We start from the raw sequence: 53,781 nt of genomic DNA, 5'->3' as shown, positions 1-53,781 counted from the left end.
CTGCAGCTGCTGCTGGACCTGCTGGAGCATGGCCAGCTGGTTCTGGACCTTGGGTGAGATATTGTTCATAGAAAAATCCTGCAGAGTATATCGGCGCCGGTGATAAAAAGCATTATTCCTTTGACACAGGGGCGTTGCTGTCACGCGGCTCCTGATTTTTTACAATGCCGGTAACCTCATCGGCCACCGTGACAAGCCGCAGGTACATGTTCAGCGCTGCGCGGAGCGAGGATGTGTCCTGCGCGGTCACCGTAAGGACGAGGGTGTCGCTGCCTTCAAGCCGGCAGGAGACCGACGAACGGGGGTTCACCTCGTCTTCCAGTTCCGGCAGCAACGAACGGTAGATACTTGCAGCATGTTCTGTGGTGAACCGGAAGACTGCTTCATGGTGCGGCATGGGATACCCTCTCCGGGATATTCAGAAAAAAAGGTATGGATATGTCCCGGGCTTACGGGACGGTGCTTACCGGGCTTTCAGTTCTTTGATCGCCGCGCCCCGTTCCTTGAACAGGATCCGGTGGCCGCAGTAGGGGCACCGGACATTCACGTCGATCTCGACTTTCTGTTTGCACCGTGCACACTTGTAGGTACTTGCCATAACAGTATTACCGTTATTTCCTGATCTCTTCAACCGTGCGGTCGATCGCACGCTGGGCAACCTTCATGGTCGGGGTCACAGGCTGGTATGTGCCACCCGCGAACTTGTACCCGCACTTGCGGCATTCCCAGATGCCCGTCCCGACACGGCTGACAGACTGCATGTCACACTTGGGGCAGGTGTGGAGCGCGCGCGAGATCTTCTCGATATCGGTTACCCGCTTCCGTACGAATCTGCCATACCGGCAACCGAACCGCCCGGCGCTGCCGGTCACTTTTCCCTTTGCCTTGTGAGTTGTTGAACTTGCCATAATGGATACCCACCAATCTGTCTTTTTTTATTTGACGTCTGTGCTAATATACTTGATTGAGGATCTTGACCTGTCCCTCGCCCTTGGAGAGCTTGTTGATAAGGTCGTAGAACTCGCTCTGGATCCCTGCCGGGATGCGCACTACGCAGACCCACGAGCCGTCCTTTAACCACTCGTCCTTCTCCATAGTAGCTGCCGCAGCAATGTCGCCGTACGAACGCGCTGCATAATCCGGCGGGATCTTGATCGCAAGACGGAGTTCCTCAAACCGTATGGGAAGGAGCGGACGGAGAGCTTTCACCGTCTCCTTCACCTGTTCGTCAACATGCTTAAACGGGTCGATGTTGACCCGGGCCTCTTCCATTGCACGCTCAATCCGCGCAGGAGGATGGGGGTGACCGTCCTGGGGGTTCACTGCGTTCCGTGCAATGAAGGTGATGACCTGCCGGCGTTTCTCCTCGACCATCTGCTTGCGCTGGTCGGCAGTCAGGTGGATCTCGCCCTTGATGATGATCTTCCGCGCAACCGTATCGAAGTCCGTGGTCTGGAAGACCTTCATGAGCGATTCATCCGAAGCGCGGGTGGCCTTTGAGGAATTGCCAAAGACATTGAGCGCGGCTACGACATCCTCGATCTCCACGGGCTGCCCCTGCCTTACCAGCGCGGCCTTGTGAGGGTCCACGAGGATCTCGAAGCGCTCCCCATGGCTTTCGAGGCGCGCCACCACGGCGTGGTCGAGCGGAATCATACGATCACGGCTTGAACTGTTCCACAAACGAGGCCACTTCTTCCCGGCTCATCTTTCGGAACGCCGGGTTCTCCTTGCCGATGACTCCGATCTCGACCGTGTCGACATCGAACTTGCCCTCGGTAGCCGAGTGGAGCGCCTTGAGGCCAAGGAGGATCGCATCCTTGATCTCGGCCTCGGGGTTGTACTCTTCCTCGAAGACCTTCATCGCGGCCGGGCGGCCGATGCCGATGCCCGTTGCCTTGTACTCAAGGAGCGTGCCGGACGGGTCGGTCTCGAAGAGCCGGCAGTCGCCGTCGCTGACGCCGGCAATGAGGAGCGCTGTGCCGTAGGGGCGGATGCCGCCGTACTGGGTAAGGTTCTGCATATGGTCGCAGAGCTTCTTGGACAGGGCCTCAACCTCAATCGGTTCGTCGTACGAGACGCGGTTGATCTGGCACTCCACGCGTGCCCGGTCAACGAGCGCACGCGCATCCCCGACAAGACCACTCGATGCGACCCCGATGTGCTCGTCGATCTTGAAGATCTTCTCGATGGACGAGGCCTCGAGCAGCTTGGAGCTGACGCGCTTGTCGACAATCAGGACGACCCCGTCCTTTGCCTTGATCCCTACGGCAGTAGTCCCGCGCTTCACGGCCTCGCGGGCATACTCCACCTGGTAGAGCCGGCCGTCAGGTGAAAAGACGGTGATGGCCCGGTCATATCCCATCTGGTATTGTGGTTGCATTATTCAGTCTCCGTATCTTCTGTTGTCAGAAACAATCGGCTTGTATTTTTAAATCCCTTTTCAATCACATCAACCTTCTGACCGTCACAGTGAACGGCAACGTATTCCCTGCCGCCAAACCGGTATTCCGTCGGTGAATCCGTTGAAGAGGAAGGGGAAAGCGGTTTCATCCGGTCCCGCAGGCTCTCGATGGTGCCCGATGCAGAAATGATCCGCAGGGCAATCTTCATGTCGCGGAGCCGGGTGACCGTGGAGAGGGCAATTGCAAGTTCACGTTCGGTCCCCCGCCGGCACCGGATGACCACGTAATCGCCTTCGGCACAGACGACGGCCTGGACGATTACCCCGGCAACAGCGTCGCCCCAGAGCGAGGAGACCGCATCCGATACCGCGTAATAGAGCTCCTTCTGGTCAACGGGAGTTCCCGAAGGATCAACACGGACTAGGAGATACCGCCGTTTGTCGCGGAGCGTGGGAGGGCGGACTGCCATCTAGACCACCTTCACGGCAGGTTCCGGCGGGGCAGTGACCGCACCGACCCCGGCAAGCGCTTTCTCGACATCCGGAAGGTCCATGCCAAAAAGCGTGCAGAGGCCGCTTACCTCCCTGACCGCTCGCAGGTCCAGCACCGAGCGGGCATAGGTCGAGAGCGTGAGAGGGAACTCAAAACGCTGTTCGAGCACCATTACGTCGCGGTAGCGCTGGATAGCCTTCTGGCGCGCAATCCCCCGTGCCAAGATGAGACACGAGAGATCGATATCCACGGCAACGCAGTTGTCGGCCGCCATCTTTGCGGTCACGTGGTCGAAGGCGTTTTTGTCGGCTGCATGGACGCCGCGGAGGATGTGCACCCCCCGCAACCCTACAACGCCCCGGTTAAACCCGGCATCCCCTGCTCTCACCGACACGACCGCACCGGAATCATTCACCCGTTTCACCTGGGAGATGACATCCTTCATGCCGGCATTCTGGATGAACAGGCCGCGTCGGACCTCAACGCCGCCAAAGGTCGCAGAGGGCGTATCAGCAGCAACAAAGCTGTCGAACCCCAGCGCTTCCGCTTCCAGCGCAAGCCTGCGCACCGATGAATCCCCGTCCGGGTACGGGCAGACTGCCGCATCGGTGATCTTCATGAGAATAACGTTGTGCTAAAAAAAGAAGAAGGTTACTTGCCCCGGTTCGCGTGGGACCGGATGCTCGGGCGGGTCTTCTCGGTACCCTTGCCACGGGTCCTCATGCCACGGCCCTTCCGACCGGCAAATGTCTTGCCGCGCTCGGCACGGCCGCGGTGGACGGGGTCTGCAACCCATGCAAGGCGCTTGTCCGCCAGAATAGCCGGGTGGTGGCCATCAACAAGAATGACCTCGTAATATTTCCGCTTCCCGTCCTGCCCTACCCAGTAGGAGTTGAGGACTTCCATGTTCGGGAACTTCCGGGACGCGCGTTCTTCAGCAATGCGCTGGATGCTCTTGCCGGCAGTGAGCCGGTTCTTGCCCATCCGTGCGGAGCGGCGTGCGCGGACGTACCGGGATGCCCGGCGGCCACCGCGTCGGACCTGCACGCGGGCGACTGCGATGCCCTGCTTGGCCTTGTAGCCGAGGGCGCGGGCCCGGTCGATACGGGTCGGGCGCTCGATGCGGACAACAGCACCCTCGCGGCGCCATGCCTGCATGCGGTTCCAGAGGAGTTCGGATACCTCTGACTTGTCAGGTCTCTTCCATGCGTCCCTGACGAACGCGTACATTGACTTTACCATGGTAATCACCTAAGGTTCGGCCCAAAGAGGGCTACATTCCTTGTGCAAGGGACGGATCCCGTATGCCTGTATACATAGGACGGAGGGGGTAATAAAGGAGGGGGGCGGGGGCACACTCAACCGGACTCATTCCTAAAACAGGAATTAGTTCCTCAGAGAAAGCCATGTCTGCCACAAAATGGATTTAGATTGTTGTAGTATTCCGCAGGATAAATTCTCGGGATGCGTTCAGGCAATCCGACTGGATTTTATATCTCCCCGGCACCCACTTCGTGGTTATAAGGTGGAACACCGGTGTTCTCTGGCCGGCCCCCAGGTATGATGGTCCCCGGTTGGAGACACTACAGAGCTGATAGGTGGCAGGGGGATAATAAGCTCCGACAGGTCGTGGCAGTTCTTCCCAGTTACTCTCATTCTTCCAGAAAAATATCCGGCATTCTGTAAGTTCACCGATACAGGTAATCGCATCCGGTCCTTCATTCACCAGATAAAATTCAATAATCTCTCCCTTATTGTAGACATCCGAGTCCATTCTGATTCGTTCCGGGTGACTGCTATTTTGTTGTGCAATCGTTGCTGTGTAAAATACCTTGGACTGCGGCGTCGATGTAACAACGGGTGATGGAGTAATAACAGTAGTTGCGGTGGTAATCATGGTCTGATTTTCTGAAACGGGCGCCGTAGTGCATCCCGCAATAAACAGCATAGCCACGAGAATAATCAACAAGGAAATTACTGAGTGCACGGATATCCTCTCCCAGCAAAACCGGATTGGATCTGAATGCATGAGAGAGAAAATTGGTACAGATCGCTAAATAGTTTTTGAAATTATATTGATATGCATATCATTCTCGAAAGTTACGATGCCTGCCACCGCTTCGAGGAACCCGATGGTTCGTTCGAAGACCGTAGGCCTTCTCCTGTCTCAAGTCTGATGACTATCGACATTCCCGAACCAGTCATCGCTGTGTTACGAAGGAACACAAGAAGAGTGCCGTAAGGCGCTCTTCGCTGATGCGACGACTGATTCCCCAACGGAATGCCCCCGCGGCAGCCCAATTGCCAATCAAATCATGAGAACAGGTAATGGCCAGCGCGAAACCCGACGAGGCGTTTTGCGCGTAGAGCATCGCAGAGGGGGATGCAAAGGCGGCGGGGGGCTGAAACGTCGAAGAGCTATTTGGTTCTTCTCCAGCCTGCTCTTTCCTTTGGGAACAGCAGACTCCCCGGGAGCGTTACGATTGCCGGGAAACGTGATTGCGTTGAAAAAGAGAGAGAATAACCATGCCCGTCAGGGTTACTTCCCGAACCGTTTATACCGCTTATGCGCTTCCTCAATCGTCATCACTTCAAGAATGTTGACGATACCACCGGGCATAACATCGAAAAACGCAGTATAGCTATGAGCGATATGCATCCGGCAGTGACCATTCTGCAGCAGCTCCACATCCGGGGCTGTATAGGGGTCTTCCAGTTTCAGCAGATGCTGCTTGACGATCCTGCGATCCTTCTCCGGCAGATCGTTAACGTACTGCAGCGCTCGTCTGTCGATGTTTACTTTCACGGTGCATCTCTTTTTTCAGGGCTGCGTATTCAGGATCGCTGTCGAGCGGGACGAAATCTTCTTCTTTCGCAATCCGGTCTAGGTGTGCAATGAAATCGTGACGCTTCCGTTCCTGGAGTACCCGTCCGATCACATCCCCGTAACGTTCCCCGGGCTCTCTGATGGACATCAGGGCCTGTTTGGTATCCATCGAAACGAGTACTTTCTCGGTAAGAGGAGTGCTGTTCTTTGTCATGGCCATATTCTCCCTTTTAGTCTGATTATACCATTTGTCCCATAAAAAATATACCTGTGCCTTTACATCATGATTCTTTTGTTCGTCAATTGGAAGAATCCAAATAACTGCTACTTCCCCTTCTTCTTCTCCACCACACGGATATCGGTAATAGCAGTAACTGGGTACTGTCCGGCAGCATCCTTCTCCGCTGACTTCACCATGTCCCACACGGTCAGCAGAGCGACAGATACCCCCGTCAGCGCCTCCATCTCCACGCCGGTCCGGCCCGTCATCTTCACGACAACAACCGCTTCGATATACCCCTCGCAATCCGTGAAATCAACCGAGATCGAGCTGATGGGTATGGGGTGGCACATGGGGATGATGGATGCCGTGTTCTTGACCGCGAGGGTAGCCGCGACCCGGGCAGTAGCAAGCACGTTGCCCTTCATGACCGTCCCCTCCCGTATGGCCTTCAGGGTTTCCGGCCGGAGGAAGATCTTTCCCGCTGCAGTAGCCTCACGGACAACCTCGCCCTTGCCGCTGATATCCACCATCTTTGCCCTGTCGTTCTCGATATGCGTGAATTTCGGCATCATGCACCTTTCCTGAAAAGTATTGACGGGATCTTGTCCACTAGGTCCGAGGGGAGGATACCCCCGCCCCGCTCGGCAACCACCGCTTCCCCGGCCTTCCCGCTCACGTATGCGGCGATACAGGCTGCATCGAACGCGGGGAGCCGGCAGAGGAGGGCTCCGGCGATCCCGGCCAGTACGTCGCCCGTGCCCCCGACCGTCATCGCGGGGTCACCCGTCCGGTTGAACCGGACCTGGTTCCCGTCGGAAATTATGTCGATGTGCCCCTTGAGGATAACGGTGCCCGGCAGCCCCGAACTCCTGAGTGCCCGTGCCCGGCCCCGGGTATCCTCCGGCAGGGACTTATCGGTGATTCTCGCAAACTCGCCGGCATGGGGAGTATAGATCGTCTCCCCTGCGGCAACGGGCAGGGGAAGCCGGAGGGCATCGGCGTCGAAGACAGCCTTTCTGCAGTGCGGGGCGATGGCAGTCACGACCTTATGGCTCTCCATGCCGAGGCCGTTCCCGCAGACAACCACATCCGCCTTCTCCGCAAGCGCGATGAGCCGTTCCGTATGTTCAGCGCCGATCGCCTTTCCCTCCAGCCGCTCGTAGATCAGGTCGGGGACCGGCTCGAAGACAGGGGATGCGATCCGCACGATATCCGCCCCGGCCCGGAGTGCCCCGAGCCCTGCGAGCCACGGCGCTCCCTGGTACGGGCCGCCGCCGACAATCAGCACCGTACCGCTATGGCCCTTGTGTGCCTTCCGGATCCGGGGGGGGATAAGGGTCAGGTCGCCGGGGCCGGTGAAGCACTCGGCCTCGACAGGAATGCCGATGTCGATGACTGTCGACCCTTCGACTTTGGGCCGGTGGAAGGCGCAGATCCGGTCTGCCCGCATCCCCGACGTCGGGATGTCGGCAGCAACAATCTTCGCGGGCGATGCATTCGCCAGAGCAACGCAGGTTTTCAGCGGTTCCTTAAGGCTCCCGCTCACCCCGGTCCCGAGCAGCGCATCGACAATGACTTCCGCCTTCTCAAAGAGCGGGCGGAGGGCTTCGAGGTCGTCTCGGGACGCAAACGGGTGCATGCCCACATGGGCATGCTTCAGGGCGCGGAGCTGGTGCTCGCAGGCGCTGCTCCGTGAGCCGGCTTCAAGATAACAGACCTCCGTCTCCGCGTGGCGCCGGAGGTGGCGGGCCGCAACCATCCCGTCCCCCCCGTTGTTGCCTTTCCCGCAAAGAATGAGCACCCGTGTCGGGCCAAACGTGAGCACCTGCTCGGCAAGCCCCCGTCCTGCGCTCTCCATCAGCTGGAACTCGGTGACGCCAAGCGCGATGGCATTGGCATCGACAACGCGCATCCGGGCAGGGGTGATGAGCCCCGTGTCCACGAACTCAGGAAGGCGTTTCGCAGGCATAGCTGGTACAATTCATCTGTTTGAACTCCCTAAATATATGGCAATGGGTTTTTGCGATGATGTAAAGGCGGCCGCGGAGCAGATCGCGGCAGCCCCGGAGATCACCATCATCTCCCACATCGATGCGGACGGCATCAGCTGCGAGGCGATCCTCTCGCAGGCGGTATCCCGTCTTGAAATACCGGTCAAGTCCGTCTTCGTGCGCCAGCTCGAACCGCTGACCATGCCTCAGGTGCCTGACGACCCCTCGCTCAAGGTCTTTGCCGACCTTGGTGCCGGCCAGCAGAACCTGATGCACGAACGGGGTTTTTCCGAGAAGGATGTGCTCATCATCGACCACCACGTCAGCCAGCCCTGCGAGCGAGAATACACGCAGGTCAACTGCCACCCCTACGGCCACACGCGGATGAGCGCAGCCGGCGTCTCCTATCTTGTGGCAAAGGAACTGGACGATGCAAACATCGATCTCGCCCAGCTCGCGGTTATCGGAAATGTCGGCGACATGATGGCGCGGGAGAAGTGCGGGCTCGTCGGCCCTGCACGAGACATCATTGTCGAAGACGGCGTGCGGCACGGTTCCGTTGACGTCCGGAAAAAGGACCTCAACTGTTACGGGACTGCGACCCGCCCGGTCCACCTCTCGCTCGCCTACAACGACGACCCGTTCGTCAGGGGCATCAGCAACAACCCCGAGGCGGCCCGGCAGTTTTTGAAAAAGCTCGGCATCCGCCAGCAGGCGCCCGATGGCCGCTGGTACGTGTGGGAGGAACTATCTGATGATGACCGCAGGACCATCATCTCTGCGCTCGCCCAGCAGCTGATGGCAAACGGGGAGAAGACCGACCGGCTCCTTGCCGAGACCTACCGGTTCCCGGGCGAGATCCCGAGGACCCCGTTGCGGAACGCCCAGGAATACGCGACTCTCCTGAACGCCTGCGGCCGGTGGTCGAAGCCGCAGGTGGGTGGGGCAATCCTCCGGGGAGACCGGGGCACCGCGTACCGCGATGCCGAGCATATGCTCAACAATCACCGGGCCATCCTCCGCGAGCTCCTCCAGTATATCGTGGACCGGGGCGTGAAGGAACTGGAATACCTCCAGTGGCTGCACGTGGGCGGGAAATATCCGGACACGATTGTCGGGATCGGTGCGGGTATGGCGCTCTCGAAACTGAATGCAAAGAAGCCCATCCTGATCATGTGCGAGGTGCCGGAGGACCGGAACCTCACCAAGGTCTCGATGCGGACAACGGAACGGATTGTCGAGAAGGGTATCGACCTCCAGAAAGCGCTCTCGGAAGCCTCAGCGGAGTACGGCGGCGGGGGCGGAGGGCATAAGATTGCAGCGGGCGCATATATCCCCAAACCCGCGGAAGAGGAGTTTGTTATTCGTGTCAACCGGATACTCGGAGAACAGTTTGCTGCGAAGGATCCAGGTAATCGCTGACTTCCAGTTCGGCGGGAATGTGGGCCCGTCCCTCTTTCCGGAGGGCTGCACCTTCATCCATTCCACCACGGGACGGGTCCGGCAGGTGCTTTATGAAGGGACCCGGCTTGCGACGGTCCGTGCATCGGACGGCCGGCTGACCCTCGGGATCGAAGGCGCCCGCAGGCTCATGGCTGCACTCCCTGCGCCGGGATACCGCGTCACGATCCGCGATGACGTGGCGGAGTTCGTGGCAAAAGGGAAGAACGCCTTTGCAAAACACGTTACCGGAGCCGACCCGCAGATCCGCGCGGGGGACGACGTTCTCGTTGTGGCGGGGGACGATCGGCTGGTAGCCTGCGGCGCTGCGGTCGTTTCGGGCCCCGAGATGCTTGCATTTAATTATGGAGTAGCGGTAAAAGTACGGCAGGGTAGTGAGAAGGATGCTTCCGGGAAACATCAATCCGCGCCAGATGAAGGCGATGATGAAGAAGCTCGGCATGAATGTCGAGCAGATTGAAGACGTTCAGAGTATCGTGATCAAAACGCCGAAGGGCAACTGGGTCTTCGACTCTGCCGAGGTCACCGCGATGACCATGCAGGGTGCGACAACCTACCAGATCGCCGGCACGCCCCGGTTTGAGGCTGCGGCAATCGAGATCCCGAAAGAGGATGTCACGATGGTCGCCGCGCAGGCAAACGTCTCTGAAGAGAAGGCAAAGGAAGCCCTCATTGCGTCAAAGGGCGACATTGCCGAAGCCATCATGAAGCTCGCATCGTGATGATCGAGACTGGCGATCGAATCCTGCTCTCCGGGGCGGGACGGGAATTTTTCGTGAAAGCGGCACCGGGGACGCTCGGGACCGATAAGGGCCAGCTTGACCTTGGGCAGATTGTCGGAAAGAAGGCAGGCGATATCATCACCACCCACTCCGGCGCAGAGTTCACGATCCGCATCCCCCGGCCAACCGACTTCTTCACGTACGGCAAGCGCTCAGGAGCCCCGATGCTCCCGAAGGACATCGGTCTTGTCATCGCGTACACGGGTATGAACCATAACGATGACGTGCTCGATGCCGGCACCGGCAGCGGGATCGCCGCGATCTACTTCGGCGGCGTTGCAAAGAGCGTGAAGACCTACGAGGTCCGCCCGGAGTTCTCCAAACTGGCGCTGAAGAATATCACGGACGCAAAGCTCCCCAATGTCGAAGCCATTGCCGCAGATTTCCTTGCATCGGAAGGCACGTTCGATATCGTGCATCTCGACATGCAGATCCAGCCGGAGCACGTGGCCCACGCCTACTCTCTGCTCCGGCCCGGGGGATACCTCGCGTGCTACACGCCATTTTTAGAGCAGATGGCGATCGTTGTCGATGCTGCTTCGGAGAAGTTTGCGGAAGTCCACACCCACGAGCTGATCGAGCGGGAGATGACCCGGTCCAAGCGGGGGACGCGGCCTTCGACGTCAGTGTGTCACTCGGGGTATGTGACGATTGCGAGGAAATGAGTGAAGATATAATAAGGGATCCTTCACTGCATATCTTGCACTCTTTTCATCATGCCCGTGCGATATTGCGGCTTCCGCTTTTGCCTTTTTAACGGCTTCAACCGCTTTTTCAGATTCCGTTAGTATTTTTATCGGAATCGTAATTTTTTGAATTTGATGTGACGAAACATCTTGTCCAATGTTCAAAACTTTGATATCAAGTTTACCTGATTTATCTTTCTGAATGTATGTGGACATTTCGAAGACTATTGTTCCACCTACTATCGCGTTTGTAGAAACTGCCTCGCGAATTTGAACAAGTGCCGGATCAATAAATTCCTTAATTGAATCTCCGCCTTCTGGTATTATAGTAGTCATACAAACAAATTCTCCCTGACTTACTGGATCTCAATTTTGAGATTAATTTTGAAATTAAATATGATATATTTCAGGGCATATTATAGTCCTTTATCATGCAGTGTGAAAGTATATTCTTCACATACAATTTGCGATTCTCTACGCGCAAAACGCCTGTCGGGTTTTGCGCTACGCACTTACCTGTTCGTGCGACAGAAAAACGTCCGTGAGGCCGCCGCGGGCTGTCGAATTCCGTAGGAATGAGACAAGAGAAGAATCCGAAAGATTCTTCAATTGCGCCACTGCTGATAGGCAATCGTCGCATCAGCGAGGATTGCCTGAAGATGGCTTCAGCCTTCGACTGCGACGGCAGGCATCATAACATCGTGAGAATCTCCTGTCAAAATTCTGTACCCACACGACCCCCCCTTCCCTCAATTGTGAACCCTCACCCAAATCACTGAAGTAAAATCCCCCCATTTTTCCACAAATCCCGGATGGGACTGAGGGGGGTCGCATGGGTACATATCAGCTTCCCAGCACGGAAACACACCATCCCGAGGAATTATCCCATCACAAAAAGTAACCCAATCCCAGACGCTAATTCCGAACCTCCAAAGAAAAACCCGCCAGCACCAGACTCCGCCCCGCGCCCCCATTGTGTACCCACACGACCCCCCATCTCTCCCGTACCAAAGACCACCAGGATTTTATCAATCGGGATCATTTTACTAGTAATATACATACTACAGAATGGACAGAACCACCATGACCCACTTCCGCCAGAAACCCGGTTCAAGGAGCGCATCAAAGCGCCTGAAACATCCGTTCCCCGATATCGCGGCATTCTCCGCAGTCGTCCGGGCACTCATTATGAAAAATCCGCTCGGGTGCACCTCGTACTTTACCCACTGGAGAAACTACCCGCCGGTCATGCCCGTGCGGGAGCGTTACACGGCCAAGTTCGTATATCTCAATGCAAAAGGGAAGCAGGTAGGGAGCAGCTCCGAGGTCTACAATTCCGCGGAAGGCTACGAGATCGGAAACGCCTCCATGATCACGAACATGGCCAATATCACCGCCCACCGCGGCAAGGTGACACATCTTCAGGAGTCAGATCTCTTCTCAGCCATCCTGAAATGTCACGACCCATCGGGCGAACTTTATTTCGTGAGCCTTGCGCGGGACCGGATCACGGTCTCATCCTATGAGTCCGATGTGATCTTGAAAACGGTGGAGAAATGGGCGGGCACCGTGCCGGAACTCAGGTGACGATACAAAACGGAGGGGGATGCATGAACCTTTATTTCTTCTTCGACGTGCTTTCCCACGTCCGTGTGTCCTTCCCCATGTTCAGCAGGCCCATGACAAGGTAGAACTGGTTGACGGCAAATGCGTTGAAGAGGTTCTCCCGCCACACTGTCGCAACTATCGCTGTAATACATACGAGCGCCAGCAGGACAAGAGGGTATGTGAAGAACAGGCCGATCGCAAGCAGGGCCAGCGCGATGAAGAACAGCGTCGGGGTGATGACAAACATGAAGATCCGGAGAGGATAGAAGAACCGGGTGAACGGACGATCCTTCCCAAGAAGGTCGAGATTTGCGAGTGTGGCTTCGATCAACCGCTTTGCCCGCCGGATCTTCTGGCGGTACTGGACGGCGAAACTGGTCGGGATATCCTCGTACACGACTGCCCTCCGCTCGTACACCGTCCGGTACCCGCGGCGGATCGCCTCGAATGCCGTGTTGGCATCGTCCGATCCCCGTTTATCGTCAATCCGCCGGATCAGGTCGGTCCTGAATGCAACAAGGGCACCATTGAAATTGTATGTCGAATCCACCGCACTTTCCCAGTCACACATCCTCCCGTAAAACGAGCGGTACTCTCCTTCCAGCCTTGTTGTCCCGCATCCGTTCATCCTTGGCCGCAGATCACCGGTTACCGCGGCGATCTTCGCTTCGCTCATGAGGCGGCCGATCAGGATATCCAGCGCATCCGGTTCGAAAAAGACATCTGCATCCGTTGTGACGATGACAGGATAGCGTGCCAGCTTCATGGCCTGGTTGTACGAACGGTTCGTCCCCAGACGTTCCCTGTTGGCAATGATGCTGTACGTGATGCCGGACTTCTCCAGGCTCGCGGTGGCGCGGGCAAGGGTGGCATCGGACGAGCAATCATCAATAAAGATGACCTCATATTTTTCCTTCGGATACCGGCACTGCTCCAGGTTTGCGATGCGATCCGCGACCACACGTTCCTCATTATATGCCGACAGGATGATGGTGATGCCGGGATATGTTTCCGGGCTGCCGGTGGCAACAGATTTTTTGCCGAACATAATCCCGAGAAGATAGACAATATGCGGGATGACGGAGAGGAGGAGAACTGCGAGCGCAATGACGAGGAGCAGCATTCCAGTACCCTTTATTTCGGAACGGATTTATACGTTTATATGAGGGGGGCCCGGTTTTTCCCGGAACAAACCAGGCCATAACAGGAAAAAAAGGCACTCAAAGCCAATGTTTATTGATTTTTACAGGTAATAGATGACCACCTATGAGTGATCATTTCCGGGTCCTTGGGATTCACGACAACCATAACGCCTCCGTCTCCCTGCTGGAAGACGGTGCGATCGTGTTCAGCCTTCAGGAGGAGCGCCTGAACGGGATCAAGAACTTCAACGGCTTCCCATCCCGGGCAGTGCACCGGGCGCTCGACTTTGCACAGATCACTCTCGACGACATCGACCTCTTTGCTTTCGGGACGGTGCACAATCCTGCATGGAAGGACACAGCGGCCCAAATCCGGCAGTACTCCGCACCGACATGGAAGAAATATCTCGCCGACGGGTTCAAAGCATCCCCCTTCTTCTCCCTGTACACTGCAAAACGGGCACGACAGCGGCAGAAGTTCCTTGCCACGCAGGGGATTCCGGCGGACAGGACACGGTTTTACGATCACAACCTTACCCACGCTGCCACCGCGCTCTGCTGCAGCGGGTTTTACGGCACGCCGGCCCTCATTCTTGCACTTGACGGAGGAGGGGATGGGAATTGTGCAGGAGTCTACACGAGCAGGGATGGAGATCTCGCAAAGGTTGCAGTGACGAAAGAGGGCAACTCTGTCGGCAACCTGTACGCAGTCTCGACCTTTTACATGGGCATGATGCCACTCGAACACGAATACAAGCTCATGGGAATGGCCCCCTATTCCCAGCCGAAATACTATGAGGGGATGTCACGCGCCCTTGACCATATCCTTTCTGTTGATGGACTCACCTTCCGGCGCTCAACTGTTGCCACCACTTCCAATTCCTTCCGGGCCCTTGAGGCCATCTACCGCCGCCAACGGTTTGATGCCGTCTGCGCAGCGCTGCAGGACTTCACCGAGCGGAGCGTCACCCGCTGGGTGCAGAACGCCATTGCAGCCACGGGCCTCCACCGCATCTGTCTCTCCGGAGGAGTCTTCATGAACGTGAAGCTGAACAAGCTCATCGCATCGCTTCCCGGGGTCGAGGAACTCTTTGTCATGCCGTCCTGTGGTGACGAAAGCAATGCCATGGGGGCGGCATTCCTCGCATATAAGGAGCATTGCGCAGCACTCGGCACAGACCCGGTAATCCATCCGCTTTCCCACCTGTATCTCGGGGAGGCCTTTGGCGACGAGACCATCAGGAGCGAATGCCGGAACGCCGGGTATACATTTGAAAAGGATGGGAACATCAACCGTTTTGTTGCCGAGATGCTGAACCAGAACCGTATTGTTGCCCGGTGTTCAGGCCGATCGGAATGGGGTGCCCGGGCGCTGGGCAACCGCTCAATCCTCGCGAACCCGAAATCCTTTGAGACCGTCTCGAAGATCAACGATGCCATCAAAATGCGGGATTTCTGGATGCCGTTTGCAGGTTCTGTCATGGAAGAGGCAGCGGGCCGGTACCTGGTCAACCCCAGGAAGATCCCGTCACCGTACATGATGCTCGCGTTCGACACGACCCGGGAGCGCGAATCTATCCGGGCTGCGACCCACCCGAGGGATCGCACGATCCGGCCCCAGATACTCCCTAGAGAGCAGAATCCCGATTACCATGCGATCATCAGCGAATTCTCCCGCATGACCGGGACCGGCTGTGTCCTGAACACCTCATTCAACCTCCACGGCTCTCCCATGGTCTACCATCCCCGCGAGGCACTGGAAACGCTGACAAAGAGCGATCTGGATATCCTCGTCATGGGGGACTATGTTATCAGAAAAGAAACGTGAGTGAATTGTCCCGCCCGCGTCAGAGGGTGATATACCGGAACTGCGACCTCATCCGGGCGTTCCTGTGGAAGACACCCTTGATATCCACGAACAGGATGCCGGGGCCCGCAACCGCGGCGAATTCCCGGTCTGCCATGGCAATGAACTGGTTATGCGGGGCAGCCAGAATATAACCGTCCATCTGTTGCCCGATATCATCAAGAGGGGTAACTCCGAGGCGGGTTATCTCGTCCTTCGTGAGCAGGGGATCGTACCCGAAGACCCGGATACCGCGTTCCGTGAGCACCCCGATCAGGTCGAAGACCGGGTTATCCCGGTAGTCCGGGACGTTCTCCTTGTAGGTAAGCCCAAGGACTGCAACCGCGGGCCCGGCAGTCCCTTTTTTCACGGCGGCCAGGTTGCCGGTGACGAGGTCGGCAATGAAAGGGATCATCTGGTCATTGGTGGCCCGGCCTGCGAGGATCATCCGGGGGTGAAAACCCTGGCGCCGTGCCGCATACGCAAGGAAATGGGGTACCGTGGGGATGCAGTGGCCTCCGACGATTCCCGGAGTGTAATGATGGAAATTCCACTTGGTGCCTGCCGCCTCGAGTACGTTCTTGGTATTGAGACCCAGCTTCGGAAACATCTGGGAGAACTCGTTGGTGAGGGCGATGTTGATGTCCCGCTGGATATTCTCGACAACCTTTGCCGCTTCGGCTGTCCGGATATCCGGGGCGCAGTAGACTTTTGTTATCAGACCGTAGATCCCGGCCATCCGGGATGTCGTCGCAGGATCCATCCCCGCCACGATCTTGGTGGTTCGGGAAAGGGCATGTTCGTCGTCACCCGGATTGATCCGTTCCGGGGAATAGCCGACCGCAAAATCCTTACCGGCAGCAAACCCTGAGGCGTCCTCAAGTACGGGAAGGAGGACCTCTTCGGTCACTCCGGGATAGACGGTTGATTCAAGGATTACCACGGCGCCTTTCTTCAGGTTGGCACCGACGGTTTTTGCAGCGCCCCGGATATACGATAAATCGGGGTCATTCTCCGGTGTCAGCAGTGTGGGGACGCAGATCATGATGAAATCGGCGTCGCGGATCCGCGCCGGATCAGACGTGGCATTGATCCCGGGAGCCGTTTTCTGCAGCCCTTTTACCTTCCGCTCATCGATGTCGTATCCCATCGTCCTGACATGACGGGAGAATGCCTCGGCAAGGGGAAGACCGACATACCCCAGGCCGACAATACAGACAGTTTTATTGGTTATGGATGGTTCTGCCACGTGGTATCTCCCTGCTGCTATCTGTTAAAGAATGAAGATTTTACGGTATAGCTGTTGGTTCTGCAGTTATATAAGGCCATTTTACCCTTCCCGGGACTGGGAAACTGCCACCTATCCTTTCGGACTGCTTAAGTCCTCCGGTATACTGGTCCCGGCATCAGAACTGGAAATAGATAAACTCCGGACTCAGGCTCGGTGCAAGGCAGAAGACTATCAGCAGGACGAGCGCCAGGAATACCGCCCAGTACCGGTACGGCAGCCGGCGGATATACTCCACGGCATCGAACCGTACCGCAGCCTTCACGGAAGAGATACTCAGGCGCCTGCGGTATACGATGAGCAGGATGATCACCGGTACGCCCAACAGGACCGCGTTCAGCTTGAGGATATCCGAATATTTCGAGAACCCGGCAACAAGGGTACTGAAATCAAGAAAGATCCACTTGGTGATGCAGTAACGGATGTCACCGAGGTCCGATACGCGAAAGAGGATCCACCCCATGAAGATGAAGTACTGCGTGATAAGGATCCTGAACGCCGTACCTGCCCGGGACGGTACCGGGACGGCCGAGACCAGCGCAAGGTTGTCGTCCGGAACGTACCGGTACCTGCTCGAGAATGAGCAGGAACTGTCGCCGTAAATGACAAGGGCCGGGCGTGACCCGATGATATCCGACAATTCGATGGTCCGTTGGAGCGGCGTATCAAAGCTGACACCCAGTTGTGCACGGAATAGATCCTGTTGTCCTTTTCCAGCTCCCGCAGCGATGACTACCGGCTCAATGGCAGCCAATACCAGGCTGTTGCCGATGAAATATATCCGCGGGGTCTCACCGATGCTCTCGTTCTTGTACACAGCAAAATTGTTTGAGATCAGTTTCCATGTCCCGTGCTGGAGATAGGGATCGACGAAGAGGGAGATGACACAGAAATAGGCAGCCACGGCGACGATGACAGCGATAAGAATAACCAGGCACGTCTTCACCGTGTCGCCAAACTGTATACTAGTAATGAAATACCGTTTTATTTATTTCTACTCATGAAACACCCGCATCACCACGACGTTGTTTCCACGTTTTTCCTGCCACGGGGCCCCCGCGAAGGATCTTTTCATCAGGGATGCGGAAGATACCGCAACCCGGCCAATGGGTCTGCTTCCCCGGCATGAGAGGAAATTTAGGTCATGAGTAAAATACTACTATAATCAATGGGGAGAGTGACCTGTGCGCCACATCATATCGATCGGGGACTTTGACCGTGACGGGATCAACCGCCTGCTGGACCATGCAGGGCAGATCGACAGGAAGAAGTACGATGCACAGGCCCTTGACGGTAAAATCCTTGCCGTCCTCTTCTTTGAGCCCAGCACGCGGACACGGCTCTCGTTTGAATCTGCCATCGCCCGCCTCGGCGGCACATCCCTGACGGTGGGAAGTGTCGAGGCCTGCTCCATTGCAAAAGGCGAAACCCTTGCCGACACCATCCGTGTTGTGAGCGGGTATGCAGACGCAATTGTTATCCGGCACCCGAAAGAAGGCGCAGCGCGCCTGGCCTCTGAATTCTCCACCGTCCCGGTCATCAACGCAGGAGACGGTGCCGGCCAGCACCCGTCCCAGACCCTCCTTGACTTGTACACCATCCGCCAGTCCATGCCCATCGACGGCATCAACATCGCGCTCATCGGGGACCTGCGCTACGGCAGGACCGCCCATTCGCTTGCCTCCGCCCTCTCGCTTTACAATGCACGGCTGCACACGCTCTGCCCTCGGGGACTCGAACTTCCCGAGACGCTCTCCGCGCGACTGGAGGAGCAGGGGATGGAGATCATCGCCCATGAGAATATCACTGATATCATCCCCGAAGTGGATGCCCTCTACGTGACGCGGGTCCAGCGCGAGCGGTTCCCCGATTCGGCATCCTACTTCAATGTTGCATCAAGCTACCGCATCACTCCTGAGCTCCTCGCTGATGCAAAGAAGCACCTGATCGTCCTCCACCCCCTCCCAAGGGTTGACGAGATCGATCCCCGGGTCGACGAGATGCCGCACGCAAAGTATTTCGAACAGTCACGAAACGGCGTCCCGGTACGGATGGCGATGCTGATGCAGGTGATGCAATGAGGAACAATGAATCCGTGGAGAACGAAGGGCTCCTTGTCCGCCGGATCAAGAACGGGACTGTGATCGACCATATCAGTCCCGGTGAAGCGCTCAATGTCGTCAAGATCCTCGGGATTACCGGCACGACCCAGGAAGCACTTTCCATCGCTACCAATGTCCCGAGCAGGAACATGGGAAAAAAAGACATCGTCAAGCTGAATAACCGCGAACTCTCCAAGGAAGAGGTTGACCGAATTGCCCTCATCTCGCCGAAGGCCACCATCAACATCATCCGGAACTTCAAAGTCTTTGAGAAGAAAGGTGTTGAGACGCCGATCCTGATCGAAGGAGTTGTCCGCTGTCCGAACCCCGGGTGCATCTCCAACACGCACGAGCCGATCAGGAGCAGGTTTTCAGTGAAGGGGAAGGGGCTCCACTGCGTTTATTGCGACTGGGTTATAACCGGCGACATTCCCAGCCACATCATCTGAGATTCCCTTTTTTCCTCGCGCCCCGGGCCTTCATTTTCGACAGCCCCGTTCGCCATAATCACCCGGTTCCAGTGAAAAATAACAGAAAGATATTTTCCTTCTGGCTGCGTAGTCAGATAACCATTAGTTTTTTGGACCTGTACCAACTGATGGAATTAAATATCTGTTCATTGATAAATTCAGGTTAGTGATCACGATGAGATCCAAGACGTTTTTGTTGTATGCAGGACTGGTTGTCCTGTTCCTGGCCCTGGCAATCCCCGGGGCATCCGCAGCGGATACCGCGAAAGCGGGGTACATCACTGTCGGGATAGCCCCGGTGGCACAGTTTGATGCCCACTATGCTTTCACGACAATCCCCACAAAAGTCGAGTTTGTCGATACGTCACTGGGCTCGAAACCGATGACCTGGGAATGGGACTTTGGTGACGGGGTCACGTCAACGGAACAGAACCCGAGCCACACCTACCTCAGGCGCGGCACCTACACGGTCAAGCTGACCGTGAAGAATGCCTACGGTACCAGCACTGCCATCAAGACGGACTATATCTCCGTCGGCATGCCCCCGAAGGCTGCATTTGTCGGCAGCCCGACCTCCGGTGGCGCACCGATGACCGTTGCATTCACCGACCAGTCAACCGGCCAGGTAAACAAGTGGACCTGGGACTTTGGCGATGGCCAGGGATCCAACGAGCAGAACCCGGTGCACACCTACTGGGCAGCCGGGAACTACAATGTCATCCTGACCGTCTCCAATGAATTCGGAATATCGGACGCCATGCGGAACGAGTACATCACCGTTTCCGGTGATCTTGCAGCAAAGTTCGATGCATTCCCCTCCTCCGGAAAGGCACCCCTTGCCACCCGGTTCACGGACCGCTCGACCGGCAGCCCGACTGCCTGGTCCTGGGACTTCGGCGATGGGATGACCTCGAACCAGCAACACCCGTCCCACACGTTCATGACCGCCGGTTCCTATAACGTGAAACTCACGATCACCCGTGGCACCGAGACTGCGTCTACGACACAGATCATCAATGTCGGCGGCGTTCCTGACGCTGATTTCGTCGGCTCACCCCTCCAGGTGAACCCGAACGAGAACGTCCAGTTCACGGACAAGTCCGGCCATGCCCCGACAGCCTGGTCCTGGGACTTTGGCGACACGGCAACATCAACGGTACAGAATCCCTCCCACTCCTACCAGGTGAAGGGCATTTACACGGTTGCGCTCACCGCACGGAACGAGAACGGCAAGGACACCGAGACAAAGACTGGGTATGTCAATGTCGGGATGCCCCCGAAGGCAGACTTCCGCCCGGTGACCACGCCCTACGCGCAGTACGCTGTCCCCAAGACCGTGCAGTTTGTTGACCAGTCTACGAACATGCCCACCTCCTGGGCCTGGGACTTCGGCGACGGTGCAACCTCCACGGAACAGATGCCAACCCACGTATACATGAAGGAAGGCACCTACACTGTCACGCTCACGGTCAAGAACAACTTCGGATCTGACACCGCGATCAAGCAGGACCTGATCACGGTCGGCGGCGGTGCAGCCGTTGACTTCGTTGCAGACAAGACAACGGTCGGCGTAGGACGGGTTGTCAGCTTCACGGACCTCTCGACCAGCAACCCCACCAACTGGGTATGGGACTTTGGCGACGGTACGACCGGCACCGGCCCGAACCCCGACCATGTCTACCGTGCAACCGGTGTCTATGATGTTACCCTGACGGCATCCAACCCCTACCTGACCAACACGCGCACGAAGAACCAGTACATCACCGTCCTCTCCATCCCCAGGGCAGACTTCGTTGCTGACCGGACCAAGGGCGGAGCCCCCATGGCAGTAGCATTCACGGACAAGTCCTCGAATGCACCGACTGCATGGAAGTGGGACTTTGGCGATGGCGCAAGCTCAACCGAGCAGAACCCGACCCACACCTATACGACCCTTGGCGTCTACAGTGTGACCCTGACAGCATCCAACAAGGACGGATCGGACACGATCACGAAGGTCAACTACATCTCCACCACCCTTGCCCCGGTAGCCGAGTTCAAGGCCAACCGCCAGGTAGGCAAGGCCCCGTTCATTGTCGAGTTCACTGACCTCTCATCCAACAACCCGACCTCCTGGAGCTGGGACTTCGGCGACGGGACCTCATCCACGGAGCAGAACCCCCGCCACATCTACCTCTACGAGGGTTCCTACGATGTCAGCCTCACCGTAGCCAACCAGTACGGGGCTGACTCCATCTACAAGACGGGAACTTCCGCACCGGCAAGCGCAGTTGTGACCACTGAGGCACCTGCCGCAGCAGCCACGGAGCAGCCTGCAGCAGTGGCGACAGCAGAAGCACCTGCTGCAGCCAAGCCGACCACCCAGGCACCCCTTTCAGCAGCAGTCCCGCTCCTTGCAACGGTTATCGCGCTGATCGGTGCTGTGTTTGTGTCAAGGAAATAATACCTTTTTTTGCCAGCCTGACGGCGAGCATTAAGAAAAACGAAAATCCTGTTCTCTATCCTGATTTAATGCAGGACGTGCCCGTGGATATCGATCTCGCCACGGTAGATCCGGGTGCTCGAGATCCAGCGTCCATCCTCGGCAAGGACGCAGGTAATCTGGTGGATATCGACCTTCTGCCTGCCCTTCCCGCGGCGTTCCTTGTTGATCTCGACAGCAACCGGCAGCGTCTCTTCGGAGACCACGATGGCGTCAAAATCGGAGTCAACGGCCGACCCGAACCGGTCGTTTAACGGCTCGATGTTCCAGCGGGCGGCATGCTCCTTTGATGCAATATACGCCTCAAGGTCGGATTTCCGGTCGGCAAAGGATCGGATCGGGTGGACTTTCCGGCTCGCGAAGGTGTCCGTGGTGAGACCGATCACCACATGGCCCCCTTGCCCGGCAAGATCGAACGAGCGGTCCAGAAGGCGCTTGTGGCCGTCATGAAGGGGATCGAACGTACCCCCTACCATAACCTTCATGTTCCTCCATTCTTAATTTCCTATGTTATTATGGCTATGGATGCGAAAATCTCCGGCGTTGCCCTGTTCCAGGCAGGGAATGCAACCGTGACGGGGGATGTCACGCTGGGAAAGGACGTCGGGATCTGGTTTGGCGCCGTAATCCGTGCCGACAAGGACCGGATCGTGATCGGCGACCGTTCCAATATCCAGGACAACTGCGTTGTCCACACCAGCAAGGGGTTCCCGGTCCGTATCGGCACTGATGTCTCTGTCGGCCACGGGGCCATCCTCCACGGCTGCACCATCGGCAACCGCGTGCTTGTCGGCATGGGCGCGATCGTCCTGAACGGGGCGATGATAGGGGAGGGCTCGGTCATCGGCGCCGGTGCGGTAGTAAAGGAGGGAATGGAAGTCCCTGAGCGGTCGGTTGTTGTCGGAGTTCCCGGGAAAGTCGTCAAGCAGGCCAGCGACGAGCAGCAGCAGCATATCCTGAAAAACGCCGCATCCTATGCCGAACTTGCCGGAGAGTATGCCCGCCATGGCTAACATTGTTGTCATTGGCGCCGGGGTTGCCGGCATCCAGGCATCCCTCGATATCGCCGGTCATGGCATCCATGTCGACCTTGTCGAGCGCGAGCCCTCCATTGGCGGCCACATGGCGCAGCTGGACAAGACCTTCCCGACAAACGACTGCTCCATGTGCATCCTCTCGCCCAAGATGGTAGACGTGTCACGGCACAGGAATATCAGCATCCATACCTGTGCCGAGGTCGAGCGGATCGACGGGGACACCGGTCATTTCAGGGTCACGATAAAGAAACACCCGCGGTATGTCGATGAGGTCACCTGCACCGGCTGCGGGGACTGCATCCAGATCTGCCCGGTCGAGGTGTACAACCGGTTCGATGCCGGCGTTGGCGTACGGAAAGCGATCTACAAACCGCACGCCCAGGCAGTGCCGGATATCGTGGTCAAGGACCAGGAACACTGTATCGAGTGCGGACTCTGTTACGATGTCTGCGGCCCGGGCTCGATCAAGAAAAAGGACGAGGAGACTACCATCACCGTTGATGCAGCAAGCATCATCGTCACGACCGGCTACGATGTCTTCGATGCAAGGAAGAAGACGCCCTTCAATTACCTCCGGCTCCCCGATGTCATCACCAGCCTCGAACTCGAACGGATGATCAATGCCGGCGGCCCGACCGGAGGGAAGATCCGCCGTTTGAGCGACGGAAGGGAGCCGCAGTCCATTGTCTTCATCCAGTGCGTGGGTTCCCGGGACATGACCATCGGGTGCCCTTCCTGCTCGTGTGTCTGCTGCATGCAGGCCCTGAAGAACGCGATCCTGATCAAGGAGAAGCACAGGGAGACAGACGTCACCATCTGTTACATGGATATCCGGGCGTACGGCAAGGGGTATGAGGAGTACTTCGAGCGGGCGAAATCGCTGGGCATCCGGTTCCTCCGGGGCATGCCCTCCGATGTGATCCCTGACGCAAAAGAGAGCGGCATGATCCTGCAGGTCGAGAACTCCGAGACCGGAGAAGTCCAGGTCCTCCACCCGGACCTCGTGGTCCTCTCGGTTGGCATCCGCCCTGCCGAGGTGGGACCGTCCCTTGCGGAGAAACTGGGGATCGCCTGCGAAGAGAACGGGTTTATCCGGCCGGTGAACGATGCCGTTGATACGATAACAACGCTCCGGCCGGGGATTTACGTAGCCGGAACGGCAACGGCCCCCCGCGATATCCCGGACAGCGTGGCTTCCGGGCAGGCGGCAGCAATGCAGGCATGGATCAACGCGATCAGGGTGGGACAGTAAGTGGACACCTCTCCAACACTCTGGTGGGACAGCGGGAAAGACTGCCTCTGCTATATCGAGCAGACGCTCCTGCCGGGAGAATACAGGATAATCGAGTGCCGGAGTATCGACCGGCTCGCAACCGCCATCCGGCGCCTGGAGATCCGGGGCGCACCCGCGCTCGGCGTTGCCGGGGCCTATGGCGTCGCCATTGCCACGCTTACGGCACCGGAAGGTCCTTTCTCCGGATTTACAGAACGCGTAAAGCAGGATGCTGAACGGATTCGTTCAACACGGCCAACGGCGATTAACCTCGGCTGGGGGATCGACCGGGTCCTTGCGTCGCTGGAAGAGGCCCGTTCCCGCGAGGATGCGCAGTCGATAGCGTTCCGCGAGGCAGGTGCAATCGCCCGCGAAGACACCGCGTGCTGCCACGCCATCGGCAGGAACGGCGGCGCCCTGCTCCCGGACCGGTGCACGGTCCTGACCCACTGCAATGCCGGGGCGCTCGCCTGTTCCTCATGGGGGACGGCGCTTGGCGTGATCCGTTCTGCCGCAGAGGCCGGAAAAGACGTGAAGGTGATCGCCTGCGAGACCCGGCCGCTCCTGCAGGGGGCGCGCCTCACGGCATGGGAGCTTGCCCGCGACGGGATCGACGTGACCGTGATCACGGACTCGATGGCTGCCCACTTCATGCGGTCCGGCGCGATAGACGCTGTCGTTGTCGGGGCGGACCGGATCACCCACGACGCAGTCTTCAACAAGATCGGCACGTACATGCACGCGGTCTGCGCCCGCCACCACAGGATCCCGTTCTATGTGGCCGCCCCCTTATCGACATTCGATCCGGAGAAGAGCGAACACAATGTCGAGATCGAGGAACGGGGACGCGACGAGGTCACGACCATGGGCACCAGGGTGTATATTCCGGACGGCGCGAAGGTGAAGAACCCGGCTTTCGATGCAACGCCCATGGACCTTGTCACCGCCATCATCACCGAGACCGGGGTGCTCCGCCAGCCGATCAATACCCGGTCACACTTATCTCGTACTACATCCCATTAGACCACAACCGGAAGTGCCCGATGGCATTTGTTGACCTCACCCCCTGGAACCACGTGATGCTCTTCATCGGCCAGGTCACGGTCATCGTCACCCTCTCGGCACTCATCGTCTCCTTCATCCTTGTCGTCATCTCGCTCTACTCGATACGGCAGAAGAAACTCTATTTCCCGGAACTCATCAAGGCCGGCCTCGTCTTTCTCGAAGGCATGATGAAGGCCATGTTCCGGCTCCTCGGCCTCGAGGACCGGGAGATGCTCTCGTTCTTCATCAAACTCCACAACACCATGAACGCCGCTGATTTTGCGGCCATCCCGGTTACAGAGCGGGCGATCTTCATGCCCCAGTGCCTGCGATCGTCCCAGTGCCCCGCCAATCTCACCCCGGAAGGCCTCAAATGCAGGACCTGCGGCCAGTGCACGGTGGGCGAGGCCCGGGTTCTCCTCGAACGGCTGGGTTACCGGATCTTCATCGTGCCCGGCTCGTCGTTCATCAAGCGGATGGTGAAAAAATACCACCCGAAGGCGATCATCGGGGTCGGGTGCCTCAGCGAAGTCAAGGAAGGCATCGATATGGCCGACAAGATGGGGCTTGTCGTGATGGGCGTAGTGACCTTAAAAGAAGGGTGCGTCGAGACCATCGTCAACTGGGCCGACGTGTACGAGGTCGCAACACTGGGGATCGACCCGGCGTTAATCCCCAAGGACCTTCATACTCTTTCCGATTAGGTTCCCGCTCTTTATCCTGCCGTGGACGATGATCGCGTCCTGGCTTGTCACATCCCCGACCGTGACGTTGGGACGCAGGATGACCCTTCCGCCCGCGGTGACCGAATGGACGCTGGCATGATCGAGGATGACCACGTCTCCCTGCGCAACGATCGGCCCCTTGACCCGGCACTGGCCTCCGATGACCGCACCGCCGCAGGCAATGTCCAGGGAGACACTGGAACGCGGGCCGAGTTCGAGCGTGCCGGAAACATTGAGCCTGCCCCAGAAATGGGTGCGGGGCGGCACCACGAAGTCGCCGTCAATCCGGACGTTCCCTTCGAAATACGAGCCTTTCTGCGCAAAATAGGTAGTTCCTTTCTGGATCACCGTGGGCATTGTTCTCACTTTTACCTGTGGTGCCAGTGCGGGGATAAACTTGTTGCTCGGCGCCTTCCGGCAGGGAGCCGCGAGGGAGGTATTATCCGAAGAAGAGGGCCGAGATCACGAAGACGAGGAGCGAGGCGAACATGCCGTACTTGAGCGCGGCTGATGCCTTCGACTGCCGGACACAGGCCGGTGTGTCGCAGGAAAGGGCCTTTATGGCTGCCGCGAGGAGGATAACGTCAACAAGTCCGATGAGGACAAGGTACGGGATGCCCCACCACAGGAAGGGGACTGCGCTTGCGATGGCAGAGAGCAGGACAAAGACAAAGGCGGCAAGGGCGGTCTTCTTCACGCCGATCATGATCGGGAGCGTGACTGCCCCCCCGGCCTTGTCCCCCTCGACATCCTCTGCGTCTTTTATGAGCTCGCGGGCCATCATCGCAAGGAAGGTCATCACTGCAATGGGGACGAGATGGATGAGCCCGTCCATTCCCGCGAATGCCCCGCCAAAGAGGAACATGCTCCCCGAGAGATAGGAGACCGCGATGTTCCCGACAAGCGGCATGCTCTTGAGCCGGGCCGCGTAGAGAGCGAGGAGGAGGGAGTTGAAGACGGCAAATGCGATGCAGATCCAGTTTGTGAAGAGGCAGACTGCGATCCCGGAAAGGAAGAGCGCAACCGCGTACCAGAGCGCTGCGTTCCGCGAGACCTGTCCCGAGGGAATGGGGCGGTCAGCCCGGTTGACCGCGTCAATCTCTGCATCAAAGTAATCGTTGATCACGTTACCGGCCGCCGTGATGAGCGTGACAACAACAGGCAGGAGGAGTGCTGCGGGGACGAGGGCGCCGGCAGCGATGAAATACGCGACAACCGCTGCAACGCCGGCCATCACGGCATTTGCCGGGCGGATAATGTTCAGGAAACCGGCAGCGCTCATTGGATCATTCTCTGGTCGTCCCGGACTAAAAAGTGCGCGAAAAGGATCGAATACGGGCGAGGGGGGATTTGAACCCCCGGCGTTCAGCTTAGGAGGCTGACGCTATGTCCGGGCTAAGCCACTCGCCCTGCCCATATCCATTGCGGGGGAATATGTATAAGTTTTGCGCGCTGTAACATCTCCGGCACATGGATCTGACGGAGGCGACGGAAGGAAAAACAACGATTTTGATCCCGGTCCAGGACGACACAACCCAGTTTCCACCCGGCTCCGCCCCGATCTTCTTCAACCGCCGGATGGAACTGAACCGGGATATCACTGTGCTCCTCCTCCTGCTCCTCGAACCTGACGAATACCTCGATGCCATGGGAGCCACCGGCATCCGGGGCCTCCGGGTGGCAACCGAATGCGGGATTCCCGTTGCCATCGCAGACCGGGACCCGAAGGCGATCGAACTGATCCGCCGGAACACTGAACGATCCGGGACTCCCATCGAGGTCATAGAGCGGGACATGAATGCGCTGCTCTCGGAACGGTCATTCGATGCCGTGGACCTCGACCCGTTCGGCACGCCGGCCTGGGTGATCGATGCAGCGATCCGGGGCTGCCGGAGGTTCCTCTTTGTGACCGCAACGGATACCGCACCGCTCTGCGGGGCCCACCTGAAGGCCGGGATCCGCCGGTACGGGGCCGAGCCGATGAACACGGAGTACCACAGCGAGGTGGGGCTCCGGATCCTCCTCGGGTTTGTCGTGCGGGAGACCGTGAAGTACGACCGGGGGATCGAGCCGCTCTTCTGCTATGCCCGCGAGCACTTCACCCGTCTCCACCTCCGGATCCTCCGCGGGCCGAAGGCAGCGGACGCGACTCTCTCGCATATCGGGTTCATCCACCAGTGCAAAAAATGCCCGTACCGCGAAGAGCAGCCGGGACTCCATTCCGTGTCCCGTACCTGCCCGCACTGCGGGGAGCCACTCCATCCTATCGGGCCGCTCTGGCTCGGGAAGATCGCGAAGGATGAGATCGTGTCCCGGCTAATCGATGCGGCGGGTACCGCTGACCTGGGGACAAAAAAAGATATCCAGAAACTCCTGGCTACCAGCCGTGAGGAACTGCCGACCTCGAGCTTTTACGATTACCACGAGATTGCAAAACGGCTGCGCTGCTCCCCGCCGGATATCAACGTTGTCCTCGGGCGCCTTACTGATGCAGGTTACCCGGCCAGCCGTACGCACTTCTGCGGGTACGGGATCAAGACCACGGCCCCGCTCTCCGTGATCTATGATGCGGTACGGGGAGACCACACAAACAAAACGGTGTAAAAAAAGTCAGTGCTCGACGATGATGCTGAGCAGGTCGCTGTCCAGGAGCCTGTGGGTGAGGCCGACCCGCTGCCCGGGATGCTTGACCGACTTGCCCCAGATCCGGGCATACCGGAACTTCTGGACGAACTCCCGGTGGAGCTTGTTGCAGACGTCCTCGACCGTGCTTCCCTTGCGGATGATGAGCGGCTCTTCCATGTCCGCTTCCCCGCCATGCGGCTTGAGATACAGGCGGATGAACCCGAGGCAGTCGTAGATCGCGTCCTTGAGTTCTTCCAGGTGGTAACCGCCGTACGCGGAGATCATGATGGGCGGGCTGCCGAACCGCTCCCCGATATCGTGCTCGATCTCCAGGTACCGTTCCTTGTCCACGAGGTCGACCTTGTTGACGGCGATGAATGCGGGGATGTATACGCGGTTGCCCTGCACGGCGTCGATGAGGTCGTCCTGCGTGGCATTCCCGCGGATCAGGATGTCGGCGTTCATCATCTTGGACTCGGCAAGAATGGACCGGACCTCCTCAATGTCGAGGTCGAGCGTCCCGACCGCATTGAGCCGGATACCGCCATGGGCAGATTTCTTGATCGTAATGTCAGGCTTCGGGACATTGATCCGGATGCCGGCATCGTAGAGTTCCCGGAGCAGGACATCGAAGTGCGCCTCGTTGAAGACATCCACAAGAATGATGATGATGTCCGCGTTCCTGACGACCGCGATGACCTCCTTACCCCGGCCTTTGCCCATTGCTGCGCCCGCGATAAGCCCCGGGATATCGAGGAGCTGGATCTTCGCCCCTTTGTATTCGAGAGCCCCGGGCACGACCGTGAGCGTGGTGAACGCATACGCCCCGACCGCACTCTCCGTGCCGGTCAGCTTGTTGAGGAGTGTACTTTTACCGGTTGACGGAAACCCCACAAGGACTGCCGTTGCATCGCCGGACTTCTTGACCTGGTAGCCTTCCCCGCCACCGCCGGCCTTCATGGCCCGGTTCACGGCCTCGTCCTTGAGCTTGGCTATCTTGGCCTTGACCCGCCCGATATGCTTGGAAGTAGCCTTGTTGTAGGGCGTCTTGATTAACTCGTCTTCGAGCTGTTTGATCTCATCCTCAAGACTACTCATTGCCTATAGTAATCGCTGCAGGACGGAGATATAGTTGATTGTAGTCCGGCCATATCGGGATATGAAAACCCTCGCCGAAGCGCACCGTGCGTGCAGGGGAATAAAGTATAAGTAGCCTCATCGCCCACACTAGAGGGCAACTTGCTGCTATAGTGTAGTCCGGCCAATCATGCGAGCCTCTCACGCTCGCGACTGGGGTTCGAATCCCCATAGCAGCATCTTCTATTCTGGTTAGAATCCCCCTGCCAAACCTAATATTCTCCGGGACACTATACTGAACCAGAAATGGAGCCGTACACGCCCCGAATCCTCCCGCTTGATGACATTGACTGGATGGCACACATCCCCCGCATCGGGAAAGCGAACGCGGCCCTTGCCCGATATGATGGCTTGCTCCAAGGCATTATCAATCCCGAGATCCTTCTATCCCCGCTCACAATACGTGAAGCGGTCCTCTCGTCACGGATAGAAGGTACTCAGGCATCCCTCGAAGAGGTACTACAGTTCGAAGCGGACCAAGCGCACAAGATCACACCGGAGAAGCGGCTGGACATTCAGGAGATCATCAATTACCGGACGGCGATGCGGGCCGCTGTCGAGGATTTGGGAAGGCGGCCGATCTGCACGAACATGATCCGCGACCTTCACCGTATCCTTCTAGCCAGCGTCCGCGGACGGGACCGGGAACCCGGAGAGATTCGCCGCATCCAGAATTATATCGCTCCCTACGGTACCCCCATCGAACGGGCCACGTTCATCCCCCCGCCGCCGAACCTTGTGCCGGATGCCCTCACGAACTGGGAGAACTATCTGCACAGCGAAGAGCGGGATCCGCTGGTGCAGCTTGCGGTACTGAAAGCGCAGTTCGAGCTCATCCACCCGTTCCGCGACGGGAACGGAAGAATCGGGCGGATGCTGGTACCCATCATCCTCTACAATAAAAAGATCCTGTCAACGCCGATGTTCTACATCAGCGCGTACCTTGAGGCCCACCGGGATGAATACTACGACCATCTGCTTTCAGTCTCCCGTGACAACAACTGGAACGGCTGGATAGGATTCTTTCTACAGGCGCTTATCGAGCAGGCCACCGAGAATAACCAGAAGGCAACGGCGATCATCGAACTCTACGAGAAGATGAAAAAAGAGGTTCCTGAGGCAACGCACTCCCAATATACGGTCCAGGCAATCGATACGCTCTTCTCGCGCCCGATCTTCAAGAGCGCTGATTTTATCGCGGAATCAAAAATTCCCAAACCGAGCGCCCACCGGGTCCTGAAGGGACTGACCGAAGCGGATATTCTCACGGTAAGCCGGGAAGGGAAGGGGAAGAGCCCGACGATTTACCGCTTCTCGCGGCTGATCGCGATCACCGAGAGCAGCAGCTGGTAATTTCCCGGGACCGTTGCGTATCAGAATCATACCAGCGTGAGACACAAAGAAGTCTTGTGTCTCACCAGTGATACACAAGATGCTGTTGTGTCTCATTTTTCTGTTTTTGTGAGACACAAGATTTCCCAGATAGTATATGAGCAATTTCCAGACACTCCAAAAAAGGATAAATCAAGAGAAAACTGCATTTGTTTTTGCATTGGATAGTTGTCCGTATCTCTCCGTATTTCTCACGTCGGAATGTATGATACAAAAAAACGTCAAAATTTTAGCAATTTAGTCTAGTATAGACTAATTCGTTGTCTACCCCGATCCCAAGTAAATTGTTATTGCAGAAAAAATTTAGAAATTCACAAGATATGCAAAAAACTAACTCAGAAAATTTACTTGAGATGCGACGAAATACGGTCATTTATCATCTATAACCCAACTTCAAAATTTCCAGAAATTTCCGCCCTTTCAAAAGTCTTATCAGGGTATCGCGCGTAAAGAGAGATCATCCCAATTTGGGGTTGATTTCATGAAAAAAAGCTGGAATGAAGCGGATTCTAACCAGCTAAAAGGTAGCTCCATAGCAGCACTCCTTTTGTGAATTTTTCTGGCAGGAGCACGTGCACCAGTAGATGTGATTCCTCCCCCACCCCGCAATGCGGGGAGTCGCTTGGGGGTCTGCCGATCCCACGCTGGGCAACGGCCCGTACGCATGTTCGCGTACAGGTAAGTGCGTAGCGCAATGTCGAGACTCATCAGAGTCGAGACACGAGAAGAATTGCAGAACAATTCTTCGAAGAGCCCGCGAGGCGTTTTGCGCGTCTGGCATCGTATCAGTTGCATGAGCTTCGCTTTTCGCAGCCAAAGTCTGCTCATTTTTTTTCATGCAGGGTCGGGTTGATCCGGATCAGGTTTTCCATCGCGATCACGATCGCGATTATTGTTTTTGAAGCAGGGTCCGATGGAAAATTTTCCCCAAAGACTGAGGATTTCTTCTCCACCACCAGGCCCAATGACCTGTCGCACATCATAGCACACCCCCATTTCAGACATGCGCCAATCCGGGCCTGTTACGGGCTCCGATTCCCTCCTTTTCCGGACCAGGAGGGAATAATTCGAAGACTTCGTCTTCTCATGTCTCATGCTTTCAGCATTCGACATTCCGGAAAATGAGGGAATAATCCGGGCACAGAACCCGTTTTTACGCCGGAGAGGAGAGGTAAATTTTTGCCACATTCTTTTGGCCGAAAAGAGGGCATAACGGGTTTTAGCCTGCGGACAGGCATCCGGAGAACGCCGGGAGACACCAGTCCCCCTCTGGCAGGGGATCGACGGTACCGACGGAAGCGGCGCTGAACTGGCATTTTTTAAGTCGAAGAAACCTTATACAGGGTTTTCAATCAAAGCCTGCATGAAAAATTTTCGTCAAGGTCTGATTGATCCCGATCACATCGCCCGGAACCGTTTCACCACCGTATCCATGCCCTTCTTCTTGATCTCGATCTTGAACTTCGTCTCCTTGTATTTCACTTCAAAGATCCCCAGCTTGCCGCTCTTCACCAGCCGCTCGACCGCAAGCAGGTCTGCACGGGGCATCCGCTTGAAATCGTCCCCTTCATAGATCACTTTTCCCAAAAGTTTTCCCTCCAACGCTATGCTCTACAATAGACCAGCGGACATATCAACATTGTGCGATGGCGATTCCGGCATCTCCGTACAATCCGGATTACAATTAACGCGCAGAATACCTGTAAATTCCCCGGTTTACAGAGGAACCATTAAATAGCGCGTCCCGGCATATCCCTATACGAGAAGTTATGAGCAGGGAGAAGATCCAGGTTCCCGGAAAAGCCTATGAGGAGATCATTGCACTCCAGCGCGAGATCCACTTTACATCAGACCACGAGGACACCATCAAGAAGGCGGAAGACCGCGGTTACATGGCGGCAGCAAACTGGATCCGCCAGAACGAGCGGGCATACAAGATCGGGTTCGCGTGGGGTTTTGAGCCCGTTGCCGATGAGCCGCAGGGCATGCTCCAGGATATCCCGGAACCCCGCTCGCCCCCGGTCAAGCGCACCATTGCAAAACCCATGCAGACCATGGAACCCCGGTCGCAGAAGAAGGGGTCCGGCTCCAAGAGTTCCGGTGGCTTCTTTGCCGGTATCAAAAAGTGGCTGGGCAAATATTTCTAAAACCTTTTTCGCAAGAATCATTGCACAGGAAGTCCATAGGAGAGCATATGCCAACCTGTGCCGACTGCATCAGTTATCTCCCGAAGGTAAAAGACGCGGGCGAGTGCCGCATCAACGGCCCGGTCCCCCCTGACCGCGACAGCGACCGGTGCCCTTCCCGCACGTTTATTCCAAAGCCCGTAAAACACTGATCGGGTACAACCATCATGCCACGCGAACTTGACGACAAGGACATCGCGATCTTAAAGAAACTCGCACCCGAATGCGGCGACCTGACCTGCTCGGGATCCGGCCACATGTTCCACTCCATCCTCCCCCCGATCTCCAACCATTTCGCCGAGGACACTGAGGATTTTCTCCGGCGCATCAGCCGGCTCGACAAAGAGGAGCTCACCTACCTCACGGACCTGATCCGGAACGGCGAAGAGAGCCTCGGCTGCATGCCGGTAGAGGATGTCGAGGCGCTTGTCCACTATATCCGCGACACCATCTCTCCCGATGTGGCACAGAACGTAATCTCCGTGTACGAATCCGGCGGCTCCTGCGAACACTGACCCTCCCACTTCCATGGCCGAGATCATCACGCTTCTCTCCGACCTGCAGAACGGCAGCATTGCAAAGCGGAAGGCTTCGGCAAAGGCCCTTGGAAGCTCCGGTGACGACCGGGCTCTCACAGCCCTTGCCGCCGCCCTTGACGATCCTCACCCGGAAGTCCGCACTGAGGCTGCTCTCGCGCTCGGCCGAAGGGGTGATGCGGCTGCGGTCCCCCCGCTTGCACGGGCCCTTCAGGACGATGAACCGGCAGTCCGGGCCGCTATCCTTGAGGCACTGGGAAGGATCCGCGATCCCGGGTCAGCACCGCTCGTCATCCCCCTTCTCCGGGACCCTGAACGGGAGATACGGATCGGCGCTGCCATGATCCTCGGGAAGCTGGGCAACCGGCAGGCCGTTGCAACGCTCACCGCATTGAAAGACGACCCGTTCTCCGAAGTCCGCGAAGCAGCAGAAGACGCACTCCGCCGCCTCCGCAGGTAAATCCTCCTCCCCGCACCTTTTTTATCTTCGCCATGCCACACTAGGTTAACGACTTAATCGGGGTTACTGCATGGAAAAGAACTCGCCGGTAATGGAATACCTGATCAACTTCTTCTCGCTCGTGCCCATGATCCTGTACATGATCGTGGCAATCCTCTTAACGATCATTGCCGTCTTCTCGGTCTGGGATGCAGTCCAGTTGATCCTGCAGATGGTGGTATCCCGCGACTTTGCCAACGGGCTTGTCAGCGTCATCTATGCACTCCTCCTGACCATCACCATCATCGTCCTCTTCGAGACCGTGACGGTCTATTTCAAAACCAAGCATGTCGAGGTTAGGGCCCTCCTCATCGCAGGCCTGACCGGGGTTGTCCGGCACGTACTGATCTACAATGTCGACACCGTGGATCCCTTCACCCTGATGGGGACCGTGGCCCTCCTTGCGGTGCTGATCGTTGGCATTGTCTTTGTTAAGCCGGAGCCACTCCCGTAACGCTCATCCAATCCCTTTCATCTTCTTTTTTGCTTCTGGTCTCTTTGTCCCAAACACGAGCATTTTGTAGTACGCGGAACAGAGATCCACAGCACGGAAGATCGCTGATGACGGCAATCATCGAGGCCCATGACCTGAAGAAGAACTATAACGGCACGGTTGCAGTCGACGGCATCCGGTTCACCGTAAAACAAGGGGAGATCTTCGGGTTCCTGGGCCCGAACGGGGCGGGTAAGACCACGACCATGAAGATGATCACCTGTGTCTCGCCCCGTTCTTCCGGATCCCTCACGATCCTCGGAATGGATCCCGATGACAAACCCGCGGAGATCAAGCAGAGCCTCGGCGTTGTCCCACAGGAGACCAACCTCGACCCGGACTTCACCTGCTTTGGGAATCTCTATTACTATGCACTGTACTTTGACATCACGAAAGACGAGGCAACACAACGGGCTGAGGAACTGCTGGAGTTCGTCCAGCTCACCGAGAAGCGGGACGTTTCGGTGGACAAATTGTCCGGGGGGATGAAGCGCCGGCTCATCCTTGCCCGGGCACTCGTGAACCGTCCCGACCTGCTCGTCCTGGACGAGCCGACCATCGGCCTTGACCCGCAGGCCCGTCACCTGATCTGGGAGAAACTCCGGAGCCTGCAGGCGAAAGGAAACACCATCGTGATGACCACGCATTACCTTGACGAAGCCGCACGGCTCTGCGACCGGCTGGTCATCATGGACAACGGAAAGATCCTGGTGGAAGGGGCGCCCGCGGACCTTGTCCGTGACCATGCCGGCCACGAGATCGTGGAAGTGGAGGGAAGCGACGATGTCGTCACCTGCCTCAGCGAACTCGGGGTCCCCTTCGAGAAGACCGGCGACATGGTCCAGGTGGCTGCGACATCTGAGACCGCACGCGAAGTCGCGAGGACCATTCTCGAACGCTGCCGGCCGGAGCGGATGATCACAAGGCCGGCAACGCTCGAAGACGTGTTCCTGAAACTGACCGGGAGGAACTTGCGGGAGTGATCATGCCGCACATCTTCTCGATCCCAAACGTAACCCGCCGTGCCGGAATCGTCTGGTACCGGAACCTCGTGGTCTTTATCCGGACCTTGCAGGTGAACTTCTTTCCCCCGCTTGTCGAGGCGCTCCTCTACCTCTTTGCCATCGGGATCGGCATCGGCACCTACGTCCAGCAGATCGACGGCATCCCGTACATCAACTTCATTGCCCCGGCCATCCTTGCTATCGCGGTGATGAACTCGGCGTTCTTCGAATGCACCTTCGGCTCCTTTGTCCGCATGTACTACCAGAAGACGTTCGATGCCATGATCGCGACCCCGCTCTCGATCGAGGACGTGATCGCGGGCGAACTGTTGTGGGGGGCGACCCGGAGCGTCATCTATGTGCTCATCATGCTGCCGGTGCTCGCGGTGTTCGGTGTCGTCTCCCTGCCCCTCGCCGTGCTCACCATTCCGCTTGCGTTCCTCGGAGGCCTGATGTTTGCCGGTATCGCGATGTGCTTCACGTCCGTGACACCCGGTATCGACACGCTCAATTACCCGTCGTTCCTCTTCATCACGCCCATGGCGCTCTTCTCGGGCACGTTCTTCCCGCTCACGCTGATGCCGGCGTTCCTCCAGTACTTCGCGCTTGCCGTGCTGCCGCTCACGCACCTTGTCGCCATCATGCGGATGCTGACGCTGCCATCACTCTCGTGGATGCTCTTTCTTCACCTTGCATGGATCGCAGTTATCACTGCCATCACCTGCCTCATCTCGATAAACCTGATGCGGAAGCGGCTGATCGTGTGAAGCACACCTCATCGTGTAAACCGGAGGACAAGGAGGATCTCGTCCTCCACCCGTTCCTCGCGGATAAGCTCCGCTTGTAACCCGTGCGTAGCAAAGAGTTCCTTCACTTCCCCTGGCCCGGTAAGCGACGAGATGAGGATAAGGATCCTGCCACCGGGCGCCAGCACCCGCTTGACGTCCGCGGCAAACCGCTCAAGGGTCGCCCTCCCGGTCTTCCCTCCGTCAAGGGCATACTCCAGCCAGTCATCGATCCGCTCATGGGGTTCGGTGGGAAGGTACGGGGGATTGAAAAGAACGAGATCGAATTTTCCCCGGATCGGGTCGAGGAGGTTGCAGCGGATGACATCCACGCCGGCCTTCTGCGCAGCGATTGCCGCGTGGGGATTGATGTCGGTGGCAATGGTGCGGGCACCCTTCCGCATCGCGGCTGCGATCAGTCCCGATCCGGTCCCGACCTCCAGCACCCGGTCGCCGGGCCTCACTTCGCCCCGTGCGGCATCGAGCAGGAGATACGTGTCGGCTTCGGGCTGGTACACTTGCGAGGAGTCGTAGTCCATACAGTAAGGAATGGTTGGCCGGTATCTGAAAAAAAGGGATGGGATGGAGACCGGAAGAGGGAAAAAGGATCGCAATCCGGATCGCACAACGAAATCCGGCCCCGATACATTGCCGGATTGACGCCTGACACGATATGCTGCGCGATCCGGCTTTCATAAACCTGCCGGTAGTTTATTGGTCGGTAAAATGGCTTTTCATGCCGGTGGATTACAGTGCACCAGACCGGATGCGGATGGTAACTATCCATATGGCGGGAGCGCCAAGGATACCTGCACGGAGCGCTGTAAAAGGAATGAAGACCCTGGTTGATTCTGCCCGCGAAGAGAGACTGACCCCCCCGATGAAGACCGTTGCCACAGAGGGGGGTGTCGATCCAAACGAACTCCTCCGGCGGATAGCCGCGGGGAGTGTGGTTATCATGCAGCGCAAAAATCGCTGCACGGGCATTGGAACCGGTCTGCGCACGAAGATCAATGTCAACCTGGGAACATCCTCAGGAAAGGTTTCCGTCAGCGATGAGCTCAGGAAAGCGGAGATCGCCGAAACGTTCGGTGCTGACACCATCAGCGACCTCTCGATGGGAGGCGATATCGACGCCATCCGCCAAGAGATCCTTGCGTGTACCACGCTCCCGGTAACTACCGTGCCGGTCTACCAGGCAGTTGTCGAATGCGGCCTCGAGAACATGACGGCAGAAGATATCCTTACCACCCTCAAACGACAGGCAGGACAGGGGATCAGCTCGGTTGTCGTCCACTGCGTGACACGGAAAATGCTCGGGGTTTTCAAGAAAAAGAAACGGGTTCTCGGGATGGTCTCCAAAGGCGGGTCGATCACGAGCGCCTTCATGCTCACTCACGACTGCGAAAACCCGTTTGTCGAGCACTTCGATGAAGTCCTCTCAATCTGCCGGAAGCATGACATTGTCCTGTCGCTTGGCAACACGGCACGGAGCGGCTGTATCCACGATCGCCCGGACGCATTCCAGCAGGCCGAGATCCGTCAGAATTGTGCACTTGCCCACCGGGCCCTTGCCGCAGGAGTCCAGGTGATCATCGAGGGCGCAGGCGGACATATCCGCAACGACAGGATTGCTCCCATCATCCGCTCGTATAAGAAGCGTTCCCCGTTCCCGCTCTTTGTTGCCGGGCCCCTGCCAACGGATATTGCAGCAGGATACGACCATATTGCCGGTGCCATCGGGGCCAGCACCGCGAGTGCGGCGGGGGCGGATTATCTCTGTTACATCACCCCGGCAGAACACCTCGGTCTTCCGGACCCGCAAGCGGTAAAAGAGGGGCTCATCGCATTCAGGATAGCCGCCCATGTCGGTGATACCGTCAAGCAGGGGAGGGAGAATGAGGATGCGGAAGTAGCGGTCCTCCGGGCCGCACTCGACCGGGAAGCACAGATCCGGTGTGCTATGGACCCGGAGAGGGCACGGCAGTTCTGCGGGGAGGAGACGGAGTGCACGATGTGCGGGAAGTTCTGTGCGATAAAGGTAATGCGGAATTTCTAACGGCCCGTTACATTACCCGACAATCGTATCGTGGAACATCCCGTGTTCGCGGTCTGCAAGATACCGTGAGTAATGCCGGCGAACGGCCGCGGCAGACGTATTGGCATAACAGTATCCACAGAGATGCATGCAGGTGGAGTACTGCCCGATATCCTTCGAGACAACACAACGGCAGGTGTTCCGCTGGCCGGGATCCTTCAGCCGTCGCGAGGGATCGGGTGAGGACCCCTCAAGTGTCTGCTGGTCTTCCGGCCTGAGGAACGCCGTCAGTTCCTTGTCGTGAGCAAACTCCGTTGTCATCAGGTCGCAGCTGATGCACTGCCCCCGGCCAATGCCGTACTGCGAGAGATCGCGCCCCTCGGCACAGGCGGAAAGGGAAAGCCCCCACCGCTCGTTTAGGCGCCGGAGACCCTCGCAGAACTCGGCAACTTCCGCGTCCGTGAACTCGCGGGCGCCCCGGCACCCGGCTGCATCCAGGTTCCGCCGGACTTTCGTATATTTCTCAATGTCCACGAAACTGAAGACCAGCCGTTTCGTGAACGGGGCGATCTGGTCGCCAATGCATTCCACCCGGTCCAGCAGATCGCTTACCGTGATGGTTTCCGTAAGGATGAGGGGGTCGAACCGCCACACGACCTTCCCCGGCCCGATCCGGCGGGAGAGGCGGATGAACGTTTCAATCCGCTCAACGAGCGGCGGCACGTTCGGCTCAAGGTGTTCCTTATCGTAGTCGTTTAAGCTGTAGAGAAAATAGTACCCGTACCCGAGGCGGTCGAGCGTATCCAAGTAGGGAAAGAAGGGCGCGGGGTTCTTGGACCAGAACACAAAGAGCCGTGCCCGGGCAAACGATACAAAGACCGGTTTTCCGCCAAACGGGCTCTTCCACCGAACGTATCCATCCTTCAGCCGGTTCAGGAACCAGTCGCCATAGAATGCCGGGATATCCGTGGAGCGGCTTGCCGAGACGATGACAGGGGCGATCGCTTCAACTGCCAGTTTGCCGTAAGGGACCGCCGGGTCAGCAGCTTCGAGCGATACCATCTCCCAGCCTCTCCATTTCATGGCAATCCCAAAAGAAGTATTCAGCGGGGCATGGGCAAAAACCGTTCGGCCAGCGTCACGGGATGTTTGCGATGGTGGCAAAGTCCTCGAGATACAATGCCTCAGGGCGGCTTGCCAGGATCTCTTCCGGCAGGGTCGAGAGCACACGCTTCACCCACCCGGCGCCCAGCATGGTGCCGGCCGATCCCTTCAGGCAGTTTCTCACGGTCTTTCTCCGGTGCGAGAAGAGCGCCCGGACAACATCGGCGTACAGGCGCCGGTCATTGATGAAAAAGATCGGCTCGCGGGGGAAGATCTTCACGACCGCGGAATGTACCTGGGGCCGGGGTGAGAAGCATTGCGGCGGGAGCCGGAAACACTGCTGTACTGCGGCGTAGGTCTGGACCATGATCGAGAGCCGCCCGCAGTCCTTTGTCCCCGCCTTTGCCACCATCCGGTCTGCAAACTCTGCCTGGTACATCAGGACGCCGACCTCGAAGTTCTGTTCCAGCAGCCGGAACGTGATCTTGGATGAGGCGGAGTAGGGAAGGTTTGAGACCGTGATCTCGAATGGGGGGAAGGTGCACCGGGTGGCATCGCCGTGCTGGAGCACGAGCTGGCCGGATGCGATCTCGCGAGAAAACGTATCGGTAAGCTGTTCCACGAGACGGGTGTCCAGCTCGATCGCATGCACGAAGGCTTCCCGGTCGAGCAGGGCACGGGTCAGCGCCCCGTTGCCCGGCCCGATCTCGAGCACCTTTTTGTCCTGCACCTCTGTCAGGTCCGCGATGCGGTTCACCGCATTCGGGTCGATGAGGAAGTGCTGGTCGTGCTGCGCTTTCATTTCGTGGTGAACAGGTGGTACTTGGTATCCTTGTCCTGGAGTTCCTCAAGGATCCGTGCCTGGACCATTTTTGCCGGGTGGGGGATCGCCTTGATCCGTGCGGAGATGTCGGCGAAACTCTCGAACGGCTTCCGGTTCCGGGACTCCAGAATCTCCCACATCAGCTTCTTGCCGATGCCCGGGAGGAGGTGGAGCATGTGGAGTTTGGGCGTTATCGAGATTGCCTTGTTAAAAAACGTGACAAAATCGGGCTCACGCTCCTTTACGATCTTCTCGATGATGAACGGGAGCTCGCCCTTTGCCGTCTGGGTCAGCTCCTCGTACCCGATCCGGCGCTTGACGCGTTCGACCTTGTCGCGCTCGGCATCGCCTATGTAGACTTTGTCGTGCAGTTCGATCCGGACACCCGGCTTTGGCACAAGCTCTAGCAGCTTGAACTGCTCAAGGCCCATGGCCTGGACGATCGGTTCCCGCTTGAACGGGGGACGCGGGTCATCCGGGTGGCCTTTTAGCAGGACATCCAGCACTATCGCGTTGACCTCTTTCTTCTCCGCCTTCATGATCAACACCTCAGTAATGTGTGATGACCAGTTCGATGATGGAATCGATCTCTTCGGGAGATAAGGTGAACCGCTCTTTCGCGAAGATCGCCCGGACCTCATCACGGGTCTTGGGCATGATATTGGCAATCCGGTACGCGATCTCGGGCTTCATCTTCTCCATCTTGATGAGTTCAGAGACCAGATCGCGGGATTTCTCGGGATCCGTCTTGGAGAGCTGATTGGCATGCTCGATACTGCGCCTGAACTCGTAGGACATCTCCTTCTCGGCGGCCAGCCTCTCGGACTCTACCCGTAAGAGGACGCTGCGCATCTCGGGGAGCGTGACCTTCTCTTCGCTAATAATACCCTTTACTTTCATGCCAATCACCTGACAGTGAATTTACTTCTGCGCTTTTAGATGTTGTGGTCTTGCAATGACGGTCTTTTCGGCGTCGCCATCGCGGATGGTAAGCATCCATGCACGGCCGCGCTGGCCGATGACGGTGCCGGTCTTTCCGTGGAAGCGGCGGTGGGGCATCCCCTTCTGGACGCTCGGCTCGACAACAACGTGGACACGGTCGCCGATCTCGAACCGCTGGATAACCGAGGTTACCGGCGGCAGTCCGCGCTTTCTTAACTCTTTCTTGTACTTATACCGTGTCTTCTTCCTTGGACCATTGTGATGTGCCATGGTTTATTCTCCCTCCTGTGCTCCTTCCACCTGCGTAACGTCGAGGCTGGTGACGCGAGCGCTTCGTTTCAGGATCTCGGCAAGACTCGGACGGGTTCGCCCGGAGTCCCCGGACACGAGTTCTTTTATGTAGAGGCCGGCTTCGCCCAGGACTTCGACAATAAACTTGCCGTCCTGCTCCCCTACACACTCGATTCCGAGGACTGTTCTCTCGCGGACCTTGTCGGCCCGGCGGTGAGCAACCCGTTCAGGCGTGCGCTGGTATATTGTGACGCCCTCCAGGGTTTTTACGGCTTTTGCGAACTCATCCGCCGCTATTTCGCCGTCAACCTCGACCAGGATCCTGTATTTTTTATGCGCTTTGTTTGATTTAAGGGTTTCCACCTCCGCACGGTCAGCCCAGCGCCTGATCGCAACGGAGATCCTGCCGCCCGCAGTGCTGTTGATGGTTTTTTCCAGTTCCGCAAGGTCGATGGAACGCTTCCTTGGCGATACTACTTCAAGGATGAAGGGCCGCCCTGTCCCGACCATGCGGGCATCGATGTCCTCGCGACCCGCGCCGTGGAGGATCGCATTCTCCGCGTTGAACATCTCGATCACGGGCCGCCCGATCAGTTCCTCGACCGAGTCGAGATACTGGGCACCGGTAAAGTTACACTTCTCGCAGCCTGCCCCCTTGCAGGCACGGCAGTCCCAGTGCGTCTGGGGGATGCCCCGCTCGAACTTCTGGTATCTCCCATAGAAAAAGACTGAGTTGATCTGGACCTCCACGCCACCGGTTGCAGGATCGAGAATGGTGACAACCTCGGGCTTTTTGAAGTCAACGACCTTGCCGGTCCGTGCCGATACGGCCTTCCCGACCTCCCGGTTCACCTCGGACTTGAAGGGTTCGGGCTCCGCAAGCGAGAGATCGCTCCAGACCATCTCCTCGTTCTCGGCAATCATGGGCGGGACCCGGCAACCGGCAAGGAACGTCGAGAACTCGATGTCCTTCGTTGCGTAGATAACGCGGTCCGCCCAGAGCGGCACATCATCGAAGAAGTTCCCGCAGACCCAGCAGGTACCGGCAAACTTTTTGTACGGCTGGTTCTCCTCAAGGGCAAGGGCGATCTTCAGGCCCCGTCCCCGTTCATCGTTCGAGAGCCCGTGCGAGCGTTTCCCGAAGAACCGCCCGAGGCAGTGGTCGCACGTCTCCCCGTACGCGAGGATCGCTTTCACCTGTTCGTTCATTCCCATCCGCTCATCCTCCTGTCCAGTTCGTTGTGCAATACGGTTATCGTATGATCGGCATGCAGGCACTTCGGCCCCACGGAATATCGCGGGTTGCTACCGAGGAGAGCATTCTCCGCGTCCGTGAAGTTCAGGTGATCGGAGAGGAGGAACGCTCCCGGCAGGTCCTTTGCCTTCCGGACATCCTCCCCGGTCTCATCGAGCACGGCAAACGGCATCTCCGAAAGAAGGCGTTCGAGGCCCCTTTTCCGGATAGAGACCCCGTCCGCCACCTCGCGGAATTCGCTGCCGCAAGGGACATCGATCACCTTCTTGATCAGGGCGGCAGCACTCCGCTCATCCGGCGAGAGCGACCGCACGGCGGATCCCGAGAATTTTATCGTCTTAGGTCCCGATGGCGGTCCCAGCAGGACAAGATAGCAGTCCACATCCCGCCGCAGGTCATGGGAGAGGAAAAGCGATGCGTTCACGCACCGGCAGAGCACGTCCATCCGGCCCCCGCTGCCCGGCAGGTCGTTGATTGAAAAACTCCCGTCCGTACGGGCAAGATGCCCGAGAATTGCAAACGCAGTCATCGGTTGGTATCTCACTGCATCCCGGAGAAGCGTTTCATCAGGCGCTGCATGTTGAACTTGCCGCCGCCCTGCCCGCCCCGCAGGCCCTTTAAGGTCCGCTGCATCATCTTGTAGTACTTGATCAGTTCCCGGACCTCGTCAGGCGTTGCACCGGCCCCGTGGGCGATCCGCTGCATGCGGGAACTGTTGATGAGCGAGGGTTCGTCGAGTTCAGCAGCAGTCATCGAGTCCATGATGATGCGGTACCGGACCATCTTGGTGCTCGTGACATCGTACACGCCCTCGGGCAGCTGCATGTTCCCGAGCGGGAGCATCCCCATGATCTGCTTTAAGGGGCCCATCTTGTTGAGGGCCTCAAGCTGTTTGTACATGTCGCGGAGGGTGAACTTCCCCTTCATCATCGCGTTGACGTCAACGTCCTCGGGGTTGATCGCCTCATTCGCCCGCTCCACGAGAGCCTTTAAGTCCCCCATGCCGAGCAGGCGGGAGATGAACCCGTCGGGATCGAACCGTTCGAGATCCTCGATGGTCTCCCCCGAACCGATGAACGCAATCCCGCTCTTGGTCTCGGCAACGGCCGACATGGCGCCACCGCCTTTTGCGGTGCCGTCCATCTTGGTGATGATGACGCCGTCGATCCCGATCGCCTCGTGGAACCGCTTCGCCTGTTCGCTGGCCTGCTGGCCGAGCGCCGCATCGATGACGAGCCAGCGGTGGGTTGCCTTGGTCAGCACATTGAGGTCGATGATCTCCTTGATCAATTCTGCCTCAAGGGCATGCCGGCCCTGGGTATCGACGATGATCAGTTCCTGCTCTTTCAAGGCTGCAAGGCCCTCGCGGGTGATCTTCAGGGCGTCCTTCTCCTGCGGGTTGCCGAAGCAGGGCACATTGATCTTGGTACAGAGCGTGGAGATCTGGTCGAAGGCGCCGGGCCGGAACGTGTCGGCGCAGATGACCCCGACTTTCATCCCCTTCTTCTGGAAGTAGCGGGCGAGCTTCGCCGTGGTCGTGGTCTTGCCGCTCCCCTGCAGGCCGGCCATCAGGATGGTCTGGGGTTCGAGTTTGACCTCGGTCGAAGCCCAGACAAGGCGGACCAGCTCCTGGTACACGATGCGGAGCACATGCTCGCGGACGTTCATGCCCTTGGGTGGCTCCTCTTCAAGGGACCGGGTGCGGATCGCCTTGCTGAGCTCCATGACGAGCTTGACGTTGACATCAGAGGAGATGAGCGCCCGCTGGAGGTCTTTTACCAAATCGTCGACTGCTGCCCGGTCGACAACGGTCTTGCCGGCCAGTTTCTTGAGGGCATCCTTTAACGAAGAGGAGAGGTTGTCGAGCATCACGCACCCCCTTCCAGCAGCTCTTCAACAACCGTTGCCGGCTCGAAGGGCATGATGTCGTCATAGGCCTGCCCGACCCCGAGGAACATCAGCGGCTTGCCGATGGTGTGGGCAATGGAGATCGCCGCCCCGCCCCGGGAGTCCATGTCTGCCTTGGTGAGGACAACGGCATCTGCCCCGACCGTCCGGTCGAACTCGAAGGCACGGGTCACGGCATCATTGCCGGCCACCGCTTCGTCAACGTACACGACAAGATCGGGTTTCATGACGCGTTTGATCTTCTCGAGCTGACTCATCAGGTTTGCCTTGTTGTGGAAGCGCCCGGCGGTGTCCGCAAGGACCACATCGATCTTGTGCGCTTTTGCATACTCCACGGTATCGAACAGCACCGCGGAAGGGTCGGCGCCTTCCTGGTGCTGAATGACCCGGATGCCGAGGCGCTCGGCATGGACGGCGATCTGCTCGATTGCCCCGGCACGGTAGGTGTCGCCTGCGCCGATGACCACCGTGAAGCCCTCCTTCCGGAGCCAGGACCCGATCTTTGCCACGGTCGTGGTCTTACCGGTGCCGTTCACGCCGGTGAACAGGATTTTCACGGGGCGCTCGTGCTTCGCGATATACGCCTTGAGATCGAACCCCTGCCCGAGCACGTCCAGTAAGGCGGCTTTCAGCGCATGGACAACGAGGTGGTCGACCGATTCACCGATCTTGCGGTGCCTGCCGACAAGGTTCTTCTCAACGCTGCTGATGATAGCATCGGTTGCCGGGAGGGCCACGTCGCTTTCAAGGAGGGTGAGTTCCAGCTCGGAGAGCGCATCGTCGAGATCTTTTTCCGAGACTATCAGTTCGCGGTCGATGATAAGCGTCTTCATCTTCTGGACAAAGGTCGGGACAGAAGGTTCCGACGCAGGTGCAGCGGCTGTGCCGGGCACTGCATCCGGTTTTGGTGCGGGTATGGGAGGTTTCGCTGTATCGGCGGGGGTTATCTCTCCCCCGGGTTCAGCCCGGGCTGCGGCGGCGTTGATACTGCCACCAAGCCGTTCGCGTGCCGCTTTCAGCTTCTCCCGCAGTCCGCCGAACATGGGTGGATATTCTCCGCTATCAGCCCGGGGTCTGGCCCGCAGCCATGGCCTGCTGGTAGCCGGCCTCGATCCGTTTGTTGATCTCGTTCATCTGGGCCCGGAGCCGGTCGAGCGTCTCGGCAACCTTCTTCTGCGAGGCTTCCATCTCCATGATCCGCTCTTTTAAGAACTCAACAGCATCCTTGTTGGAGCGTTCCACGACAACCTCGGACCCGATTGCGAGGAGGACCTTCTCGGGTTCCACGACTTTTGCGCGGACACTTGCCCCGCCGCCAATCTGGAGGAGGACAGTTCCGTCTTCCGAGGCGAGCATTCCTTCGAGTGCTTCGATGGCAGCATGCGCCTCCATCCTCCCGTTCTCCAGCATCTGCAGCTGCTGGACAAAAAGTTCAGCCTGCTGCCCGTACTCCTGCAGATAATTCTGGAGGGTCATCAGTTCGCGCTGGTCCATTGGTGCATTTTTGTCTGCCAAGATACGCCACCCCGTAAAAAACCACTAATGTGGTGATTGTGACTCCTGATATGTATGTTCTCCACCACAATAAATACATCATTGTGACCGGATGCCGGTTCGGGAAGGCGGACAACAGATCAGGAATCCGGCGCAGGAATCCCGTGGTGAGCAGACACTCTGCCGGCATCCCAATGATCTGTCTTCACGCACCCGTGGCAGCGGTCCGGTGTTTTCCTTCAGGGACACGGATCTCGAACCGGACTCCATTTCCAAAGACCCCGTTCTCGATGATCGCGAGATCGGTGATGGCAAGGATCTCCCGGGAGAGGAACATGCCAAGGCCGGTGTTCTTCCCAAATCCTTTCACAAAGACCCGTTCCTTGTCCTCGTTCCGGATTCCCACGCCGTCATCCACGTACACCAGAAAAAGCCCGCCATCTTTGCCCGGCCGGGTGGAGATCGTTATCTGCTTCACCCGCTCGCCGTGACGGAGCGAGTTGTCGAGAAGGTTCTCGAAGACCTTCTCCAGCAGAGGATCGGCATACACCTCGATCCCCATGGCAGGAAGGGAAAGACTCACCTCATTCTGCGGTAGGCGGGCCCGGAGGCGCTCCCCGACAGTGCGGATATCCTGCCATTGCGGGGCAACTACGCCGATCTCCTCGTAGGTCTTCATGAAATCGAGCTGCCGTTCGATTGCATGGGCCGCTGTCTGTTCCTTCTCGATCCGCGCTATTGCGGCAGGATCGGTAACCTGCATGCGGGAGAGTTCCAGGTACGAGAGGAGAGCGGAGAGCTGATTCCGGATGTCGTGCCGCGTGACACTGGAGAGGAGGTTCAGTTTCCGGTTAGCTGTCTGGAAGGCGTGCTCGGACGCAGCCAGCCGTTCGTTCACGTCCAGGAGGTTCTGGTTCTGCGCCCTGACCATGGCGTAGAAATTGTTCAGGGTATCGGCAATGTACCCGATGATGTACGCGACAATAAAGAACATCGCGGCACGGACAAGGGAATCGGGCGTGACCGATCCGGTGATCATCCAGCTGACTGCAATCTGGAGCCCGCCAAAAAAGAGGGCGAGCGGGATCGCTTTTTTCCCGTACCACAGGCCGGCAATGGCGATGATCAGGTAGAAGAAATGCGTGTATGCAATGGAGATCTTCAGCTGGTAATGGACCACCAGCTCAAGGAGGAGCCCGGTGAAAACAAGAAGGGCAAGAGCATATGGTTTGATCGTCCCCACCGTTGTCACCAGGGCCTCCCGGGACAGGAGCAGGTCCATCTCCTCTTTTGCACCCATGCCGCACTTCCTGACGGAACAGTTGGCCGGGCAGGATAAGAGGATTTCGTTCCGGGCGGGGGGGCCAAGATCGGGAGATCTGCCTGGAAAGGCCGCCGGCCCTGCCCGCACCACCAGAAAATCACAGATTTTCGTCGTGTTTAATACAACTCACGCCCTATAGACTTGTGCAGGCCTTACGGGATCTGCAGGAGGAGAGAATGGAATTCAAAAACAAGGTCTTGATCATCGGATATGGCGCTGTCTGCAAATGTATGCTCCCGATCCTGCTCCGGCATGTAACCATCCCACTTGAGCAGATCACCATCATGGATTTCAAGGACAAGTCCGCCGACCTCAAGGCATGGACGGCCGGCGGGCTGCGCTTTGTAAAGAAGAAGGTCACACAGGATAACCTTGCCGGGATCCTCGGAGAATACCTCTCCCCCGGCGGGCTCCTGATCGACGAGGCCTGGAACATCGACAGCTGCGATCTTGCCCAATGGTGCCATGACCACGAGGTCCTGTACGTCAACACCTCGGTCGAGGCGTGGGACCCGGACTCAGGTATTGAAACCGCAAGCCCCTATGAGAAGACACTGTACTTCCGGCAGATGCGGCTCATGGAACTGACCAAGGACTGGGATGACGCCCCCACCTGCGTTGTCGACCATGGCGCAAATCCCGGGCTCATCTCCCACTTCGCGAAACAGGGACTTGTCGATATTGCCCACCGGATGATTGCTGATAAGATCGCCGAGGACCCGACAAGGATCCAGCAGCTGATAACGGAGCAGAAGTTCGGGGAACTGGCGATGGAAGTCGGCGTGAAAGTGATCCACTGCTCCGAGCACGACACCCAGATCTCCCGGACCCCCAAGAAAGTGGGGGAGTTTGTCGGCACCTGGTGCATCGAGGGACTCCGCGAGGAAGGTGTTGCCCCGGCAGAGATCGGCTGGGGCACGCACGAGAAGACCCTGCCCCCGCTTGCCATCGTGCCGCCTGTCGGCCCCAAGAACGGTATCCTCATCCCGAAGATGGGGCTCAATACGTGGGTACGGTCCTGGATCCCGAACCAGGAGATCATCGGCATGGTGATCCGGCATGGGGAAGCATTCGGTATCTCTGACCGCTGGACGGTCTGGAAGGACGGCAAGGCAATCTACCGCCCAACGGTCCATTACGCGTACATGCCCTGCGACGCCACCATCGCATCCATCCACGAGCTCCGCGCCCGGAACTACGTTCTCCAGCCCAAGCTCCGGATCATGAGCGACCGCGAGATCGTCACTGGTGCCGATATCCTGGGCGCCCTTTTGATGGGCCATCCCTACAAGTCCTGGTGGACGGGGAGTATCCTCCCGATCAATGAAGCAAAGAAACTCGCTCCCGGGCAGAACGCGACAACCATCCAGGTCGCGCTCGGGGTTGTCAGCGCTGTCATGTGGATGATCAAGCACCCGCGGGAAGGGTTCTGCCTCCCGGACGATCTCCCGCACGATTTCGTACTGGAGATCGCAAAGCCGTACCTTGGCGAGTTCCGGTCCATGCCTTCCGACTGGACCCCGCTCAAGAACCGCGTGGTCTTCTTCAAGGAGAACCCGGAGAACGATTACGACCGCGAAGATATCTGGCAATTCAAAAACTTCTTATTTGTACAGTAAATCAATCATATAATGACAAAAGTCGCGGTTGATACCAAGAAGAAGCGGAAGAAAAAACCGGAAGGCGATGCTCCCCTTCCGGTTCCTCATATCGGTCATGTGAAAAAGAAATTCCTGCTGGACCTTGCGGCTCAGCACGGATCCCCCATTTTTGTGATTGACCATGAGAAACTCCGGGAAAATTACCGGGAATTCCGAAAGCACCTTCCCGATGTGCAGGTCTATTTTGCTGTCAAGGCCAACTCCAATCCCGAGATCGTGAAAACCCTGTACGATATCGGGTGCAGTTTCGACGTGGCCTCAATGCCCGAGTTCATGATCGTGTACGAAAACTTCAAACACCTGCCAAAAAAAGAGCAGCAGGAGTTTATCTGGGACAAGATCATCTACGCAAACACCATCAAGCCCATCGAGACATTAAAGGCGCTTGACAAGTACAAGCCCCTTGTCACGTTCGACAACCACCACGAGATCCTGAAGATCCGCGACCATGCTCCGCATGCCGGGCTTGTCCTGCGCATCCGTGTGCCGAATACCGGCTCCATGGTGGAACTCTCCAGCAAGTTCGGGGCCCACCCGGGCGAAGCGGTGGACCTGATCATCGAGGCATTCGATAACGGTCTTGTCGTGGAAGGACTGAGTTTCCATGTCGGGAGCCAGTGCACGAACTTCGAGAACTACATGCAGGCGCTCCAGATTGCGGCAAGCATCATAAGGGAAGTCGAGGACCGGACCGAAAGAAAGATCCGCATCCTCGATATCGGTGGCGGTTTCCCGGTAAAGTACCATCCGGGTATCCGGTCGATCCGGACGCTTGCCCGGAAACTGAATGCCGAGATAAAGCGGCTCTTCCCAAAAGACATGCAGATCCTGGCCGAGCCGGGAAGGTTTTTGGTTGCTAATGCCTGCACGGTCGTGGCAAAAGTGGTCGGGAAAGCGGTCCGGGACGGCAAGCCCTGCTATTACATCAACGACGGGGTGTACCACACCTATTCGGGGCAGGTCTTCGACCACATCAATTACCCGGTGCTGGCCTTCAGGAAAGGCGAGACGCAAATCTCCGCGGTGTTCGGGCCCACCTGCGATGCCTTTGACACCATCACGCTCTCCGCGGAACTGCCGGACCTCGACATCGGTGACTTTGTCTATTCCGAGAATATCGGGGCATACTCGCATGCTTCGTCCACGTACTTCAACGGGTTCCCGCCCGCAAAAGTCGTGCACATCAATAAGTGACGCTCCCGTTGCCGGGGGCATCCCCTCCTCCGGATAGTTCCTCCCTTTTTTCCCTGCCTGCGCGAACCTTTTTATCGAATCCCGTTACAACAAAAAAACCTATGCGAATTCGAACTTCACTCCTGTTTTCAGGGTTCATCGCAATCCTCATCCTGCTTGCCGGCTGCACAGAAGACACAACGGACACCGTATCGCCGGGCACCGGGAGTGCCGCAGGAGCCGGTCATGCCGGCATCAGTGTCGATATCGCAGCAATGGATTCCATCCTGCCCTCGACCTATCTCCAGTTCGCCAACCGTGGCGTTACCTACATCGATTTCGATCTCATCAACCCCACGGGCACTGCACGGACGGTGGTCGTGGAATCGGAGGTCCCGGGGTTCACCGACAAGGCAGTCAACACCGTGGAAGTCCCGGCGTACGGGAACATCACGGTCGGCCAGACACCGACACTCCGCACCGGCGCGATCCCTGCAGAGGTAAGAACAGCCTCGCTCCATTACAAGGTCAGCCTTGCAGACGGAACACGCATCGATGAACAGACATATCCCGTGAAGGTCTTCCCGAAAGATACGATGGTCTGGGAAGTGAAAGACGGGGATGAAGAGTACGACATGTCGGAATACATTGCCGCATGGGTGACCCCGCATGCTGCCGTGATCGATCCGCTGATGCGCAAGGCGGCTGAATACCACCCGGATAAGTCGATTGCGGGATACCAGTGCGGGGAGAGCTGCTCGGAGCAGGAATGGGCCGATTACTCGAACGCCCAGGTGAAGGCCGTGTTCAACGCGCTCAAGAACGATTACCGGATCACCTACATCAACTCGCCGATTGCCTTTGGGACCGGGGGCGACAATCCCCAGCGTGTCCGGCTGCCAAAAGACGCCATTGCCGCAAATTCGGCCAACTGTGTTGACGGTACAGTCCTGTACGCCTCCGCACTGGAATCCATCGGCATGAACCCCCACCTCATCATCCTGCCGACCCATGCATTTGTCTGCTATGACACGATGCCCGGGGAGAAGGCGATCACCTGCCTTGAGACCACGATGACCGGCTCCGCTTCATTCGAGGAGGCTGTTTCTGCCGGAGAGGAACAGTACCAGGAAGAGATGACAAACGGGAACTTCAAGTCCGGCGCCTCCCGCGATTACTCGCTTTCTGATCTGAGAGCAGCAGGCATCATGCCCATGGAGTAAGGGAATCCTCAAAATTTCCCTCACGAACTTTTTTTCCTCCCGCTGATCAACGGGATATCCATGAGTTCGATCTATTTTGCGGTTCTCGATACGCTCTCTGATTGGGAGACAGGCCATGTCCTTGCCGAACTTCACTCGGGACGGTTCCTGAAAGACCCGTCACTTTGGTATGACGTTGTCCTGTGCGGGCGGACCCGGGATACGATAACAACCATGGGCGGGCTGCACCTGAAACCGGATGTCCTGATTGGGGAGATCCAGCCGGACGAGGGCGACCTGCTCCTCCTGCCGGGAGCCGATACCTGGCTGAACCCGGAACAGGCACCGGTCATCGCAAAGGTCCGCGAGGTGCTGGAGAGCGGGGCAACCGTAGGGGCTGTCTGCGGCGCAACGTTCGGTCTTGCGAATGCAGGGCTGCTGGACAACCGGCCGCACACCAGCAACGACCTGGAAGCCCTCAAAATGTTCTGCCCGGCTTATCGGGGCGGGCAATTCTATGTGAACGAGCCTGCGGTGACGGATGGGAACCTTGTTACGGCAAGCGGGCTTGCACCGGTGGAGTTCGCATGCCATATCTTCCGGCAGCTGGGTGTGATGACACCTGCCACGCTCGACGCCTGGCATAAGCTCTGCCTTACCCGGAAGCCGGAGTATTTTTACGCCCTCATGCAGTCCCGGGCAGGCACCGGACCGGCACAGGGTACCCCGGAATAACAAGAGTGCGCAGAGGCTGAATTGATGTCAGGCCCGCAGCCCGGGGTACGGATCAGGGACGATGAGGGTCTGCCTTCCTGTTTTTCCGGCTTCAGGTTTTTGTGCCCGGGCTGTCCCGGTTAAGGGGAGACTGCCATATCTCGATCAGGGAGGCCACACTCCACTGGGCAGCAGGCACCGGAGAGATGGTTGCAAGGACGGGCCGGATCTGGTTATTTTTTGTCCTGAGACAGAACGAGAGCTCCTTTCCCGCGGGAGTCGCTCCCCGGCGGAGGTACCGGATATACTCCATCATCTGGCCGGCATCCCGGTCATGGACAACGTCGCCCTACCGCAGGACCCTCTCGATCTCGTCCTTTCCATACCCGGTCAGCTGCTCAAAACCGGCGTTGGCTGTGGTGATCAGCAGGCTGTCGTCCAGCGTCACGACTGCGGCACCGGACTGCTCGAACAGTGTCCTGTACTGCAGCGCAATCTTTTGGAGGATCGCTTTTTCCTGGTCTTTCCGGAAGGCATCGCGTATCCTGCCTGCCAGCTCGTTGAACATTTTCCGCGGTTCGCCACCCTTCCGGACATAGTACACGGATCCTCTGCTGAAGACCCCGCCGCGCATGGTATCGGGAGCCTGACCGGAGAAGATGACAACCGGCAGGGAAATGTGTTTCTCACGGAGTATGTTCAGAAAACCGGCGCCATCGATCCCGGGCATCTCGTAATCCGACAGAATGAGATCGAAGTGTTTGGACTCCATGAGCCGGAGGGCTTCCCTGACCGACGGAGCCGGGGTCACCGTGATACCATACTTCAAGAGATAGATCCGGCAGATATCAGGGAGCACAGGCTCGTCATCGACATAGAGGACAGAGAGGAACCTCAAACGTCCGGGGTCTTCCGGGGGTGCCGGGGCACTGCCATCAGGATTCATGATGGATATCAATGGGATGGATATTCGTGTGCTGATTCCACCGGCAAAAACCGGAAGGGTTCGTTCCAAACCTCAAGGTGATGTGATGCGTTACGTGAGGTTGGACGCCCCGGCATAATATCAGGCAGAGTGAGTTTATTACTATCCGTCTGGAGATTTCAACACCATTAAAATTTTTAACACCACGATAATCCGGCAGAACGGCATTTCCCGGAAATGAGGGAGGAACCGGGCAGGTGGCGACCGCCGGCCCCGGACCAAGCTGTACAGGAATCGCGCCGGAATCGCAACCGGACTCCATCCGGTTCTTCTTTCAGGGCATCCCACGAGTATCCGGAACAATTATAATATTCATACATTGGAGG

The 53,781-nt window shown here is 57.8% G+C and carries 65 protein-coding genes and 2 tRNA genes (1 of these 67 cut by a window edge); 28 read left to right on the top strand and 39 right to left on the bottom strand.

Annotated elements, in window-relative coordinates; all coding sequences use genetic code 11:
- From METFOR_RS05805 to METFOR_RS05740, 14 genes are all read right to left on the bottom strand, one after another.
- On the bottom strand, window positions 1–69 hold the start of the coding sequence (locus METFOR_RS05805) for a prefoldin subunit beta (RefSeq protein ID WP_015285174.1). The gene continues 294 nt to the left of window position 1, outside the view; the window shows 69 of its 363 coding nt (coding positions 1–69); it begins with the start codon at window positions 67–69; its stop codon lies off the left edge, out of view.
- Window positions 70–112: 43 nt separating this feature from the next.
- Window positions 113–397: a KEOPS complex subunit Pcc1 gene (locus METFOR_RS05800; protein ID WP_015285173.1), complete on the bottom strand. Its 285-nt coding sequence runs from the start codon at window positions 395–397 to the stop codon at window positions 113–115.
- 66 nt (window positions 398–463) lie between these two features.
- Window positions 464–598 (bottom strand): DNA-directed RNA polymerase subunit P, encoded by a 135-nt coding sequence (locus METFOR_RS05795; protein WP_012107386.1) that lies wholly within the window; start codon window positions 596–598, stop codon window positions 464–466.
- 13 nt (window positions 599–611) lie between these two features.
- A complete protein-coding gene (locus METFOR_RS05790) occupies window positions 612–908 on the bottom strand; it encodes a 50S ribosomal protein L37ae (RefSeq protein ID WP_015285172.1) in 297 nt (98 codons plus the stop codon).
- A gap of 43 nt (window positions 909–951) precedes the next feature.
- Window positions 952–1,656 (bottom strand): ribosome assembly factor SBDS, encoded by a 705-nt coding sequence (locus tag METFOR_RS05785; protein ID WP_015285171.1) that lies wholly within the window; start codon window positions 1,654–1,656, stop codon window positions 952–954.
- 4 nt (window positions 1,657–1,660) lie between these two features.
- Window positions 1,661–2,383: an archaeal proteasome endopeptidase complex subunit alpha gene (psmA, locus tag METFOR_RS05780; RefSeq protein WP_015285170.1), complete on the bottom strand. Its 723-nt coding sequence runs from the start codon at window positions 2,381–2,383 to the stop codon at window positions 1,661–1,663.
- On the bottom strand, window positions 2,383–2,874 hold the full coding sequence (locus METFOR_RS05775) for an Rpp14/Pop5 family protein (protein WP_015285169.1): 492 nt from the start codon (window positions 2,872–2,874) through the stop codon (window positions 2,383–2,385). The genes psmA and METFOR_RS05775 overlap by 1 nt, the downstream gene beginning before the upstream one ends.
- Entirely contained in the window at window positions 2,875–3,516 is a 642-nt protein-coding gene (locus METFOR_RS05770) for an RNase P subunit p30 family protein (protein ID WP_015285168.1), read from the bottom strand.
- Between the two features lie 32 nt (window positions 3,517–3,548).
- Window positions 3,549–4,139 carry a 50S ribosomal protein L15e gene (locus METFOR_RS05765; protein WP_015285167.1) on the bottom strand — a complete coding sequence of 197 codons (591 nt, stop codon included), beginning with the start codon at window positions 4,137–4,139 and terminating at the stop codon, window positions 3,549–3,551.
- Between the two features lie 184 nt (window positions 4,140–4,323).
- Window positions 4,324–4,884 (bottom strand): hypothetical protein, encoded by a 561-nt coding sequence (locus METFOR_RS05760; RefSeq protein WP_158491355.1) that lies wholly within the window; start codon window positions 4,882–4,884, stop codon window positions 4,324–4,326.
- Window positions 4,885–5,436: 552 nt separating this feature from the next.
- Window positions 5,437–5,703 (bottom strand): hypothetical protein, encoded by a 267-nt coding sequence (locus METFOR_RS05755; RefSeq protein WP_015285165.1) that lies wholly within the window; start codon window positions 5,701–5,703, stop codon window positions 5,437–5,439.
- A complete protein-coding gene (locus METFOR_RS05750) occupies window positions 5,663–5,938 on the bottom strand; it encodes a hypothetical protein (protein WP_015285164.1) in 276 nt (91 codons plus the stop codon). Before METFOR_RS05750 ends, METFOR_RS05755 begins: the two co-directional genes overlap by 41 nt.
- Window positions 5,939–6,048: 110 nt before the next feature.
- On the bottom strand, window positions 6,049–6,516 hold the full coding sequence (moaC, locus tag METFOR_RS05745; RefSeq protein WP_048111196.1) for a cyclic pyranopterin monophosphate synthase MoaC: 468 nt from the start codon (window positions 6,514–6,516) through the stop codon (window positions 6,049–6,051).
- Window positions 6,516–7,916 (bottom strand): bifunctional ADP-dependent NAD(P)H-hydrate dehydratase/NAD(P)H-hydrate epimerase, encoded by a 1,401-nt coding sequence (locus METFOR_RS05740; protein WP_015285162.1) that lies wholly within the window; start codon window positions 7,914–7,916, stop codon window positions 6,516–6,518. Before METFOR_RS05740 ends, moaC begins: the two co-directional genes overlap by 1 nt.
- Window positions 7,917–7,959: 43 nt before the next feature.
- Here METFOR_RS05740 and METFOR_RS05735 point away from each other — a divergent pair, with 43 nt between their 5' ends.
- The 4 genes from METFOR_RS05735 to METFOR_RS05720 are packed head-to-tail and all read left to right on the top strand — an operon-like array spanning window position 7,960 to window position 10,846.
- A complete protein-coding gene (locus METFOR_RS05735) occupies window positions 7,960–9,360 on the top strand; it encodes a single-stranded-DNA-specific exonuclease RecJ (protein WP_048111194.1) in 1,401 nt (466 codons plus the stop codon).
- A complete protein-coding gene (locus METFOR_RS05730) occupies window positions 9,332–9,859 on the top strand; it encodes a PUA domain-containing protein (RefSeq protein ID WP_324602937.1) in 528 nt (175 codons plus the stop codon). Before METFOR_RS05735 ends, METFOR_RS05730 begins: the two co-directional genes overlap by 29 nt.
- Window positions 9,783–10,121 (top strand): nascent polypeptide-associated complex protein, encoded by a 339-nt coding sequence (locus METFOR_RS05725; protein WP_015285159.1) that lies wholly within the window; start codon window positions 9,783–9,785, stop codon window positions 10,119–10,121. The genes METFOR_RS05730 and METFOR_RS05725 overlap by 77 nt, the downstream gene beginning before the upstream one ends.
- Window positions 10,121–10,846, top strand: coding sequence for a methyltransferase domain-containing protein (locus tag METFOR_RS05720; protein WP_015285158.1), 726 nt, complete (start codon window positions 10,121–10,123; stop codon window positions 10,844–10,846). The genes METFOR_RS05725 and METFOR_RS05720 overlap by 1 nt, the downstream gene beginning before the upstream one ends.
- On the opposite strand, the gene METFOR_RS05715 is transcribed toward METFOR_RS05720, so the two are convergent.
- The gene (locus METFOR_RS05715; protein ID WP_048110837.1) at window positions 10,805–11,203 is read right to left on the bottom strand and encodes a hypothetical protein; all 399 of its coding nucleotides are present in this window, start codon (window positions 11,201–11,203) and stop codon (window positions 10,805–10,807) included. The two genes, METFOR_RS05720 and METFOR_RS05715, sit on opposite strands and share 42 nt — an antisense overlap.
- A gap of 732 nt (window positions 11,204–11,935) precedes the next feature.
- On the opposite strand from METFOR_RS05715, the gene METFOR_RS05705 reads away from it, so the two are divergent.
- Window positions 11,936–12,454 (top strand): hypothetical protein, encoded by a 519-nt coding sequence (locus METFOR_RS05705; protein ID WP_233504459.1) that lies wholly within the window; start codon window positions 11,936–11,938, stop codon window positions 12,452–12,454.
- A 31-nt stretch (window positions 12,455–12,485) separates the two neighbouring features.
- Here METFOR_RS05705 and METFOR_RS05700 read toward each other — a convergent pair whose 3' ends face one another.
- The gene (locus tag METFOR_RS05700; RefSeq protein ID WP_015285156.1) at window positions 12,486–13,598 is read right to left on the bottom strand and encodes a glycosyltransferase; all 1,113 of its coding nucleotides are present in this window, start codon (window positions 13,596–13,598) and stop codon (window positions 12,486–12,488) included.
- A gap of 143 nt (window positions 13,599–13,741) precedes the next feature.
- Here METFOR_RS05700 and METFOR_RS05695 point away from each other — a divergent pair, with 143 nt between their 5' ends.
- On the top strand, window positions 13,742–15,445 hold the full coding sequence (locus METFOR_RS05695) for a carbamoyltransferase C-terminal domain-containing protein (protein WP_015285155.1): 1,704 nt from the start codon (window positions 13,742–13,744) through the stop codon (window positions 15,443–15,445).
- A 19-nt stretch (window positions 15,446–15,464) separates the two neighbouring features.
- Here METFOR_RS05695 and METFOR_RS05690 read toward each other — a convergent pair whose 3' ends face one another.
- Entirely contained in the window at window positions 15,465–16,712 is a 1,248-nt protein-coding gene (locus METFOR_RS05690; RefSeq protein ID WP_015285154.1) for a nucleotide sugar dehydrogenase, read from the bottom strand.
- A gap of 157 nt (window positions 16,713–16,869) precedes the next feature.
- Window positions 16,870–17,697: an MBOAT family O-acyltransferase gene (locus METFOR_RS05685; protein ID WP_015285153.1), complete on the bottom strand. Its 828-nt coding sequence runs from the start codon at window positions 17,695–17,697 to the stop codon at window positions 16,870–16,872.
- 238 nt (window positions 17,698–17,935) lie between these two features.
- On the opposite strand from METFOR_RS05685, the gene pyrB reads away from it, so the two are divergent.
- The 3 genes from pyrB to METFOR_RS16145 all read left to right on the top strand — a co-directional run bounded on the left by pyrB (window position 17,936) and on the right by METFOR_RS16145 (window position 21,766).
- The gene (gene pyrB, locus METFOR_RS05680) at window positions 17,936–18,832 is read left to right on the top strand and encodes an aspartate carbamoyltransferase (protein WP_015285152.1); all 897 of its coding nucleotides are present in this window, start codon (window positions 17,936–17,938) and stop codon (window positions 18,830–18,832) included.
- Entirely contained in the window at window positions 18,829–19,302 is a 474-nt protein-coding gene (gene pyrI / locus METFOR_RS05675) for an aspartate carbamoyltransferase regulatory subunit (RefSeq protein WP_015285151.1), read from the top strand. Before pyrB ends, pyrI begins: the two co-directional genes overlap by 4 nt.
- Window positions 19,303–19,498: 196 nt before the next feature.
- On the top strand, window positions 19,499–21,766 hold the full coding sequence (locus METFOR_RS16145) for a PKD domain-containing protein (protein WP_015285150.1): 2,268 nt from the start codon (window positions 19,499–19,501) through the stop codon (window positions 21,764–21,766).
- A 65-nt stretch (window positions 21,767–21,831) separates the two neighbouring features.
- On the opposite strand, the gene METFOR_RS05665 is transcribed toward METFOR_RS16145, so the two are convergent.
- Entirely contained in the window at window positions 21,832–22,290 is a 459-nt protein-coding gene (locus tag METFOR_RS05665; RefSeq protein WP_048110835.1) for a phosphopantetheine adenylyltransferase, read from the bottom strand.
- A gap of 30 nt (window positions 22,291–22,320) precedes the next feature.
- Between METFOR_RS05665 and METFOR_RS05660 the strand changes: the two genes are divergently transcribed.
- The 4 genes from METFOR_RS05660 to METFOR_RS05645 are packed head-to-tail and all read left to right on the top strand — an operon-like array spanning window position 22,321 to window position 25,863.
- Window positions 22,321–22,818 carry a gamma carbonic anhydrase family protein gene (locus METFOR_RS05660; protein WP_015285148.1) on the top strand — a complete coding sequence of 166 codons (498 nt, stop codon included), beginning with the start codon at window positions 22,321–22,323 and terminating at the stop codon, window positions 22,816–22,818.
- On the top strand, window positions 22,811–24,094 hold the full coding sequence (locus METFOR_RS05655; RefSeq protein ID WP_015285147.1) for a CoB--CoM heterodisulfide reductase iron-sulfur subunit A family protein: 1,284 nt from the start codon (window positions 22,811–22,813) through the stop codon (window positions 24,092–24,094). The genes METFOR_RS05660 and METFOR_RS05655 overlap by 8 nt, the downstream gene beginning before the upstream one ends.
- Window positions 24,095–25,138, top strand: coding sequence for an S-methyl-5-thioribose-1-phosphate isomerase (mtnA, locus tag METFOR_RS05650; RefSeq protein ID WP_015285146.1), 1,044 nt, complete (start codon window positions 24,095–24,097; stop codon window positions 25,136–25,138). It begins immediately after the preceding gene.
- A gap of 20 nt (window positions 25,139–25,158) precedes the next feature.
- Window positions 25,159–25,863: a DUF116 domain-containing protein gene (locus METFOR_RS05645; RefSeq protein WP_015285145.1), complete on the top strand. Its 705-nt coding sequence runs from the start codon at window positions 25,159–25,161 to the stop codon at window positions 25,861–25,863.
- Here the strand turns inward: METFOR_RS05645 and METFOR_RS05640 are convergent.
- The 3 genes from METFOR_RS05640 to METFOR_RS05630 form a co-directional block, all read right to left on the bottom strand.
- A complete protein-coding gene (locus METFOR_RS05640) occupies window positions 25,828–26,241 on the bottom strand; it encodes a bactofilin family protein (RefSeq protein ID WP_015285144.1) in 414 nt (137 codons plus the stop codon). The genes METFOR_RS05645 and METFOR_RS05640 overlap by 36 nt on opposite strands.
- Before the next feature lie 82 nt (window positions 26,242–26,323).
- Entirely contained in the window at window positions 26,324–27,166 is an 843-nt protein-coding gene (locus tag METFOR_RS05635; protein ID WP_015285143.1) for a geranylgeranylglycerol-phosphate geranylgeranyltransferase, read from the bottom strand.
- Window positions 27,167–27,219: 53 nt separating this feature from the next.
- Window positions 27,220–27,294, bottom strand: a tRNA-Arg gene (locus METFOR_RS05630).
- Between the two features lie 60 nt (window positions 27,295–27,354).
- Here METFOR_RS05630 and METFOR_RS05625 point away from each other — a divergent pair.
- Window positions 27,355–28,488 (top strand): tRNA (guanine(10)-N(2))-dimethyltransferase, encoded by a 1,134-nt coding sequence (locus METFOR_RS05625; RefSeq protein ID WP_015285142.1) that lies wholly within the window; start codon window positions 27,355–27,357, stop codon window positions 28,486–28,488.
- 6 nt (window positions 28,489–28,494) lie between these two features.
- Here the strand turns inward: METFOR_RS05625 and METFOR_RS05620 are convergent, their stop codons facing one another.
- Window positions 28,495–29,607 carry an OBG GTPase family GTP-binding protein gene (locus METFOR_RS05620; RefSeq protein ID WP_015285141.1) on the bottom strand — a complete coding sequence of 371 codons (1,113 nt, stop codon included), beginning with the start codon at window positions 29,605–29,607 and terminating at the stop codon, window positions 28,495–28,497.
- A 143-nt stretch (window positions 29,608–29,750) separates the two neighbouring features.
- Between METFOR_RS05620 and METFOR_RS05615 the strand changes: the two genes are divergently transcribed.
- Window positions 29,751–29,825: transfer RNA gene (locus METFOR_RS05615), tRNA-Glu, on the top strand.
- A gap of 67 nt (window positions 29,826–29,892) precedes the next feature.
- Entirely contained in the window at window positions 29,893–30,999 is a 1,107-nt protein-coding gene (locus METFOR_RS05610; RefSeq protein ID WP_015285140.1) for a Fic family protein, read from the top strand.
- Window positions 31,000–31,862: 863 nt separating this feature from the next.
- Here METFOR_RS05610 and METFOR_RS15515 read toward each other — a convergent pair.
- The gene (locus tag METFOR_RS15515) at window positions 31,863–32,021 is read right to left on the bottom strand and encodes a hypothetical protein (protein ID WP_015285139.1); all 159 of its coding nucleotides are present in this window, start codon (window positions 32,019–32,021) and stop codon (window positions 31,863–31,865) included.
- 415 nt (window positions 32,022–32,436) lie between these two features.
- A complete protein-coding gene (locus tag METFOR_RS05605; protein WP_015285138.1) occupies window positions 32,437–32,625 on the bottom strand; it encodes a hypothetical protein in 189 nt (62 codons plus the stop codon).
- A 182-nt stretch (window positions 32,626–32,807) separates the two neighbouring features.
- Between METFOR_RS05605 and METFOR_RS05600 the strand changes: the two genes are divergently transcribed.
- From METFOR_RS05600 to METFOR_RS05575, 7 genes are all read left to right on the top strand, one after another.
- Window positions 32,808–33,185 (top strand): hypothetical protein, encoded by a 378-nt coding sequence (locus METFOR_RS05600; RefSeq protein WP_015285137.1) that lies wholly within the window; start codon window positions 32,808–32,810, stop codon window positions 33,183–33,185.
- A gap of 47 nt (window positions 33,186–33,232) precedes the next feature.
- Entirely contained in the window at window positions 33,233–33,376 is a 144-nt protein-coding gene (locus tag METFOR_RS15795; protein ID WP_015285136.1) for a hypothetical protein, read from the top strand.
- A 15-nt stretch (window positions 33,377–33,391) separates the two neighbouring features.
- A complete protein-coding gene (locus METFOR_RS05595) occupies window positions 33,392–33,739 on the top strand; it encodes a hypothetical protein (RefSeq protein ID WP_015285135.1) in 348 nt (115 codons plus the stop codon).
- Window positions 33,740–33,752: 13 nt separating this feature from the next.
- Window positions 33,753–34,220, top strand: a complete 468-nt coding sequence (locus METFOR_RS05590) for a HEAT repeat domain-containing protein (protein ID WP_015285134.1) — start codon at window positions 33,753–33,755, stop codon at window positions 34,218–34,220.
- 70 nt (window positions 34,221–34,290) lie between these two features.
- Window positions 34,291–34,713: a phosphate-starvation-inducible PsiE family protein gene (locus METFOR_RS05585; protein ID WP_015285133.1), complete on the top strand. Its 423-nt coding sequence runs from the start codon at window positions 34,291–34,293 to the stop codon at window positions 34,711–34,713.
- Window positions 34,714–34,820: 107 nt separating this feature from the next.
- Complete coding sequence (locus METFOR_RS05580; protein ID WP_015285132.1) at window positions 34,821–35,735, top strand: ABC transporter ATP-binding protein; 915 nt, start codon at window positions 34,821–34,823, stop codon at window positions 35,733–35,735.
- Window positions 35,736–35,737: 2 nt separating this feature from the next.
- Window positions 35,738–36,523, top strand: a complete 786-nt coding sequence (locus METFOR_RS05575) for an ABC transporter permease (RefSeq protein WP_015285131.1) — start codon at window positions 35,738–35,740, stop codon at window positions 36,521–36,523.
- Between the two features lie 8 nt (window positions 36,524–36,531).
- Here METFOR_RS05575 and METFOR_RS05570 read toward each other — a convergent pair whose 3' ends face one another.
- The gene (locus METFOR_RS05570) at window positions 36,532–37,080 is read right to left on the bottom strand and encodes a HemK2/MTQ2 family protein methyltransferase (protein ID WP_015285130.1); all 549 of its coding nucleotides are present in this window, start codon (window positions 37,078–37,080) and stop codon (window positions 36,532–36,534) included.
- A gap of 197 nt (window positions 37,081–37,277) precedes the next feature.
- Here METFOR_RS05570 and thiC point away from each other — a divergent pair, with 197 nt between their 5' ends.
- Window positions 37,278–38,600: a phosphomethylpyrimidine synthase ThiC gene (gene thiC, locus METFOR_RS05565; protein ID WP_233504458.1), complete on the top strand. Its 1,323-nt coding sequence runs from the start codon at window positions 37,278–37,280 to the stop codon at window positions 38,598–38,600.
- A 12-nt stretch (window positions 38,601–38,612) separates the two neighbouring features.
- On the opposite strand, the gene METFOR_RS05560 is transcribed toward thiC, so the two are convergent.
- From METFOR_RS05560 to METFOR_RS05510, 11 genes are all read right to left on the bottom strand, one after another.
- The gene (locus METFOR_RS05560) at window positions 38,613–39,641 is read right to left on the bottom strand and encodes a DUF1848 domain-containing protein (RefSeq protein WP_015285128.1); all 1,029 of its coding nucleotides are present in this window, start codon (window positions 39,639–39,641) and stop codon (window positions 38,613–38,615) included.
- Between the two features lie 76 nt (window positions 39,642–39,717).
- The gene (gene rsmA, locus METFOR_RS05555; RefSeq protein ID WP_015285127.1) at window positions 39,718–40,485 is read right to left on the bottom strand and encodes a 16S rRNA (adenine(1518)-N(6)/adenine(1519)-N(6))-dimethyltransferase RsmA; all 768 of its coding nucleotides are present in this window, start codon (window positions 40,483–40,485) and stop codon (window positions 39,718–39,720) included.
- A complete protein-coding gene (locus METFOR_RS05550; RefSeq protein ID WP_015285126.1) occupies window positions 40,482–41,045 on the bottom strand; it encodes a DUF655 domain-containing protein in 564 nt (187 codons plus the stop codon). The genes rsmA and METFOR_RS05550 overlap by 4 nt, the downstream gene beginning before the upstream one ends.
- 10 nt (window positions 41,046–41,055) lie before the next feature.
- Window positions 41,056–41,406 carry an RNA polymerase Rpb4 family protein gene (locus METFOR_RS05545; RefSeq protein WP_015285125.1) on the bottom strand — a complete coding sequence of 117 codons (351 nt, stop codon included), beginning with the start codon at window positions 41,404–41,406 and terminating at the stop codon, window positions 41,056–41,058.
- Between the two features lie 21 nt (window positions 41,407–41,427).
- Window positions 41,428–41,718, bottom strand: coding sequence for a 50S ribosomal protein L21e (locus METFOR_RS05540; protein WP_015285124.1), 291 nt, complete (start codon window positions 41,716–41,718; stop codon window positions 41,428–41,430).
- Between the two features lie 3 nt (window positions 41,719–41,721).
- The gene (locus tag METFOR_RS05535; protein WP_015285123.1) at window positions 41,722–42,954 is read right to left on the bottom strand and encodes a tRNA pseudouridine(54/55) synthase Pus10; all 1,233 of its coding nucleotides are present in this window, start codon (window positions 42,952–42,954) and stop codon (window positions 41,722–41,724) included.
- Window positions 42,945–43,523: a tRNA (pseudouridine(54)-N(1))-methyltransferase TrmY gene (gene trmY / locus METFOR_RS05530; protein WP_015285122.1), complete on the bottom strand. Its 579-nt coding sequence runs from the start codon at window positions 43,521–43,523 to the stop codon at window positions 42,945–42,947. Before trmY ends, METFOR_RS05535 begins: the two co-directional genes overlap by 10 nt.
- Before the next feature lie 11 nt (window positions 43,524–43,534).
- Entirely contained in the window at window positions 43,535–44,863 is a 1,329-nt protein-coding gene (locus METFOR_RS05525) for a signal recognition particle protein Srp54 (RefSeq protein ID WP_015285121.1), read from the bottom strand.
- Entirely contained in the window at window positions 44,863–45,945 is a 1,083-nt protein-coding gene (ftsY, locus tag METFOR_RS05520; protein ID WP_015285120.1) for a signal recognition particle-docking protein FtsY, read from the bottom strand. The genes METFOR_RS05525 and ftsY overlap by 1 nt, the downstream gene beginning before the upstream one ends.
- A 19-nt stretch (window positions 45,946–45,964) precedes the next feature.
- Window positions 45,965–46,417, bottom strand: coding sequence for a prefoldin subunit alpha (gene pfdA / locus METFOR_RS05515; RefSeq protein WP_233504457.1), 453 nt, complete (start codon window positions 46,415–46,417; stop codon window positions 45,965–45,967).
- 184 nt (window positions 46,418–46,601) lie between these two features.
- A complete protein-coding gene (locus METFOR_RS05510) occupies window positions 46,602–47,696 on the bottom strand; it encodes a sensor histidine kinase (protein WP_015285118.1) in 1,095 nt (364 codons plus the stop codon).
- Between the two features lie 200 nt (window positions 47,697–47,896).
- On the opposite strand from METFOR_RS05510, the gene METFOR_RS05505 reads away from it, so the two are divergent.
- The 4 genes from METFOR_RS05505 (at window position 47,897) to METFOR_RS05490 (ending at window position 52,491) form a co-directional block, all read left to right on the top strand.
- Complete coding sequence (locus tag METFOR_RS05505) at window positions 47,897–49,339, top strand: saccharopine dehydrogenase NADP-binding domain-containing protein (protein ID WP_015285117.1); 1,443 nt, start codon at window positions 47,897–47,899, stop codon at window positions 49,337–49,339.
- Window positions 49,340–49,351: 12 nt separating this feature from the next.
- Entirely contained in the window at window positions 49,352–50,575 is a 1,224-nt protein-coding gene (locus METFOR_RS05500) for a type III PLP-dependent enzyme (protein ID WP_015285116.1), read from the top strand.
- 101 nt (window positions 50,576–50,676) lie between these two features.
- The gene (locus METFOR_RS05495) at window positions 50,677–51,777 is read left to right on the top strand and encodes a hypothetical protein (protein ID WP_015285115.1); all 1,101 of its coding nucleotides are present in this window, start codon (window positions 50,677–50,679) and stop codon (window positions 51,775–51,777) included.
- Window positions 51,778–51,837: 60 nt separating this feature from the next.
- A complete protein-coding gene (locus METFOR_RS05490; protein WP_015285114.1) occupies window positions 51,838–52,491 on the top strand; it encodes a type 1 glutamine amidotransferase family protein in 654 nt (217 codons plus the stop codon).
- A gap of 91 nt (window positions 52,492–52,582) precedes the next feature.
- On the opposite strand, the gene METFOR_RS05485 is transcribed toward METFOR_RS05490, so the two are convergent.
- Both METFOR_RS05485 and METFOR_RS05480 read right to left on the bottom strand, forming a co-directional pair.
- Window positions 52,583–52,786, bottom strand: a complete 204-nt coding sequence (locus tag METFOR_RS05485; protein ID WP_015285113.1) for a hypothetical protein — start codon at window positions 52,784–52,786, stop codon at window positions 52,583–52,585.
- 33 nt (window positions 52,787–52,819) lie between these two features.
- Window positions 52,820–53,416 carry a response regulator gene (locus tag METFOR_RS05480; RefSeq protein WP_015285112.1) on the bottom strand — a complete coding sequence of 199 codons (597 nt, stop codon included), beginning with the start codon at window positions 53,414–53,416 and terminating at the stop codon, window positions 52,820–52,822.
- Window positions 53,417–53,781 lie beyond the last annotated feature (365 nt).

Source organism: Methanoregula formicica SMSP, assembly GCF_000327485.1.
GTDB lineage: Archaea > Halobacteriota > Methanomicrobia > Methanomicrobiales > Methanospirillaceae > Methanoregula > Methanoregula formicica.
The sequence above is the reverse complement of the archived record's forward strand: the minus strand, read 5'-3'. Positions and strand labels throughout refer to the sequence as shown.

What these genes read in the sequence shown, in the direction of transcription:
- METFOR_RS05590 (WP_015285134.1), top strand. Translation starts at nt 33,753, where the DNA reads ATGGCCGAGATCATCACGCTTCTCTCCGACCTGCAGAACGGCAGCATT.
- METFOR_RS05595 (WP_015285135.1), top strand. Translation starts at nt 33,392, where the DNA reads ATGCCACGCGAACTTGACGACAAGGACATCGCGATCTTAAAGAAACTC.
- psmA (WP_015285170.1), bottom strand. Translation starts at nt 2,383, where the DNA reads ATGCAACCACAATACCAGATGGGATATGACCGGGCCATCACCGTCTTT.
- rsmA (WP_015285127.1), bottom strand. Translation starts at nt 40,485, where the DNA reads ATGAAAGCGCAGCACGACCAGCACTTCCTCATCGACCCGAATGCGGTG.
- METFOR_RS05645 (WP_015285145.1), top strand. Translation starts at nt 25,159, where the DNA reads ATGGCATTTGTTGACCTCACCCCCTGGAACCACGTGATGCTCTTCATC.
- METFOR_RS05510 (WP_015285118.1), bottom strand. Translation starts at nt 47,696, where the DNA reads ATGGGTGCAAAAGAGGAGATGGACCTGCTCCTGTCCCGGGAGGCCCTG.
- METFOR_RS15515 (WP_015285139.1), bottom strand. Translation starts at nt 32,021, where the DNA reads ATGATGTGCGACAGGTCATTGGGCCTGGTGGTGGAGAAGAAATCCTCA.
- METFOR_RS05575 (WP_015285131.1), top strand. Translation starts at nt 35,738, where the DNA reads ATGCCGCACATCTTCTCGATCCCAAACGTAACCCGCCGTGCCGGAATC.
- METFOR_RS05800 (WP_015285173.1), bottom strand. Translation starts at nt 397, where the DNA reads ATGCCGCACCATGAAGCAGTCTTCCGGTTCACCACAGAACATGCTGCA.
- METFOR_RS05635 (WP_015285143.1), bottom strand. Translation starts at nt 27,166, where the DNA reads ATGAGCGCTGCCGGTTTCCTGAACATTATCCGCCCGGCAAATGCCGTG.
- METFOR_RS05770 (WP_015285168.1), bottom strand. Translation starts at nt 3,516, where the DNA reads ATGAAGATCACCGATGCGGCAGTCTGCCCGTACCCGGACGGGGATTCA.
- METFOR_RS16145 (WP_015285150.1), top strand. Translation starts at nt 19,499, where the DNA reads ATGAGATCCAAGACGTTTTTGTTGTATGCAGGACTGGTTGTCCTGTTC.
- METFOR_RS05665 (WP_048110835.1), bottom strand. Translation starts at nt 22,290, where the DNA reads ATGAAGGTTATGGTAGGGGGTACGTTCGATCCCCTTCATGACGGCCAC.
- METFOR_RS05495 (WP_015285115.1), top strand. Translation starts at nt 50,677, where the DNA reads ATGCGAATTCGAACTTCACTCCTGTTTTCAGGGTTCATCGCAATCCTC.
- METFOR_RS05720 (WP_015285158.1), top strand. Translation starts at nt 10,121, where the DNA reads ATGATCGAGACTGGCGATCGAATCCTGCTCTCCGGGGCGGGACGGGAA.
- METFOR_RS05725 (WP_015285159.1), top strand. Translation starts at nt 9,783, where the DNA reads ATGCTTCCGGGAAACATCAATCCGCGCCAGATGAAGGCGATGATGAAG.
- trmY (WP_015285122.1), bottom strand. Translation starts at nt 43,523, where the DNA reads ATGACTGCGTTTGCAATTCTCGGGCATCTTGCCCGTACGGACGGGAGT.
- METFOR_RS05790 (WP_015285172.1), bottom strand. Translation starts at nt 908, where the DNA reads ATGGCAAGTTCAACAACTCACAAGGCAAAGGGAAAAGTGACCGGCAGC.
- METFOR_RS05600 (WP_015285137.1), top strand. Translation starts at nt 32,808, where the DNA reads ATGAGCAGGGAGAAGATCCAGGTTCCCGGAAAAGCCTATGAGGAGATC.
- METFOR_RS05560 (WP_015285128.1), bottom strand. Translation starts at nt 39,641, where the DNA reads ATGGTATCGCTCGAAGCTGCTGACCCGGCGGTCCCTTACGGCAAACTG.
- METFOR_RS05580 (WP_015285132.1), top strand. Translation starts at nt 34,821, where the DNA reads ATGACGGCAATCATCGAGGCCCATGACCTGAAGAAGAACTATAACGGC.
- pyrI (WP_015285151.1), top strand. Translation starts at nt 18,829, where the DNA reads ATGAGGAACAATGAATCCGTGGAGAACGAAGGGCTCCTTGTCCGCCGG.
- METFOR_RS05500 (WP_015285116.1), top strand. Translation starts at nt 49,352, where the DNA reads ATGACAAAAGTCGCGGTTGATACCAAGAAGAAGCGGAAGAAAAAACCG.
- METFOR_RS05490 (WP_015285114.1), top strand. Translation starts at nt 51,838, where the DNA reads ATGAGTTCGATCTATTTTGCGGTTCTCGATACGCTCTCTGATTGGGAG.
- METFOR_RS05610 (WP_015285140.1), top strand. Translation starts at nt 29,893, where the DNA reads ATGGAGCCGTACACGCCCCGAATCCTCCCGCTTGATGACATTGACTGG.
- METFOR_RS05535 (WP_015285123.1), bottom strand. Translation starts at nt 42,954, where the DNA reads ATGGGAATGAACGAACAGGTGAAAGCGATCCTCGCGTACGGGGAGACG.
- METFOR_RS05640 (WP_015285144.1), bottom strand. Translation starts at nt 26,241, where the DNA reads ATGCCCACGGTGATCCAGAAAGGAACTACCTATTTTGCGCAGAAAGGC.
- METFOR_RS05480 (WP_015285112.1), bottom strand. Translation starts at nt 53,416, where the DNA reads ATGAATCCTGATGGCAGTGCCCCGGCACCCCCGGAAGACCCCGGACGT.
- METFOR_RS05505 (WP_015285117.1), top strand. Translation starts at nt 47,897, where the DNA reads ATGGAATTCAAAAACAAGGTCTTGATCATCGGATATGGCGCTGTCTGC.
- METFOR_RS05795 (WP_012107386.1), bottom strand. Translation starts at nt 598, where the DNA reads ATGGCAAGTACCTACAAGTGTGCACGGTGCAAACAGAAAGTCGAGATC.
- METFOR_RS05570 (WP_015285130.1), bottom strand. Translation starts at nt 37,080, where the DNA reads ATGGACTACGACTCCTCGCAAGTGTACCAGCCCGAAGCCGACACGTAT.
- METFOR_RS05540 (WP_015285124.1), bottom strand. Translation starts at nt 41,718, where the DNA reads ATGGCACATCACAATGGTCCAAGGAAGAAGACACGGTATAAGTACAAG.
- METFOR_RS05525 (WP_015285121.1), bottom strand. Translation starts at nt 44,863, where the DNA reads ATGCTCGACAACCTCTCCTCTTCGTTAAAGGATGCCCTCAAGAAACTG.
- METFOR_RS05705 (WP_233504459.1), top strand. Translation starts at nt 11,936, where the DNA reads ATGGACAGAACCACCATGACCCACTTCCGCCAGAAACCCGGTTCAAGG.
- METFOR_RS05700 (WP_015285156.1), bottom strand. Translation starts at nt 13,598, where the DNA reads ATGCTGCTCCTCGTCATTGCGCTCGCAGTTCTCCTCCTCTCCGTCATC.
- ftsY (WP_015285120.1), bottom strand. Translation starts at nt 45,945, where the DNA reads ATGTTCGGCGGACTGCGGGAGAAGCTGAAAGCGGCACGCGAACGGCTT.
- METFOR_RS05735 (WP_048111194.1), top strand. Translation starts at nt 7,960, where the DNA reads ATGGGTTTTTGCGATGATGTAAAGGCGGCCGCGGAGCAGATCGCGGCA.
- METFOR_RS05620 (WP_015285141.1), bottom strand. Translation starts at nt 29,607, where the DNA reads ATGAGTAGTCTTGAGGATGAGATCAAACAGCTCGAAGACGAGTTAATC.
- METFOR_RS05625 (WP_015285142.1), top strand. Translation starts at nt 27,355, where the DNA reads ATGGATCTGACGGAGGCGACGGAAGGAAAAACAACGATTTTGATCCCG.
- METFOR_RS05775 (WP_015285169.1), bottom strand. Translation starts at nt 2,874, where the DNA reads ATGGCAGTCCGCCCTCCCACGCTCCGCGACAAACGGCGGTATCTCCTA.
- METFOR_RS05545 (WP_015285125.1), bottom strand. Translation starts at nt 41,406, where the DNA reads ATGAAAGTAAAGGGTATTATTAGCGAAGAGAAGGTCACGCTCCCCGAG.
- METFOR_RS05660 (WP_015285148.1), top strand. Translation starts at nt 22,321, where the DNA reads ATGGCTATGGATGCGAAAATCTCCGGCGTTGCCCTGTTCCAGGCAGGG.
- METFOR_RS05585 (WP_015285133.1), top strand. Translation starts at nt 34,291, where the DNA reads ATGGAAAAGAACTCGCCGGTAATGGAATACCTGATCAACTTCTTCTCG.
- METFOR_RS05765 (WP_015285167.1), bottom strand. Translation starts at nt 4,139, where the DNA reads ATGGTAAAGTCAATGTACGCGTTCGTCAGGGACGCATGGAAGAGACCT.
- METFOR_RS05740 (WP_015285162.1), bottom strand. Translation starts at nt 7,916, where the DNA reads ATGCCTGCGAAACGCCTTCCTGAGTTCGTGGACACGGGGCTCATCACC.
- thiC (WP_233504458.1), top strand. Translation starts at nt 37,278, where the DNA reads ATGCCGGTGGATTACAGTGCACCAGACCGGATGCGGATGGTAACTATC.
- METFOR_RS05485 (WP_015285113.1), bottom strand. Translation starts at nt 52,786, where the DNA reads ATGATGGAGTATATCCGGTACCTCCGCCGGGGAGCGACTCCCGCGGGA.
- METFOR_RS05785 (WP_015285171.1), bottom strand. Translation starts at nt 1,656, where the DNA reads ATGATTCCGCTCGACCACGCCGTGGTGGCGCGCCTCGAAAGCCATGGG.
- METFOR_RS05550 (WP_015285126.1), bottom strand. Translation starts at nt 41,045, where the DNA reads ATGAAGGCGGAGAAGAAAGAGGTCAACGCGATAGTGCTGGATGTCCTG.
- moaC (WP_048111196.1), bottom strand. Translation starts at nt 6,516, where the DNA reads ATGCCGAAATTCACGCATATCGAGAACGACAGGGCAAAGATGGTGGAT.
- METFOR_RS05695 (WP_015285155.1), top strand. Translation starts at nt 13,742, where the DNA reads ATGAGTGATCATTTCCGGGTCCTTGGGATTCACGACAACCATAACGCC.
- METFOR_RS05655 (WP_015285147.1), top strand. Translation starts at nt 22,811, where the DNA reads ATGGCTAACATTGTTGTCATTGGCGCCGGGGTTGCCGGCATCCAGGCA.
- METFOR_RS05750 (WP_015285164.1), bottom strand. Translation starts at nt 5,938, where the DNA reads ATGACAAAGAACAGCACTCCTCTTACCGAGAAAGTACTCGTTTCGATG.
- METFOR_RS15795 (WP_015285136.1), top strand. Translation starts at nt 33,233, where the DNA reads ATGCCAACCTGTGCCGACTGCATCAGTTATCTCCCGAAGGTAAAAGAC.
- METFOR_RS05715 (WP_048110837.1), bottom strand. Translation starts at nt 11,203, where the DNA reads ATGACTACTATAATACCAGAAGGCGGAGATTCAATTAAGGAATTTATT.